This is a genomic window from Burkholderia sp. Bp9015, assembly GCF_003853505.1.
Lineage (GTDB): Bacteria > Pseudomonadota > Gammaproteobacteria > Burkholderiales > Burkholderiaceae > Burkholderia.
Genome location: NZ_QTPZ01000008.1, coordinates 167,070 through 217,300, shown reverse-complemented (window position 1 = coordinate 217,300; position 50,231 = coordinate 167,070). Strand labels below are relative to the sequence as shown.

Below are 50,231 nucleotides of genomic sequence, written 5' to 3'. Positions count from 1 at the left end.
ATGTTCGTCGTGACCGGCATCAGTTCGGCATTGAACATGCTCCGCGTGAACGCCGATCCGCCGAAGGGCTGGACGGTAGTTGCGGATGCCCCGGCGCTTGACGAACCTTTCCCGCCGAAGGCCTTGCGATTCGGCAAGTCAGTCGAGACTAGGGACGGCGACGCGATCAGCGACTTCAACGAAGGCAACGATCCGCCGGCCGCGTGGCGCGATGCGAGCAAGACCGATGCCGAAAAGCAAGCCGACGACCCCTACGACCAGTACAAGGCAAAGAACGAGGACAGCGTCGCCCAAGGTACGGCCGCAACGGAAGCTGGACAACGTTACGAGGACCGCGCGCTGATGCGCATGGAAGCGCGCCGGACGTTGAACACCGAATGGCTCGATCGCGACGGCCACGTGATCGGCGAGGACGGCAAGAGCGCGATGCCCGAAGGCTACAAGGAATGGCGCGACCAGCAGATTGTCGATTGGCTCGATCGCGGCACGACCAACAGCCCGACGAATCACTCAACGACGATGACCAACCCCGAGCATGCCGAAAAGGCGCTTGCGTATGACGTTGCGGTGGGCCTGTGCTACATCACGCCCGAACAACTCTACGACTTGCGCATCGAGGCGGATTGGAGGATGGGAGATGGGATTCCCGATACTAACCCGAACAAAAAGTACGGCAAGTACTTTGACTCCGGAAATCTTGATCGAATGCCGATGCACGAATGGGTACATGCCAATAACAGTGAAGGCAAGATTCCTGATGCGATCACGGACGAGCGTGAAGGTGAGTTCTATCTGAAGGTCGGGGGTGTCGTATGAAGACGCTGATTGCTACATGGAAACGACGTGTGGCCATTGCTGTTTCAGTATGGCTAGTCGCCACCGTTCTCATGATCACGATGATGGCGCACATAGAACAGCCCGACCCGGGACATTTGGAAATAGGAGATTGGATGAAACGCTTCATTGTTGTACCTGGCCTGGCTGCGATCATGGTGTTTCTCTTCACCACGGCTATGACGCGCCCGGCACAAGCCGCCTCGGTTAAAGAGCCTGCCGTGAAGACAGCACCAGTGGCAGAAGAGCAGGTCAAGCCATTCGTTGCGCAAGTCGTCGGCCTAATCTGGTTGAATCCGCTGCAACGCATGGACTATCCGACCGAATGGCAATTGTTGTGGACGCAAGGACTTGCCGCACCGAACAAGGATGATGACATGGTGCGCACGAAGCCCGAAAAGTTCTCGTCCCTCCGATCGATCGGTGCACTCGTCTACGGCAACCGCGGAACGGAGACGTTCAAGGGCTTCTATCACAAGTACGTCAGAAAATTTCTCTTGTTGCCGCGCTCTCGCTATTTTGCGAATGCAAAATATTTCTACACCGTAAAATCCGAAAACACCAAAGATTGGCGCGAGCTTGCCGGAACACATATCGAGTTCGCGTTACCTCCAAGGCTCGATCCGATCGAAGCGAAGACGTACTTGACCAATGAGTTCGTCGAATGCTTCGAAATTGGCCCGCCATCACCGAAGACGCTTTGGAGCCGCGACACGCCTCCCGACGTGCAAATCACCCAAGGCGGCGCAAACGCCGGCTTCACATCGCTGAACAACGCGCTGGACTACTTGCAGGCGAACCCCGACAAGACCGTATGGGCAATGAACTGGGACGCTCCTAACTTCCCGCCCACGGATGCACAGATCAACGAAAACCTCGTCGTGCTGTTCCTCGCCGGCCCGAACTTCAACACCGAGCGCGAGCCGCTCGCCTGGATCGGCAAGGCCGCAACCGGCAACACGCACGATTTTTCACGGAAGGTCGGCACGACACGCGCCGTGCAGGCGTGGAAAGCCACGATCGATGAAGCAGCACGCAATGCCGGCGTCGCGGTCACTGACCTGAATTACATCGTCCACGACGCAGGTGTACCCAGCGACGCAGCGTCGTCACGCGTTGTCTCGCTCGCGCAGACCTTGACCGAAACCCTTCCTGAATATGACCACAGGAGTCAGACGTTCAACACGGCAGCACTCCTCGGCGACATGGGAACCGGCAGCGCATTGACCGACGTCGCACTCGCAATCGGCCGAATCAACCACTTTGGCGGCAATGCCTTGGTCGCCGGCACGACCGACCCCGAGCACCCCGTCGCCGTCGTCGTCAGACCACCGTCGAAGCTCACTCCGATCGATCCGGACCAAGACTGGTTCCGCGCACGCGGTGGAAACAACGCGTACCTCCCTTGGTGGGGGCGTCGACACGACACCGATTACGGCATGCAGGGCTATTCGTGGTGACGTAAGGCAGCGCTGTGGCGTGATTGCTTTGCTTGCGGATTCGCGACGTGTCGGAACGCGATCGACTGGACACATGACCGGTCGACAGTTCCAACGGGTCTGGCTTCGAGATGCCGCCAACCGCGACGCCGAACGGAAGCGGATTCAGCGGTTGGCCGTGTTGAGGTACGCGCCACTCCCGCCCTCCGGCGCGACACGCGCGGAAGGGCGGGGCAGGACCCCGGCCGTCAAGCCGGCAACGCGAACCGCGTAACGGCGTCGCGCAGCGCTTCGGCCTGGTCGCGCAGCGAATGCGCGGCCGCCGCGGCTTCCTCGACGAGTGCCGCGTTCTGCTGCGTGACCTGATCCATCTCGCCTACCGCACGGTTGACCTGCTCGATGCCCGCGCTCTGCTCGCGCGATGCATGACTGATCTCGTCGAGGATCTCGTTCACGCGCCGCACCGACTGCACGATCTCGGCCATCGTCTCGCCCGCGTTCGTGACGAGCGTCGCGCCGTGCTCGACGGTTTCGTTTGATGACTCGATGAGCGACTTGATCTCCTTCGCTGCCGTGGCCGAGCGTTGCGCGAGCGAGCGCACCTCGGCCGCGACCACCGCGAAGCCGCGGCCCTGTTCGCCCGCGCGCGCCGCTTCGACGGCCGCGTTCAGCGCGAGGATGTTGGTCTGGAACGCGATTCCGTCGATCACGCCGATGATGTCGCCGATCTTGTGCGAGCGGTCGGTGATCTCGTTCATCGTGCGCACGACATCGTCGACCACCTCGCTGCCGCGCGTCGCGACTTGCGCGGCCTGACCGGCGAGCGTGGCGGCCTGCGCGGCGCTGTCCGCGTTCTGCTTCACGTTCGCGGTCATCTGATCCATGCTCGACGCGGTCTGCACGAGCGCGGCCGCCTGTTCTTCGGTGCGCTGCGACAGGTCGGTGTTGCCCGACGCGATCTCGCTCGCGCCGACGTTGATGTTCTCCGTGCCCATCCGCACGCGCGACACCATGTCGATCAGTCCGCTCTGCATCGTGTGCAGCGCATGCAGCAGGCTGCCGCGGTCGTCATGCTTGACGTTCACGCGCGCGGTCAGGTCGCCCTGTGCGATGCGCCGCGCGGCGTCGAGCGCCACTTCGAGTTCGCCGCCGAGGTTCGCGCGCACGCTTTTCAGCACGAGCACCATCACGGCGGTCGCGATCGCGCCGAGCACGGCCGTCATCGCGAGCCAGCGGCCGACGCTCGCGAGCACGGCCGACCGCACGTCGTCCATGTACATGCCCGTCACGAGATACCAGTCCCACGGCGCGAAGCGCTGCACCGCACTGGTCTTGTCCTGCGGCTTGTCGGCACCCGGCTTCGGCCACAGATACTCGACGAAACCCTTGCCGCCTTCCATGTTGCCGGCCTTCACGATCTCGACGAACAGATGCTTGCCGCTCGGATCCGCGAAATTCGACACGTCCTTGCCGTTGAGCTCGCTCTTGATCGGATGCATCACGATCACCGGCTTCGAATCGTTGATCGAGATGTAGCCGTCGGTGCCGTAGCGCATCGCGGCGATCGCCTCGAGCGCCTTCTGCTTCGCGTCGGCCTCCGGCAATGCATTCTGTTGCGACAGCTTGTAGTAGTGGTCGGCGACGTTCGTCGCCTGCGCGACCAGCGACGCAAGCTGATCGCGGCGGTCCGTGATCATCGACGCGCGCGTCTGCCACGCGCCGATGCCGGCGATCACGAGCAGACCGAGCCACAGAATGACGATCATCGAGGCGAGTTTCTGATTCAGGGAAAGGGTGCGCATGGGTAGTGAGGTCGGTCGGTCGAACAGGCGCGCCGGAACGGCGTGACGGGATAACTCGTTGACGGCATGCAACGAACGTTGCCGTAGGCGGGAAATCCCTTAGAAACGGCAGCGGCCCGATACCGGTGAGCGCGGTGCGGGCATCTATGCATATACATATTCGGCGTCGCTATACTGTCGGGCGATGGCGCGCCGTGCCCGACGGTCGGGCGCACGGCGGCGAACGAACCTGAAAGGAGGCAACGATGCGAATTCTGGTGGTGGGGGCCGGCGCGGTCGGCGGATACTTCGGCGGCCGGCTCGCGGCGGCGGGGCGCGACGTGACGTTCCTGGTGCGCGACGGCCGCGCGGCCGCGCTCGCGCGCGACGGGCTCCTGATTCGCAGCCCGCGCGGCGACCTGACGCTCGCGAACGTGCAGACGGTGCGCGCGAGCGACACGGCCGGGCCGTTCGACCTGGTGCTGCTGAGCTGCAAGGCCTATAGCCTCGACGATGCTATTGCATCGTTCGCGCCATTCGTCGGGCCGTCGACGCTGATCCTGCCGATGCTCAACGGGATGCGCCACCTCGACGTGCTGCGCGAACGGTTCGGTGCCGCGCAGGTGCTCGGCGGCCTGTGCGTGATCGCGGCGACGCTCGATCGCGAACAGCGGGTCGTGCACCTGAACGACACGGCAGGGCTGTCGTTCGGCGAACTCGCCGGCGGCGAATCGGCGCGCGTGCGCGCGGTGGCCGACGTGCTCGGCGGCGCGGGCTTCGATGCGACGCTCAGCGACGACATCGCCTCGCGGATGTGGGACAAGTGGGTGTTCCTCGCGACGCTCGCGGCGAGCACGTCGCTGTTTCGCGGTTCGATCGGCGACATTCTGGCCGCGCCGGACGGCCGCCGCCTGCTCGAGACGATGCTCGACGAATGCAGCGCGATCGCCGCGCACAACGGTTACCGGCCCGATCCCGCCGCGGTCGAGCGGATGCAACGGATGGTGCTGACGCCGTCGCCGCTGACCGCGTCGATGCTGCGCGACGTCGAAAATCGCGCGCGGGTCGAAGCCGATCACGTGATCGGCGACCTGCTCGCGCGCCGAGACCCGCAGGCGGCGGATGCGTTGTCGCTGCTGCGGATCGCGTACAACCACCTCAAGACGTACGAGGTGCGCGTAGCGCGGGAAGGCGCGGCGGCGTAGCCGCGGCAGCGGCCGTGTCGTTTGTCAGGGCGAGTGCCGGAGCAGGCCTGATGGCGCGGGCGGATGCCGGCTAGACAGGATCCTTGCTTGGCGGTCCGTTGGGTTGCTGCGGATTGTCGTGAGGATGCCCCGGTGGCGGCGGTGACAGCGGATCGTCTTCCGGATCGCGGTTCGGGTCGGCCGGGGGCTCGGGCATCGGGGTCGTGTGGTCCATGGGGAACTCGCGCAAGGCGTGACGGCGGTGGCGCGGCGGGCGCGTCTCGTCTCCGTTATAGGCAATCGGACGGGTGTTTGCCGGGGGATTCTCGCGGCGGCATGCGGATTGCCGGCGACAGGCGAGCCGCTGCAGGTATCGCGCCGGATCGCGCGCAAACAGCGCCACGATGCGGGTGCGGCCGGCGCGCGCCGCGGTCAGCGCAGATCGGCGGGCGTATCGACGTCGCGCAGGATGCCGGGATCGTCGACCTCGAGCAGGTTCACCGGCGCGCTGGCGAACAGCGCGCGGGCGCCCGTATCGCCGTCCAGCGCGGCGAGCGCCTCGTAGTGGTGCGCGGCAAAGCCGACCGGATGGCCGCGCACGCCGCGGTGCACGGGGGCGACGATCGATGCATCGTCGGCGTCGAGGGCGCGTGTGACCGCTTCGTAGGTGGACGCAGCGATCCACGGCATGTCGCCGAGCGCGACCAGCCAGCCGGGCGCGTCCGGCGAGGTGCGAACACCGGCTGCCAGGCTCGCGCCCATGCCGCGCATCGCGTCGGGCGCATAGACGACCTGGCAGCCGGCGTCGTTCAGCAAAATCGCGAGTTTTTCGGCGCCGGGACGCACGACGGCGATCACCTCGGCCGTGGCCGCCGCCAGATGACGGGCGGCGGCGACCGCAACCGGCGTGCCGTCGGGAAGCCGCGCGAGCAGCTTGCTGTGCAGACCGCTTGGGTCGAAGCGTTGACCGAGACCGCCGGCGAGCAGGACGCCGGTGGCGAGTGACGCATAGGACATCGGCGCGGGGGGAGGGAAGGCAGGTGGCCCGATTGTGCGGGAGCGGGCGGGGATCGGCAAGTGCGGATGTTACCGACGCGGGGGCGTTGTCGTCGGAAAGAATGTCGGCGGGCGCGTTCGTCGAGCATGGTTTCCTCGACGGGGCCGTTTATGGAGTGCGATTCTCGTTACATCACGGTTCAATCGCGGTCGCTGAACGGCCAATGCCGCTAGTCCGACGGGTAATACGTGAAGCGGGTGCGAGGTAAAACCTCGATCGGTCATGGACGGCTTCGCGTGATCGCCGTCATCGGTTCCGTCAGACGAATCGTCTGTCGAGTGGCATGCGGATGTGTCGGTGTTGCGATTCGGCCGACGTGCCCATGACCGTCACCAAAGTGTCTTGACGTGCGCGTATGCACGGATCTTTTCGTCACGGGTGACGAGCGGCGCACCGAGCCGGCGCGCAGTCGCGACGATCATGCGGTCGGCTGGATCCTTGTGAAAAGTGCCGGGCAGCGCGGTGGACCTCGCGGCGATGTCGGCGTCGACCGGCACGAAGCGCATGCCGTCGATTTGCGCGACCGTCGCGAGCCACGCATCGACGTCCATCGTCAATGCGAGGCGCTCGTTGCGCACCAGCATCGCGATTTCCCATGCGGAGATCGCGGACGCAGCGAGTGCGCCCTCGCCGCGCGCGCGATCGATCGCGCTTCGCGCCTTCTTGCTGAGCGACGGATCGCCCGCCACCCACCACACCAATGCATGCGTATCCAGCACGATCACCGCGACGCCTCCCAGTCATCTTCCGCAATCGGATCGAGAGGATTGTCGTAGCGCATGACCGAGCCGCGCAATATGTCCAACGGCTGAGCCTCGCGTGCGTGATACGGCCGGATCTCGAGCGTTGGCTTGCCGTGGTCGGTGACGATCAGGCTTTCTCCCGACGCCTCGACGAGCCGGAAGTATTCGAGCGCGCGAGCCTTGAATTCGGATTTCGATACGGGAGCGTGCGGCATCATGATATGAGCATGGTCATTTGACGATGGTCATTTTAGTTGTCGAGATGAAGTGGTGCAAGTAGCGTAGTCGGCCTTCCTGGCCGAGTGGGGCGGCGCTGGGCGAGTTGCCGCCCTACGCATCCGCCCATTTCCTCAACAGGTTGTGATAAATCCCCGTCAGGGAAATGACCATCGGATCCTTCGCGCCTTTTTCCGCGGAAAGCGCCTGAATCTGCGTATCGAGCTGAAACAGCAGCGTGCGGTCGCCATCGTCGCGCACCATGCTCTGGATCCAGAAGAACGACGCGACGCGCTCGCCGCGCGTGACCGGCGTGACGTGATGCAGGCTCGACGCCGGATACAGCACGAGATCGCCGGCCGGCAGCTTCGCGCGATGCACGCCGTACGTATCTTCCACGCACAGCTCGCCGCCGTCGTACGCGTCCGGTTCCTCCAGAAACAGCGTCGCCGACAGATCGCTGCGCACGCGGAAATCCGTGCCGCGCAGCAGCCGGATCGCGTTGTCGACGTGCGTGCCGAACGTCTCGCCGCCTTCATAGCGATTGAACAGCGGCGGAAACACCTTCAGCGGCAGCGCCGCCGAAAAGAACAGCGCATGCCGGGCCAGCGCATCCTGGATCGCATCGCCCGCCGCGCGCGCGACCGGCGAGCCTTCCGGCAACTGCCGGTTGCGTTTCGCGAGCGCCGACTGCGCGCCGGACGTCGCGTTGCCGTCGACCCAGTCGGCGGCACCGAGCATCTCGCGGCATCGCGCGACCTGTGCCTTGGTCAACACGCCGGGGATATGAAGCATCATGATTCGGATTCCATGCCGTGTGACGGCAACTGCATCGCCGCCGCGCGCAACGCATCGAGCGGCGACGACGCGAGATAGGCGCGCATCTTCGCGACGAACGCGGGGGTAGCGGTGGCCGGCACGCGCGCGAGCCAGACGAGGGCTTCGTCGACGCGCCCGCGCTCGGCGAGCAGTCGCGCATGGTTGAACTGGCCGCGAAAGTCGCCGGCCTCGGCGGCGCGCCGATAGTGGTCGAACGCGGCGTCGGCATCGGCGGTCACGACCCAGCCGTCCTCGTAGAACCCGCCAATCAGGTTGATCGATTTCGCATGGCCGAGCGCGGCCGCGCGGCGAAACCAGTCGAGCGCGGCCGCGCGATCCTCGTCGATGCCGTTGCCGAGCGCGAGCGCCGTCGCGTAGTTGTACATGCCCCAGTCGAGCCCGGCCTGCGCGGCGAGCCGATACCAGTACACGGCCACCGGCGCGCATGCCGCCGTCCCCCAGCCGAACTCGTAACAGCGGCCGAGCATGTTCATCGCCATCGGGTGACCGGCCCGCGCCGCGTGCCGGAACCAGCCGCATGCGGCGGCCGGATCGCGCGCGACGCCGTGCCCGTCGAGCAGGTACTGGCCGTAGACGGCCTGCGCGTCGACGATCCCGTTATCGGCGGCCGCCGCGACCCACGCGGCGGCGCGCTCGGGCGGCCCGGCCAGAATGTCGGCGAACGCGCGCGGCGACACTGACGCGAGCGCCTTCAGCGAGACGGTTTCCATCGATCAGTAGCGTGCGTTCAGCGTGACGAACGCCGAGCGGCCCGGCGCGATCGACGCATAGTGCGCCGGATACGCCTGATCGAAGTACGTGCGGTTGAACAAGTTGTTCACGTTCAGCTGCAGGTCGAGCTTCTTGTTGATCCGGTATTGCGCCATCGCGTCGAAGCGCCAGTACGACGGCACCGCACGCAGGTTCGCGGGATCGCCGAACACTTCCGACATGTAGAACGCGCCGCCGCCGACAGTGAACTTCGGCGTCACGTCGTAGTTCGACCACATCGTCAGGCTGTGCTTCGGCGTATTCGGGAAGCGGTTGCCGTCGTTCGCTGCATCCTTGCCGTTGTCGCGCAGCTCGCTCTTCATGTACGTATAGCCGCCGAACACCTGCCACTGCTTCGTGATCTGCCCGGCGACGCCGAGTTCGAGACCCTGCACGCGCTTGTTGCCGACCATCGCGTACTGGTTGTTCGGCAGCGTCACGCGCGCATTCGTCGTGTCGATCTGGAACAGCGCGGCGGTCAGCGACAGCTTGTCGTTCAGCACGTTCCACTTCGTGCCGAGCTCGATGCTGCGGTTCTTCTCGGGGGCCATCTGATCGGCGTTCGGGCCGACGCCGCCGCGGCCCGGCGTGAGCGACTGCGTTTCGCTGCCTTCGCCGAGCAGCATGCCGGCCGGCGTCGACGACGTCGCATACGACGCGTAGATGCTGCCGTTCCGCGCGGGCTTGAACACGAGGCCGGCCTGCCAGTTGAAGAGCGTGTCGTCGCGCGTGTAGGTCTTGCCGCCGTTGGCCTTGGTGTCGGTGAAGCGGGTCGAGTAATCGTCGACGCGCACGCCGGCGTTCACCTGCCAGCGCGGCGTGAGCTCGATCGTGTCGAAGCCGTAGATCGACTTGGTCGTGGTGCGTGCATGCGCATAGTCGTTGTTGCGCGTGACGGAGCCGGCCCACGGATCGTTCGGATCAGGCGACCACAGGCTCGTGCAGTTGTAGCCGGACGGCGCGCCGATGCCTTTCTGGCAGATGGTGCCCTTGTCGGTCGCGACCGTGTACGAATCGCGCTTGCCCCATTCGCGCGTCAGCTCGATGCCGGTCGTGAAGCTGTGCTTGAACGGGCCGGTGCGGAATTCGCCGAACAGTTCGGTCAGGTTCGCGAGGCTGTTGATCGAGCTGTCGCAGTTGTTGTTGCGGCGCCAGACACGGCCGTTGACCACGTTGCCCTGGCTGTCGTCGGGCTGCGTCCAGATGTAGTCCTGCGTCGATTCCGTGTAGCGCGTGGTGTTGCGCACCGTCAGATTCGACGTGATGTCGTGCTCGATCTTGATCGTGCTGATGTCCGAGGTGGTCTTGCGGAAGTCGCGGTCGATCAGGCCGTAGAAGTTGTGACGGTCGACCGGCGCCGGATAGATCGTGTCGACGTTCGCGGGCTTGTTCGACGTCGTGTAGAAGTACGGAATGCCGCCGTCGGGCATGTCGTCGGTCGACAGGTGGTAGTAGCTCGCGGTCACGCGCGTCGGCGTGCCGAGGCCGAACGCGATCGACGGCGCGACGCCCCAGCGCTCGTTGTTGACGGCGTCGCGGCCGGCGACGTCGTTGTTGTGGCTCATCAGGTTCAGGCGGAACGCGGCGTGATCGGCGAACTGCCAGTTGCCGTCGGCGGTGAAGCGGCGGTAGCGGTCGGTGCCGAGGCCCGCGCTCGCGGCGGCCGTCGTGCCGAGGTGCGGCGCCTTCGTGATCAGGTTGATGCTGCCGCCCGCGCCGCCGCGGCCGCCGTACGCGCCGTCGGAGCCCTTGGTGATCTCGACGCGTTCCGTGTTGAAGATCTCGCGCGTGGTCGCGCCCGTGTCGCGCATCCCGTCGACGAACATGCTGCCCTGCGTGTCGTAGCCGCGGATGAACGGGCGGTCGCCGAGCGGGTTGCCGCCTTCGCCGGCGCCGAACGTGATGCCGGGCACGGTGCGCAGCGCTTCGGTCAGCGTCGCCGCGCCGCTGTTCCGGATCAGTTCCTGCGGGATCACGGTCACCGACTTCGGCGTGTCGACGAGCGGCGCGGTGAATTTCGCGGATGCGGAAAAGTCGGCCTTGTAGCTGTGCTCGGCCTTGCCCTGGACCTCGATCGGCGCGAGATGGCCTTCGGTGCCGACCGGGGCGGATGGCGGCGTGCCGTCGGCGAACGCCGGGCTCGCGGCGAGTACGCTGCACAGGGTGGTGAATTTGCCGAGCTTCTGCTCGTCAGGACGGGACTTCATGGTGCGCTTCGACCTCGCAGTATGGCCCCGGGAACGACGCGCTACGGAAATGTGCATGCCGCCCGGAATTATTACGATTTGTTTTCAGGCGGCATTCTATGTAATTTCTTTTTAAATGAGAAGCGTTCCTGTTCGCATTTGCGAGGAGAATGTTGACGAATGTGGCGGAGGGCTGCCGAGCGCGTGGGGGCCGCGGCGATGGCCGAATGGCCGAGTGGGAAAGGCGTGTCGGGCGATTTACAGTGATCGGGTCTTCACTCGTCCAAAATGACAGCAAGGTGATAATATGACTGCATTGAAAGCAAATGTAGTGAGGCGCATCATGCCTGTGATCACTGTTAGAAACCTGCCCGACGAGGTGCATCGCGCGCTTCGAATCCGTGCTGCACAACATGGCCGCAGTACCGAGGCCGAGGTGCGCGATATCCTCGAGCAGGCCGTTCGGCCCGGCGGACGTCCCAGGCTGGGAACGCTGCTGGCGGAGATCGGGAGAGAGGCCGGCGGCATCGATTTCGAGGTTCAGCGCGATCAATCGCCAACCGATCCGATGAGCTTCGAATGATTCTGGTCGATACCAACGTCATTTCGGAGCCGCTGCGACGCGAACCGAGCGCGGCCGTGATCGAATGGCTCGACGCGCAAAACGTCGAGACGCTGTTTCTTGCCGCGATCAGTCTGGCCGAGATGCGATTCGGCGTGGCCGCGTTGCCGGAGGGGCGCAGGCGAGACTGGCTGCACCAAAACATCGAGCAACGCGTCGTGCCGTTGTTTCGCGGGCGGATTCTGCCGTTCGACGATGCGGCCAGTGACGCATATGCGAGCCTACGCGGGAAGGCGCGCGCCCTGGGGCACACGATGGCGCCTGCCGATGGCTTCATCGCTGCAACCGCCGCAGCCAACGGGTTGATCGTGGCTACGCGCGACGTCGCACCGTTCGAAGCAGCGGGCCTGCGCGTGATCGATCCGTGGGCTCGCTAACTTCCGGCCGGTCGCCTCGATATCACCCGCGCCGAAAATGAAAACGCGCCGTGCAAGGCGGCGCGTCGTGCGTTGCTTCGGCGCGCGGCGCTCGATCTTCAGCAATCTCGAGTCTGGCCGCGCGACACTGGATGCGGGTCAATCGATTCCGTGAAACACCGCATCCTCCGGCCCGAGGTACGCCGGCGGGCGCCACGTCGCATCGCGCATCGAATGCTGGACGAGATTCTCGACGCCGAGCAGCACCGCGAAGATCGCCATCCGCACCGGAATGCCGTTGTCGGTCTGCCGGAAGATCGCGAGTCGCGGATCGCGGTTCAAGTCGACCGACAGGTCGTTCGCGCCGGGCCGGCTGTCGCGCGGCAGCGGGTGCATGATCAGCGTTTCGGGCTTGCAGACGGAGTCGACGAGCGCCTGGTTGATCTGGAAATCCGGCGTATAGCCCTCGAACGACTCGTCGGTGAAGCGCTCCTTCTGGATCCGCGTCGCATAGACGACGTCCGCGCCGCGCAGCCCGCCCGCGAGGTCGTTCGTCTGCTCGATCACGTGGCCGTTCGTCGCAATCTGGTCGATGATGTACGCGGGCATTTCGAGCGTCGGCGGCGACACGAGCGTGAACTTCAGTCCGCGGTACAGCGCGAGCAGCTTGACGAGCGAATGCACGGTACGGCCGTATTTCAGGTCGCCGACGAGCGCGATATGCGCGCCGTCGACGATCTTGCCGAGCCGCGAGAACTCGCGCTGGATCGTATAGAGATCGAGGAGTGCCTGGCTCGGGTGCTCGCCCGGGCCGTCGCCGCCGTTGATCACCGGCAGGTTGGTCGCGCGCGCGAATTCGGCTACCGAGCCTTTCTCCGGGTGGCGGATCACGAGTGCGTCGACGTAGCCGGCCATCACGCGGCTCGTGTCGTAGATCGATTCGCCCTTGGCCATCGACGAGAACGTGAAACCGGTCGTGTCGCACACCGAGCCGCCGAGCCGGCAAAAGGCCGCGCCGAACGACACGCGCGTGCGCGTGCTGGCTTCGAAGAACAGGTTGCCGAGCACCGCGCCCTCGAGCACGCGCGAGATCTTGTGGCGGCGCGCGATCGGCTGCATCACGTCGGCGACGCGGAACAGCGCCTCGACCGAGTCGCGCGAGAACTGGTCCACCGAGATCAACTGCGGCTTGCCTTCGAACAGGAATTGCTTTGCGAGCTCCTGTTTGTCTACGCTTTGCGTATAGTCTCCGCCGTCCGGTGCCGAGCGCTCGACGATTTCCGACACGAAGCGTTCGACGATCTCGGGCATCCCGCGCGATTCCTGCGAGTCGTCGGGCAACAGCCACGTGTCGAGCGCGCGGCGGCTCACGCCGATGCGGTTCGCGAACGCTTCGCGGGTCATGTTGAGGCGGCGCATCGCGTCGCGCAGGAAGGCTTGCTGGGGAACGGTCATCGGGGGCACCTGATGGGAATATACGCGGTGCGTATATTAGTTCGCGCGCCGACGAAGTCAAGGAAAATCTGTGCGACCGGCCGTGTCGTGCTCGGGCGCTGGCGCGGTCGGCACTGGCGCACGGCGGCCGTCTCCGTATAATCAGGTCAGGCCCCGTGTCCTGCACGCCGCAGGGCACCACGCCGCATACGATTCGCCCGGTCGGGCATGTTGACTCGAAGGAGAATGAGCATGACGCGTACGATTGCTGCAGTGCTGCTGGTGGTGACCGCCGCGCTCGCCGGTTGCAATACCGTTGCAGGCATGGGGCAGGACATTTCGAAGGGTGGCCAGGCAATCAGCGATACGGCTGAGAAGGCCAAATAAGCTGCCGGGTTCCGGAATGCAGAAGGCGCCGGGCCGTCCCGCGATTGCGGGGCGGCCCGGCGCCTTTTTCACGGTGCGTGGTGCGTGGTGTGCGGTATCAGGCGGTTTCCACGAACGCGTAACGGCCCTCGACCTTGCGCGGCGTGAACCAGCCGAAGTCGGGGAACAGCCGGTTGCGGACGAACCAGACGTAGCCGACCAGGATGACCGTCACCCCGAGGGTCGGCAGCGCGGTCGACGGATCGCGGCCGAGATCGGCGATGGTCTTCGGTACCTGCAGCAGCGACAGAATGATGAACGCGTGATATGCGCCGACGCGATGGGTCGCGAAGCCCCAGATGAACAGCAGCGACAGCGGCACCGTCAGTGCGAGGAACAGCGCCGCGGCGCCGATGCTGAGTGTGTCCACCAGGATGAGATAGGCGAGTGCGACGCTGATCACCAACTGCGCGACGCCGAGCCCGATCAGGACCCGCGTATGCACCTTGTTCTTCCTGCACAGCTCGGGGTCGGGGCGCGACGCGATCAGGCGCGCGAGCACGCGATCCTTGAGGCCCTGTCCGGCCAGCTCGGCCAGCACGTCGGCTTTCCTCGCACCCGCGGACAGCAGCGCCGCGATTCTTGTCTTGGCTTCCTTCTTGTTCATGATGATGCGAATTATTGTTCGGTGGTTGTCAAATGGCCCGGCCACGCGAATATTGCATCTTGTGCGACGGTGCGCAACGATTTTGCCGCGGGCGGATACATTCCTACAGTCGCCGCGCACGCGGATCAATCGGTAGCAGTCGACGTGGATGCCGCTGGGCGCGCTGGCGACCTCGACCGTGAGTCCGTTGCGCATGCCGGCGGCTCGCGCCGCCGCGTCGCGCCCACCAGCATTCCCGCGACGACGAGCGCGATGCCGAGGAGTCGCGTGCCGCCCAGGGTCTCGCCGAACAGCGCGACCGCGAACAGCACGGCCGAGACCGGCGCAACCGCCGTGAACAGCGCGGCTTCGGTGCCGCTCGTGCGCGCCGAACCCGCATACCAGCACAGATAGCCGAGCACGGTCGGCACCAGCGCGTAGTACACGATCGCCGACACCGCGCCGACGTTCCAGTTCGTCGCGAGCGCGTGCCATTCGAACGCGGCCGGCACCAGTGCGAGCACGAAGCCGAGGCCCGACATCGCCGTCGACAGCGTGAGCGGCGGCAACGGCGCCGACAGCCGCCGGTTGAGCAGGATGAACACGGCCTCGCATGCGACGGCCGCCAGCACCAGCGCGTCGCCGGCGAGCGTCCGGAGCGACGGCATGGCCTGGCCGGGCGCGAACGTGACCAACAGCACGCCGGCGGTGGCGAGCGCGGCCGCGCTCCAGTCGCGCCGCGTCTGCCGCTCGCGCAGCACGACCGCCGCGATCAGCGTCGACATCGCCGGCAGCGTGCCGAGCATCACGCCCGCATCGACCGGCGACGACAGCTTCGTGCCGCTGATCAGCAGCACCGTATAGCCGACCCCGCCCGCCGCAGCCTGCACGACCAGCAGCACGGCGTCGCGTGCGGAGAGCCGCGGCCATCGCAGCCGCTGCGCCCGCATCAACGCGAACAGCAACGGGGTTGCGATCAGGAAGCGCAGCGCGGTGGCGGCGAACGGCGGCAGGCCGCCGGCCGCGAGGCGGCTCGCGATGACGGTGCTGCCGACGCCCGCCATCGCGGCGGCGAGATAGAGATAGCCGATCAGTCGTGTTTTCATGTGCCGCATGGTCGCGTGCGGCGGCGCGGGCGTCTTGAACGAAATTGCAGCGGCGCCGGCGAGCGGAGCGGGTGAGGGGAAGGGTATTGCGCTCGGTGTCCCCGGATGACCGGTGGCACCGCCATCAAGCGTCATCGTTGGTGCTGAACGGCGGCGATCGGCGACGTCGCGCCACGGCGGCGGCCGTGCCGGGACCGTGACGTCCGTCAGCCGGCCTGCGTGAATCGTCCCGGCGTGATCCCGAACTGGCGTGCGAACGCGCGCGTCAGGTGGCTCTGGTCGGCAAAACCGGCTTCGGCCGCGGCATCCGCGATCGGCCGGCCGCTCGCGAGCAGTGCCCGCGCCAGCCGTGTGCGCGACTGCACCAGATACGCGTGCGGCGTGATGCCGAGTTCGCGCGCGAACCCGCGCAGCAACTGGAAGCGGCTCACGCCACTCAGGCCGGCGAGTTCGGCCAGCGAGACGGGTGCGGCGGGCGCCGCATCGAGCCGCTCGCGGGCCACGCGGATCGCCGGCGCGACGCCGGCGGCCGGCAGCGCCCGGTTCGAATGCCGCGCAAGCAGCCCGGCGACCAGTGTCACGAGCGCCTCGTCGCGGGCGAGCGGCATGGTATCTCCTGCGACGATTCGAGCATGCAACCGGCCGAACGCGGCCGCGAGCCGCGCGTCGCGCACGGCCGGATGCGCGAGCTCGACGCCGCCGACGCCTTCTTCCGCCGCGACGCCCGCGACCAGCGCCGGCGCGAGGTACAGCATCCGCCAGCGCCGGGCCGTGCGCGTCCCGATCGGCATGCCGTCGTGCATCTCGCCCGGATTGACCATGATCGCGTCGCCGGCCAGCGCGTCGACCTGCCCGCGGCCGCTCCAGGACCGGTGCGCGCCGCTGACGATCACGCCGACCCCGAATTCGTCGTGCGCGTGCCGCGGAAACGTGCGGTCGGACTCGAGGCTGATCGCCTCGATGCCTTCATCGGTCCGTCGGTAGTGGGTGACACGGTGCATGGGGGCTCCTCGCGCCGGCAGCGGCGCGGATCACGTGCACTGTAGCGCGTTCCGGCGGCGCGCGCCCTTCATCCTTTTGGCCGATACCGTTCGGCGCGTGCAGCCCGCACCATGTGCACATGAGCAGCGTACACGGCCCGCCGGGCCTGAAGCTGCGCGGGAGACGGCAGGTGGAACGACAGGATCCGGTATTCATTCAGGTTGGCGCGCTCGCGGACGGCTTTGCGCCGGACGCGAACATCCTCACGCCCGTGAACGCGCTCGTCGGGCGGTCCCTGGCCCTTGGCGACGCAACGGGCGCATGGCGCGTCTATACGTTCGAGGCGGGTGCGCTGCAATGGTGCGATGCGGCGACCGACACGGGCGGCCGTGCGCCGTGCCGCGTCACGCGGCTGCGCGACGACCTGTACTTCGTCGACTACATCGATCCGGTGGCGCGCGCGACGTCCGTCAGCCTCGTGATCGACGTCGGCCGCGGCGTGTGGACGTCGGTGATCGGCACGCTGCCGACCGAGGCCGACACGCATGTCGACGCGTTCACGCGCGTCGCGCGCGGGTTGCCGCTGACTGGCGTCGACGCGGCATTCCGGCACGGCACGCTCGGCGGCCATGCGCAGCCGGGCCCGTTGCATGGGCCCACGCGCGAACTGATCGGCAAGCGGACGATGTATCGCTACAGCCCGACCGAATGCTACGAGCACATCTACCTGAACGAGAACTTCTACGCATGGCAGTGCCTGCAGGGCGTAGAAGGCGGGCTGGCGGACGTGGATCGCTGCCATTACTTCAGGATTGCCGATGAACTGTATCTGTTCGTGTGGCGCGAAAAAGTGGTGCCGACGCTCGGCGTCGTGCTGATCGACCTCGCGCAACGCAAGACGGACGGCAAGATCTTCGGCTATCAGGGCGGCGACTTCGGCACGTTGTCGAACTTCCCGATCGGTGCGCATGCGCAGGTGCTGAACGAAACCGTGCATCCGCTCGGCGGCGAGGCGCAATGATGAGCGCCGTGCCGGGCAGCGCCCGCCTGCGTGCGGATTTCAGCGGACGCGTCGTGCTGGTCACGGGCGCCGCGCAGGGGATCGGCGCGGCAATCGCGCGCCGTTTCGCGGAATCCGATGCATTCGTCGCGCTCGCCGATCTCAACGGCGATGCCGCTGCCGCGCAGGCGGACGCGCTCGCCAGTGCGGGCGGCGACGCGCGCGCGTATCGCGTCGACGCCGCGAGCCGCGACGAACTCGGCGCGCTCGTCGCGGCGGTCGAGCGCGACGGCGGCCGGCTCGACGTCGTCGTTCACAACGCCGCGTACTTCCCGCTGACCCCGTTTGCGCAGATCGACGAGCCGATGCTCGAACGCACGCTGTCGGTCAACCTGTCGGCGCTGTTCTGGCTCGCGCAGGCCGCGCTGCCGGTGTTCGAGCGTGCGGGAGCGGGGCGGCTGCTCGTCACGTCGTCGGTGACCGGGCCGCGCGTCGTCTATCCGGGGCTCGCGCACTACGCGGCGTCGAAGGCCGGCGTGAACGGCTTCATCCGCGCGGCGGCGCTCGAACTCGCGCGTCGCAACGTGACGGTCAACGGCGTCGAGCCGGGGATGATCCGCACGCCGGCCGCCGGCAATCTCGGCGACGCGTCGGTCGCCGCGCAGATCGCGCGCGACATTCCGCTCGCGCGGATGGGCGAGCCGGAGGACGTCGCGAACGCGATGCTGTTTCTCGCGTCGGCCGATGCGGCGTACATCACCGGGCAGACGATCGTCGTCGACGGGGGCGCGACGCTGCCGGAGAGCGGGGCCGTGCTGGGCGACGGGTAAGCGGAGCGTGCGCGATCGTGCGATCGCGGCCGTCGAATGTGCCGGCCGCGGTGTCGTCGGCCAAGCCGCGCACCGTCGCGGCTACAGCCAGCCGTTGCGGATGAACTCCACGATCGAGTATCGGCGAGGTTCGAGTTCGTGCTGCCGGACGGTCTCGACGATCCGCGACACGCCGTCCGCGTAAGGCGACGCGCCGTACACGCGCGATTCGAACTGCAGGCTGCATGCGCCATCCTCGATGCGGATCCGGTGGAACGCATGGCGGCCGAGCTGATCGTCGGGAATCTGCAGGGCGTCGCGCTGTTCGTCGGGGTCGCGCACGGAGCGGATGTCCTGCGCCGGCACGCCGAGCGACTGGCCGATGCCGACCGCGGTGCCCGGCACGGACGTCTTGCCGGCCTGGTGCGACTCCGTCACGCTGATGCGGCAGTCGCGAAACAGATGACCGCTGGTTTCCAGCATGCTCATGAACTTCAGCATCAGGATGTTCGTATTCGGACAAAGCACGACGGGGAAGTCGTGCGATCCGGTTTCGAGCTCGGAGCCGGTGGACAGCTCGACGAGCGGCGAGCCCGTTGCGCGGCAGAATTCGATCGCGGCAGGTAGCTCGCGGCCGGATCCGGCGTGCACGACGATCGAACGCGTCTCGGTGCGTGCGGGGTCCGACCAGGCCGTCACGCGACAGGTTGCGGGGTCGAGCCGGTGCGAGCCGAGCAGTTCGGTTGCCAGCTTGCCGGTGCCAACGACGAGTACTTGCATGGGATAGACGGGTTGAGGTTCGGGTTTCGTTACGGAAACGGCGCGGGCCGTTCAAGGACCCGGCGCGATCACGGGGCACCGCGCGGCGCACCGTGTTCGCGCATTATGCCCGGCCGTCGGCTGTCCGCTGTCCGCTGTCCGCCGTCCACCGCCCACCGCCCACCGCCCACTGCTCACTGCTCACTGCCCACTGCCCACTGCCCACCGTCCACCGTCCACCGTCCACCGCCCACCGCCTAACGCCTACCTCCTGCCGTCCACCGTCATGCGCGGTGCGCGCCTTCATGGCTGCGGATCAACCGAGCGGCTGCGTTGGCGGTGACGCATTTATCGCCGTGCGCACGCGGCATGAACGGCGCTACGCTGTCGAAACGGTGGCCACGCGCGTCCGTGTCGGTACCGGCATCGCCCCGAACCACGTATCATCCAACCCCCTCGACCCAGGAGAGCACATCGATGGAACACGACCTGAAAGGCAAGGCAGTCGCGATCACCGGCGGATTCGGCCATCTCGGCGTCGCCACGGCCGCCTGGCTCGGCCAGCGCGGCGCGCGCGTCGCGCTGATCGGCCGCGGCGCGCCGCCGGACGCGCAGGCGTTGCCCGGCGTGCCGGCCGATGCGCTGCGCATCGGCGGCATCGACCTCGTCGATCCGCAGGCGGCTGCGCGCGCCCTTGAAGCGGTGAATCGCGAATTCGGCCGGGTCGACGCGCTGCTGAACATCGCGGGCGCGTTCGTCTGGCAGACGATCGCCGACGGCGACGCGGCCACGTGGGACCGCATGTACGAACTGAACGTGAAGACGGCATTGAACGCGTCGAAGGCCGCGCTGCCGTATCTGGTGACGAGCCGGGCTGGCCGCATCGTCAACATCGGCGCGGGCGCGGCGTTCAAGGCGGGCACCGGGATGGGTGCCTATGCGGCCGCGAAGGCGGGCGTCGCGCGGCTCACCGAGGCGCTGGCGGCGGAACTGCTCGATCGCGGCGTGACCGTGAACGCGCTGCTGCCGAGCATCATCGACACGCCGCCGAACCGTGCGGACATGCCGGATGCGGATTTCACGCGCTGGGTCCGGCCCGAACAGCTGGCGGCGACGATCGGGTTCCTGCTGTCGCCCGACGCGCAGGCGATCACCGGCGCATCGATTCCGGTGAGCGGTCGCGTGGCGTAGTCGGGAGCGGGTTATCGCATTCGAGTGCGGCGGCGGGGCATGCGAAATCGCGCACGCGAGATTTCCGCGATCGTCGCGATTTCGATCAGATCCGGCCGTCGCCCTGGATCGCGGCCATCGAGAGGGCGCCGAACGGCGCCCGGCGTTCCGGCGGATTCACTGCTTCGGCCATGGCGCGATTCCTGTCGGTGCGGGATGCGCGGCTGCGCCCGGTGCGTGCCTGCATGCCGCTGACCATCACCGTATACTGGGCGTTCCACACCATATGACTGAAGCCGTGACCAAGCCTGCCTCCGCGGATACGCTCGCCGACGATCCGCGTCCGACCCCGCCCGAACAACCCGAACTGGAAGACTGCTGCAACAGCGGCTGCTCGCCGTGCGTGTTCGACCTGTACGACGAAGCGCTGGCGCGCTATCGCGTCGAGCTGGCCGAATGGGAAGCACGGCACGCGCAATTCAAGCATCACCAGTGAGCCCGCCGCCGGCAAGCGGGCGCGCATGCCGCGATTCGCTGCCGGGGCGGGCTTCCCTGGCCGGCGTCGTCACGCGATGGCGCGCCCCCGCCGATGCATCGGCCCCAATGCGGCCGACAACGCGACGCACGCCAGCAGCACGGCCGCCAGCGCCCACATCGCCGTCCTGAACCCCTGCACGTAGTCGAGCGCACGCGGCTGCGCGCCGAGCCGCGCGAAGAACAGCCCGCCCAGCGTCGCGGCGCCGACGGCCGCGCCAATCTGCAGCATCGCGGTGACCATGCCGGATGCGACCCCGGCGCGCGCCGCGTCGACTTCCGCGAGCACGATCCGCACGACCGACGGCAGCACGAGGCCTTGCCCGATGCCGATCGCCGCGATGCCCGCGTAAAAGCCCGGGCCGGGCGCATGATCGCCGGCCAGCGCGGCGGCGGTCGCGACGCCGGCCGCGAGCATCGCGAAGCCGAGCGTGAGCACGCGATAGCCGCCGAACCGCTCGACGAGACGCGGCATCAGCAGCGGGCTCGCGAGAAAGCCGATGCCGAGCGGCAGGATCGCCAGCCCCGACGCGAGCGGCGACCAGTTCAGGCAGCCTTGCAGATAGATGCCGTAGCTCAGGAAGAACGCGCTCAGCATGTAGAACAGGAACGCGAGCGTGAGCCCGAGCGCGACGACCGGATTGCGCAGCAGGCGCACGTCGAGCAGCGGGTCGCGGCCGCTGGCGAGCCGGCGCGCTTCGACCGCCAGCAGCGCGCCGAGCATCGGCAGCGCACCGACGACGCACGCGATCATCCACAGCGGCCAGCCCGCCTCGCGTCCGTGCGTGAGCGGATAGACGAGCATCAGCAGGAACAGCGACAGCAGCACCGTGCCGGGCACGTCGATGCGCTGGCCGCGCGGTGGCCGGCTTTCCGGGATGAAGCGCCAGCTGCCGAGCAGCGCGAGGATGCCGATCGGCACGTTGACCAGGAAGATCGCGCGCCAGCCGAGCCCGAACGGATGCAGGTCGATCAGCGCGCCGCCGCCGAGCTGGCCGATCACGGCCGCGAGGCCGAACACGAAACCGTAGAAGCCCATCACGCGCACCTGCTCCTGCGGGCTGAACACGCTGCGGATCGTCGCGAGCACCTGCGGCGCGAGGATCGCGGCGAACAGGCCCTGCAGCACGCGGCCGCCGACCAGCACCGCGCCGCTGCCGGCGAGCCCGCACAGCGCCGACGCGACGACGAACCCGGCCATCCCGATCATGAACATCCGCTTGCGGCCGTACAGGTCGCCGAGACGCCCGCCGGTGATCTGCACGACCGCGTTCGCGCACGCGTAGGCCGACACGACGAGCTGCAGCTCGGCCGGCCGCGCGCCGATGCCGTCGCGGATGGCCGGCAGCGCGAGATTCACGATGAAGTAGTCGAGCGGCGGCAGAATGGCGCCGACCAGCAGGACCACGAGCGCCCAGCCGTGATGGCTGCGCGGCGGTGTCGCGGCAGCCGCGCCGGCCGGCGCGCAACGGGCGAGGGTGTTGTCGGTCATGAAAGGAAATCCGGAAGAATGGCGGCCGCAACGCATGCCGAATCCCGTGGAAACGGGTTCGGCGGGCCGTTGAACCGATATTCTGCGGACCGCCGATGAATCGGAAAAGCGGGAATTGGTGGTAGCATCCATCGGGTTATTCGATGGATGGAGGGTGCGATGCGCGGTTTCGATCTGGATCAGTTACGCACGTTCGCGGCGGTGGCGGATGCGGGCAGCCTTACGGCGGCCGCGCCGCTGCTGCATCTGTCACAGTCGACGGTCAGCGAGCAGGTGCGCAAGCTCGAGTCGCGCGCCGGCGTGCCGCTGTTCGTGCGCAGCAAGCGCGGCGTCGAGCCGACGCCGGCCGGCGCGCGCCTGCTGCAGCATGCGCGGCGCATCGTCGCGCTGAACGAGGCCGCGTTCGACGAAGTGCGCGGACAGGCGATCAAGGGCGAATTGCGCGTCGCGATCACCGACTACTACCGGACGCATGAAGTCGCGGGCCTGCTCGCGCGGTTGCGGGAGTGCTACCCGCAACTGAGCCTGCATGTGAGCGCGATGAAGAGCGCGGAGATCGAAGCTGCCCATGCGCGCGGGCAGATCGATCTTGGCGTCGTGATGAACCTGTCGAGCGGCCCGTTCCGGCCCGCGTCGGCCGATACGCGCTGGGTGCTGCGGCGCGAGCCGCTGTCGTGGGTCACGTCGCCCGCGCTCGCCGAGCAGTTGCCCGAGCCGTTGCCGCTCGTGCTGCTGCCGGACGACTGCATGATGCATCAGATCGCGGTGCGCTCGCTCGACGAGCAGCACGCGCCGTACGTGCTCGTGCACAGCGCGTCGGGCGTCGCGGGGCTGCAGTCGATGCTGGCGGCGGGGCTCGGCGTCGGCTGCCTGTGCGCGTCGGCGATCGGCGAGGGCCTCGTGCGGCTCGGCGCGAAATACCGGCTGCCGACGCTGCCCGACGCGGTGTTCTCGCTGACGCCGCCGATGCCGGGCGAGCGCGAGACGGTCACGCAGGCGCGCGAGGTGCTGTCGCGGCAGTTGCTGATGTAAAGCGTGAAGCACGCTTGCGCGTCGGCGCAGCGGCACGTATTCGACGGGAGTCGGTACCGATGAAAATATCGAGAGATTTCGGGATCGTCGTTCGACGCGCGGCGCCGGTCGAGAAAGACGTCGACCTGTCCGCGCTCATGCGCGAATTCAATTTCGCCGACTGTTTCGACGAGTCGGACCGGCTGGTGTCGCTCGGCCCGTTCTTCGGCGGCGACGCCGCCGATGCGTGCATGAGGTCGCTCGAACGGCGCGGGCTGGTCTACTTCGACGATTTCTTCATCGTCGAGCAAACGTATCCCGGCTGGTGCGAGCTGGAAGCGTTCTGAACGTTGCGTAGCAGGGGGCGATACGCATGAACGACGAACTGAAAAGCGAGATGGCCGCGCGGTTGGCGCACGCGCTCGAGCGGGTGATCGACGAGCGCTCGCTGATCCGTTTCCTGCGCGTGCTCGGCCATGACTGGCACAAGGAGCGCCAGCTCGAGGCCGACTTGCCGCCGGCGCCGTATGCGGCCGCCGCGCTCGGCTGGGAAAACCGCTCGATCGGCGAGTACCTGGAGGCGATGGTCGACTGGGCCGAGGCGTCCGAGGAGGGGCTGCGCTGCTACGACCTGCCCGACAACCCGTGGCGGCGCATGGCCGACATCCTGTTCGCCGGCAAGATCCACGAATAGCGCGCGCCGCGGCGATTCGCGCGTGCGGCGGGCGGGAACGGCCTAGTCGGCCGTCCCTTCGGCATACGCACGCAGCCCGTTCGCCAGCGCATCGAACACGGCCCGGCAACGCGGGCTCGTCCGCAGATCCTCGTGCATGACCATCCAGGTTTCCAGTTTCGTCGCGGGCCCGTCCGGCAGCACGCGCACGAGCCGCGCATCGCGCTGCGCGAGCCGGTTCTGGCAGAAGCCGATCCCGTAGCCCGCGCGAATCATCGCGAGCTGCGCGAGATTGCTGTCGGTGCGCAGCGCGAACGCATCGCGGTTCCACAGCGGCATCCCGCGCCCCGCCGCGCGGATGAACGGCGTGACCGTATCGAAGCCGATCAGCGCGTGATGGGCGAGTTCGTCCGTCGATGACGGCGTACCGTTGCGCGCCAGGTAGTCGTCGCGCGCATGCAGCCCGACTTCCAGCGCGCCGATGCGCCGCGCGACGAGCGCCTCCTGCGCGGGCGGCGCCATCCGCACCGCGATGTCGGCCTCGCGATTCAGGACGTCCTGGATGCGGTCGGTCGGCACCAGTTCGATCACGAGCCCCGGATGGTCGCGCCGCAACTGCGCGAGCATCGGCGGCAGCACCTCCACCGCGATCACGTCGCTGGCCGAGATCCGCACGGTGCCGCGCACGCCCGCGCCGTGGCTCGCGGCCGCGCGCTCGAACGCGGCCGCCGCGCTGCGCAGCGCCTCGGCATGGCCGCGCAGCGCCAGGGCCGCCTCGGTCGGCAGCAGCCCCGACGGCGAGCGCGTGAATAGCGTCTGGCCGAACGCGGCTTCGAGCGCCGCGACGTGGCGGCCGGCCGTCGGCTGCGTGATGCCGAGCGCGCGCGCCGCGCCCGACAGCGAGCCTTCCGTCAGCACGGCGAGGAAGGTGCGGTAGCGTTCCCAGTTCAGATCGATGGCCATGCATAAATGTATAGCTGATGCATCGGGTTAGGCAATTCCTTGTTAGGCTGCCTCGCGCCAGAATGGGTGCTGACAACGGTTCATTCACGGAGAACGGCAATGACGGCGAACGCAGGCGGGACGCAACGACAGGCACTCGTGCTCGGCGCGAGCGGAGGTATCGGCGGCGAGGTCGCGCGTCAGTTGCGCGATGCCGGCTGGCAGGTGCGCGCGCTCAAGCGCGGGCTCGACGCCGAGACGGTGGAGCGCGACGGGATCGCGTGGCTGCGCGGCGACGCGCTCGACCGCGAGGCGGTGGTTCGCGCGGCGCGCGGCTGCAGCGTGATCGTGCATGCGGTGAATCCGCCCGGCTACCGGAACTGGTCGACGCAGGTGCTGCCGATGCTCGACAACACGATCGCGGCGGCGACGCTGGCGCAGGCGACCGTCGTGCTGCCGGGGACGGTCTACAACTATGGCCCCGACGCGTTTCCGGTGCTGCGCGAAGAGGCGCCGCAGCATCCGGTGACGCGCAAGGGCGCGATCCGCGTCGAGATGGAGCGGCGGTTGCAGGCGGCGACCGCGCAGGGCGTCCGGACGATCATCGTGCGGGCCGGCGATTTCTTCGGGGCGCACGCGGGCAACAACTGGTTCGGGCAGGCGCTCGTCAAGGCCGGGCGGCCCGTCGCGGCCATCAGCGTGCCGGGCCGGCCGGGCGTCGGCCATCAATGGGCGTACCTGCCGGACGTCGCGCGCACGATGGTCGAGCTGCTCGAGCGGCGCGACACGCTGGCGCTGTTCGCGCGCTTCCACTTCGGCGGTCACTGGGACGCGGACGGCACGCAGATGGCGCAGGCCGTACGCCGCGTCGCGCAGCGGCACGGGATGCGCCCGACGGTGCGGCGTTTCCCGTGGTGGCTCGTGTGGGTCGCGGCGCCGTTCGTCACGACGATGCGCGAGATGCTCGAGATGCGCTATCTGTGGCGCGAGCCGCTCCGGATGGACAACGCGCGGGTGACGGCGGTGCTGGGCCGCGAGCCGGTGACGCCGCTCGATACGGCGGTGGAGGCGACGCTGGCCGGGCTGGGCTGCTTGCGATGACGGCGAGCGCTCAAGGCGGGTGACGGGGCCGCGTGCGGGTCATGTTCTTTATTGCCTGCGCACCCGCCACCGTCCTTTACGCGACAACCGGCAATACCTCGACCTCGTACCGGTGCCGCAGGCTGCGCCCGAGCACCGGATCGTGGAGTTCCATCTCGAACGCGTCACCGTCGCCCATCGCCGCGATCGCGCCGTGTACGGCGACCGTGCCGCCGAACATCGCGCAGCGCGCGGGCATCGTGCGCCGGTCGTCGAAGCGGTGCCACAGCGCGGCGGGCGCAAGCAGCCCGCTGACCGCGCCGTGCTGATATGCGACGCGCTCGCCGCCGGGTTTGATCCACCACGAACGCATCTCGATCGCGTCCCAATGATCGGCGACGTCCGCGTGACGCCACGCCTCGCGGCCGAGCGGTTTCGCGCACACCTGTTTCGACACCGCGACGCCGTAGGCCTCGACTTCCCGATCCGTATGATCGGAGCCGACCGTCACCAGCGTGCCGACCGGGCTGTCGATCAGCACGCACTCGATCTCGCCGCCCGAGCGTGCGCCGAGCACGCCGATCGACGGCGCCTGCGTGAGCAGCGCGGACGACACGCGATAGAAACACGGCGTGGCCGACGGCGGCGCGACACCGAGCGCCGCGAGTTCGTCGATGTGCGCGCGGATCGCGTCCGGATCGCGGCCGGCCCAGCCGGCGATCACGACACGTTCGATCTCGACGTCGACCCGGGCGGGCGCGCCTTGCAGGGACATCACGTTGAACGACAGGGCTTGCATGCGGGTATCCGTTCGAAGTGCGAATGAGTGAAACGACCGGCGGGGATGTTCAATCCGCGAGCGGCCGGTGCGCGGTCTCGCGCGCGGCCAGCAGCGCGATCGACGTGACGACGAGCGCCGCGGTGACGTACAGCGATACGGCCGTCGTCGCGCCCGTCTGGCGGAACAGCGTGGCGATCACGAGCGGTGCGAAGCCGCCGCCGGCGATGCCGGCGAGCGTGTAGGCCAGCGACGAGCCCGCATAACGCACGCGGGTCGGGAACTGTTCGGTGACGAACGCGCCTTGCGGGCCGTACATCACCGCATGGATCACGAGGCCGATCGCGACCGCCGCGACGATCGCGCCCGGCCGCGCCGAATCGAGCATCGCGAAGAACACGAACGCCCATACGATCCCGGCGATCGCGCCGGCGAGGTATACCGGACGGCGTCCGAAGCGGTCCGACAGCGCGCCGAAGAACGGCACCGCGAGCGCGTTGCAGGCCGTGCCGATCATCACGGCCGTCAGCGCGACCGGGCGCGACAGGTGCAGCACGGTCGTCACGTAGGTCAACGTGAACACGACGATCAGCGCGTACAGCACGTCGGAGCCGATCCGCGAGCCGCCGGCGATCAGCAGGCGCCGCCAGTGACACTTCAGCACTTCGGCGACAGGCACGTCGGCGGTCGCGTGGGACTCGGCGAGCTGCTCGAACTGCGGCGTTTCGTCGACGCCGCGCCGCAGCCAGAAACCGAATACGACGAGCAGCGCGCTGGCCGCGAACGGCACGCGCCAGCCCCACGACAGGAAGGCGTCGGACGTGGTGGAGAGCGTCACGAGCGCGATGCAGCCGGTGCCGAGCAGCGTGCCGAACGACGGGCCGATCTGCGTCCACGACGCGGACAGTCCGCGCCGTTTCTGGTCGCCGTGCTCGACCGACAGCAGCACCGCGCCGGCCCATTCTCCGCCGAGCGCGACACCCTGCACGAAGCGCAGCGCGACGAGCAGGATCGGGCTCAGGATGCCGGCCTGCGCATAGGTCGGCAGCGCACCCATCAGCGCGGTCGTGACACCCATCAGCACGAGCGTGAGCATCAGCACCGCGCGGCGGCCGATGCGGTCGCCGAGGTTGCCGAACACGAAGCCGCCGAGCGGACGCGACACGTAGCCGACCGCATAGGTCGAGAACGCGAGGATCGTGCCGGCCAGCGGATCGACCGACGGAAAGAACAGGTGGTTGAAGACGAGCGCGGCGAGCGTGTTGTAGATCGTGAAGTCGTACCACTCGAGCGACGTGCCGATCATGCTCGCGGTCGCGAGTCGGCTGTTGCGGACGCGGCGGGGCGCGTGGGCGGCGGGCTGGGCGAGAGTGCTCATGGTGTCGGGCATGTCGTGAAGAAGGACGGGGGTGACGCGCGGGGACCGATGCGCGGGCCGCGTGTGGATCACGGACGGCGCGGCCGGTGGCGGCGTCGGCGTTCAGGCCGGCAACGCGGCGGCGGCCGGTTTGGCTTCGGCGTCGCGACCGGCGGCCGGCAGCGGCGCGGCGGCGCGCCACAGCAGGTCGAAGGTGCGCACGTCGTCGTGACCGGCGATCGCGGCGGCGACGCGGCGCGTGGCCGCGGCATCGCTGCCCTCGATCAGCACGAGCGCGTCGGCGGCCGGACGCGCGGCCGCATCGGCGCCGATCGGCGCGGACAGGTCCGGCGCGGTGCGGAACAGCCGGGCCGCGTGGATGCCGGGTTCGTGCAGCGCCGCGTCGAAGCGCTCGCGCAGGTGCGGCACGTCGACGCGCTTCGGCGGCAGCACGAACAGCGCGAGATGCATGCCTTCGCCGTCGCCGGCCTCGATCGTCAGGTCGCCGACCCGCCGCTGCGTGCCCGTCATCCGTTCGAAGTTCGCGAGCGACCACGCGGTCTGCTGCGTGAACGCGCGCCGGTACGCGTCGCTATGGAATACGTCGAGCGTGTCCGTCACGTACAGCGCGAGGTACTTGCGCGGGCCGCCATCGGTCGCGCGAAACCGCCGCGCATGCGTGAAGCCGGGAATCGCGACACGCTCCTGCATGTGCTCGCGGTCGTACCACGCGTTGAAATCGGCTTCGTGCGCGGGATCGATGTCCGTCCAGACGCAGAGCTGGCCGTGCGGAAGGGAAAGGCGGGACATGGCGGGTTCCTTGTGACGGGGTGTGTCAGGAACCGCAGTGTCCCGAAGACGGGCCGCACCCGTCCAACAAGAAAACAAATTCGCGGTGAACAGGTTTTCTTATGAGCGACGCGGGCGGCGTTTCGCCGGGGGGGCGGGCGACGCGGATTGGAGCGTGCGTTTTGCCGAGGCGGGTCGGGCTTTTTTCGCCGAGCGGGCGGGGGACTTGTCGACGATGTCGGCCTCGGCCTTTGCCGATGCGGCGGGCTTCGCATGACTGGAAGCCGCCGGCATCGCGCGCGCGACTTCGCTCGCCAGTTCCGCGATGCGCGCGGCGACCGGCAGCCCCTGCGTGCGATACGACGCGACGAGCGGCAGCGCGGGGAATTCGGGTTCGACGTCGAGCAGTTCGAGCGCGCCTTCCTGCAGTTCGCGCCCGATGATCGCAGGCGGCAGCGCGGCCACGCCGAAACCGTCGGCGACGAGCCGGATCATCGCGGCGACCGACGTGATGCAGTTGATGCTGGCCGGCCGCTCGACGGCCGCGAACAGCCGCTCGATCGTCGCGTGCGGGCCCGAGTGGCGCGAGAAGCTGATGATCGGGTACGCGGCAAGCCGCGCGACGTCGAGCCGTTCGCCGCCGAGCCCGAGACGCGGGCTCGCCGCCCAGCGCACCGGGAATTCGCACAGCGGCAGGTTCGTGAAGTCGGGGCCCGGCACCGGGTCGGTCTGCAGGATCAGGTCGACGCCGTCGGTGCTCAGCAGGCGGATCAGGTGCAGGGTCGTGTCGCTGGTGATCTCGACGTCGAGGCGCGGATAGCGCTCGCGCAATTGCGCGATCAGTGCCGGAAACCAGCTGTGGACGATCGACTCGATCACGCCGATCCGGATCAGCCCCGCGTCGCTCGCCGCGTCGATGTCGCGCCGCATCTCGCTGTCGAGCCGCACGATGCGTTCCGCGTACGCGAGCATGCGCCGCCCCGCGGGCGTGAGCGTCGCCGAGCGCGTGTTGCGGTCGAACAGCCGCACGTCGAACGCTTCTTCCAGCGACGCGATGCGGCTCGACACGGCCGCCTGCGTCGTGTGCAGTTTCTCGGCCGTGAGCCGGAAGTTCTCCAGCTTCGCGAGCCAGACGAAGGTTTCTAGAAACCGGATGTTCATGGAATTCCGATCGGTGAGGCAGGGCCGCGCAGGGGCGGCGGGATCGGTCGATGTTAGCGGATTTCCGGGGCGGGAAGCGTGCGCGGCGTGGTGCATGCGCCGGGCGAAGGGACGGGCGGTCGCGTGCCGGCGGGCGAGCGCGGCCGCCTGTCACGATGCGCGCGCGGGCGATGCGTCCCCGTGCAGTGAAGATGCGTGGTGCGGGCGGCGTATCCCCATGCATCAAAGCGTGTCGAATGCGAGGGTCGGCACGTCGACGACCGTTGCGCCGCCGTCGGCGACGAGCGTCGCGCCCGTTACGAACGACGCATCCGGTGATGCCAGGAATGCGCACACGGCCGCGATCTCGTCCGGATCGGCCGCGCGCCGCAGCGGCACGTCGGCGCTCACGCGGGAATACGCGCCGTCGAGCGTGTCGCCGTATGCGGACATCAGCGGTTCCATTTCCGCATCGGCCATCGGCGTGCGGACCCAGCCCGGGCACACAGCGTTCGCGCGCACGCCGTGCGGCCCGTAGTCGCGTGCCAGCGATCGCGCGAGCCCGAGCAGCGCATGCTTGCCGACCGTATAGCCGCATACGCCGGGCCCGGCCGCGAGCGCGGCGATCGACGCGACCAGCACGATGCTGCCGCGCTGCGCGATCAGGTCGGGCAGGCACGCGCGTGCGCTGACGAACGCGGTGTCGAGGTTCGCATGCAGCGCGTCGCGCCATTGCGCGTCGTCGGTTTCGTCCGCGCGGCCGAGACCGTGGCCCCCCGCGCACGCGACGAGCGCATCGACGGGGCCGAACCGCCCGGCGATCTCCGGCACGAAGCGGGCCCAGTCGGCCGTGCTCGCGGCGTCGCCGGCGAGCGCGAGGCCGCCCGTCTCGGCGGCGAGCGCGTCGAGCGGCGCGCGGCGCCGCCCGATCAGCACGACGTGATCGCCGCGGGCGGCGAAGCGGCGCGCGCACGCGGCGCCGATGCCGGTGCCGGCGCCGGTGAGCACGATCGTGCGGGGTTGCGGGTGCGTCATGTCGTTCTCCGGAAGGGCGTTCCGGTCACTTTAGGCGGCACGGATGAACGCCGGTATCAGCCGAAAGGATGAACGTGAATGAGTAGCGATGGCCGGCGATGACGTAACGCCGCACGGCGAGGCGCCCGCGTTTCTGCCGTTCCGGATCCGGGGCGAGCGTGCACCCGCCCGCCGGGGGAGCCGACTGATATTCGGACGCCTGACCAGTCCGGAATCCGGACGTCCCGAGGTTAGCCGCCTACCCGAAGCAACCCGCTTCATCCGATGGGCGCCCCGCCTGGCTTGACCGGGGCGCGCCGACCGGCCGGATCCACCGAATGGCACGGTTGTTGCCTCCTTGCAGATGAGCCGACGCCCGGGATCGAACGATGACCCCGTTCGAACCGGAGCGCGGCTCATCACGACTTCAATCATTGGAGACATCACCATGGAAGGACTTTCGCAAGTCCAGGTCTTGGGCATCGACGCGGGCGGCACGATGACCGACACCTTCTTCGTGCGCGAGGACGGACGGTTTGTCGTCGGCAAGGCGCAAAGCAATCCGGAGGATGAATCACTCGCGATCTTCAACTCGTCGCAGGACGCGCTCGCGCATTGGCAACGCGACGTCGACGACGTCTATCCGGAACTGGTCACCTGCGTGTATTCCGGCACTGCGATGCTCAACCGCGTCGTGCAGCGCAAGGGGCTCGACGTCGGGTTGCTCGTCAACAAGGGCTTCGAGCACGTGCACCTGATGGGGCGGGCGATCCAGAGCTACCTCGGGTACGCGCTCGAAGAGCGCATCCACCTGAATACGCACCGCTACGACGAGCCGCTCGTGCCGTTGTCGCGAACCCGCGGCGTCACCGAGCGTACGGACGTCCAGGGCGAGATCGTGATTCCGCTGCGGGAAAACGAAGTGCGGCAGGCTACGCGGGAGCTCGTCGCCGCCGGTGCGAAAGCGATCGTCATCTGTTTTCTTCAGTCGCACAAGAACGCCGCGAGCGAGCGCCAGGCGCGGGACATCGTGCGCGACGAGCTGGCTGCGCGCGGCGTCGATCTCCCGGTGTTCGCATCGGTCGACTACTACCCGCAGCGCAAGGAAAGCCACCGGATGAACACGACGGTGCTCGAAGCGTATGCGGCCGAGCCGTCGCGGCAGACGCTCAGGAAAGTCAGCGACCGCTTCCGCAAGCACGGCGCGAAATTCGACCTGCGCGTGATGGCGACGCACGGCGGGACGATCAGCTGGAAAGCGAAGGAACTGGCGCGCACCATCGTGTCGGGGCCGATCGGCGGCGTGATCGGCTCGAAGCTCCTCGGCGAGGCGCTCGGCTACGACAACATCGCATGCTCGGACATCGGCGGCACGTCGTTCGACATGGCGCTCATCACGAAGGGCAAATTCGCGATCGCGTCCGACCCGGACATGGCGCGCCTGGTGCTGTCGCTGCCGCTCGTCACGATGGATTCGGTCGGCGCGGGCGCCGGCAGCTTCGTGCGGCTCGATCCGTACAGCGGGGCCATCAAGCTCGGGCCGGACAGTGCCGGCTATCGCGTCGGCACGTGCTGGCCCGACAGCGGCCTGACGACGGTGTCCGTCTCCGATTGCCATGTCGTGCTCGGCTACCTGAACCCGGACAACTTCCTCGGCGGCCAGATCAAGCTCGACGTGAATCGCGCCCGCGAGCACATTCGCGTGCAGATCGCCGAGCCGCTCGGACTCTCCGTGGAGGATGCGGCGGCCGGCGTGATCGAGCTGCTCGACCTGCAACTGCGCGAATACCTGCGCTCGAACGTCAGCGCGAAAGGGTACAACCCGACCGAATTCGTGTGCTTCTCGTATGGCGGCGCGGGGCCGGTTCATACCTATGGCTACACCGAGGGCCTCGGCTTCAAGGATGTCGTCGTGCCGGCGTGGGCGGCGGGCTTCTCGGCATTCGGCTGCGCGTGCGCGGATTTCGAGTATCGCTACGACAAGAGCGTCGATCTCGCGCTGCCGCAGCTCGCGTCCGACGCCGAGAAGGCGCAGGCCGCGCAGACGATCCAGAAAGCCTGGGCCGAACTGACCGCCAAGGTGATCGACGAGTTTCGCATCAACGGTTTCGGCGAGCGGGACGTGATATTGCGGCCGGGCTTCCGGATGCAGTACATGGGCCAGCTCAACGACCTCGAAATCGAATCGCCGATCGCGGGCGCGTCCGGTGCGGACGACTGGGACAAGATCGTGACGGCCTTCGAAGAGACCTACGGCCGCGTGTACGCGAGTTCCGCGCGCTCGCCGGAGCTGGGTTTCTCGGTCACGGGCGCGATCATGCGCGGCATGGTCGTCACGCAGAAGCCGGTATTGCCGGAAGACGCCATTGCCGGCCCCACGCCGCCGGCGGACGCGCGTATCGGCACGCGGCGTCTGTATCGGCACAAGCAGTGGCATGACGCGGTGATCTGGCGAATGGAGTCGCTCAAGCCGGGCAACGAGATCGCGGGGCCCGCGATCATCGAATCCGACGCGACGACGTTCGTCGTCCCGAAGGGCTTCGCCACCACGCTCGACAAGCACCGCCTCTTCCATCTCAGCGAAGTCAAGTAAGGAGACATGCGATGAACATGATGTCCAGCCAGGAAGTCGGCTTCGCCGATCTGCTGAAGAACGGCCAGACGCTCAAGCAGTTTCGCGACGGCATTCTCGAGCGCACCGCGCAAACCGGCCATTACAACGGGCTCGAACGGCTCGAGCTGCGCGAGCGCGATCCGATCCGCTACGAGAAGATCTTCTCGAAGCTGCGCGGCGGCCTCGTGCATGCGCGCGAAACGGCCAAGAAGATTGCCGCGAGCCCGATCGTCGAGCAGGAAGGGGAGCTGTGCTTCACGCTCTACAACGCGGCGGGCGATTGCGTGCTCACGTCGACCGGAATCATCATCCACGTCGGCACGATGGGCGCGGCGATCAAGTACATGATCGAAAACAACTGGGAAGCCAATCCGGGCATTCAGCCCGGCGACATGTTCACCAACAACGACTGCTCGATCGGCAACGTCCACCCGTGCGACATCGCAACGATCGTGCCGATTTTCGCGCACGGCAAGCTGGTCGGGTGGGTTGGCGGCGTCACGCACGTGATCGATACCGGCGCGGTGACGCCGGGATCGATGTCGACGGGCCAGGTGCAGCGTTTCGGCGACGGCTACATGATTACGTGCCGTAAGACAGGGGTGAACGACACGCCGCTGCGCGACTGGCTGCACGAGAGCCAGCGCTCGGTTCGCACGCCGAAGTACTGGATTCTCGACGAGCGCACGCGCATCGCCGGCTGCCACATGATCCGTGATCTGATCGAGGAAGTGATCGACGAGGAGGGCCTCGACGCCTACGAGAAATTCGGCTTCGAGGTGATCGAGGAAGGACGGCGCGGGTTGCAGACGCGCCTCAAGGCGATGACGCTGCCGGGCAAGTATCGCAAGGTCGCGTTCGTCGACGTGCCGTACGACCATCCGGACGTGCAGACGTCGTCGGCGTTTGCGAAGCTCGACTCGATCATGCATTCGCCGGTCGAGATGGAGATCCGCAAGGACGGCTCGTGGCGTCTCGATTTCGAAGGCGCGAGCCGCTGGGGCTGGCACTCGTACAACGCGCACCAGGTCGCGTTCACGAGCGGCATCTGGGTGATGATGACGCAGACGCTGGTGCCGACGCAGCGCATCAACGACGGCGCGTATTTCGGCACCGAATTCCACCTGCCCAAGGGCGCGTGGATGAACCCGGACGACCGCCGCACCGGACACGCTTACGCGTGGCACTTCCTGGTGTCGGGCTGGAGCGCGATGTGGCGCGCCCTGTCGCAGGCGTACTTCAGCCGCGGCTATCTCGAGGAAGTCAACGCGGGGAACGCCAACACGTCGAACTGGCTGCAGGGCGGCGGGATCAACCAGGACGGCGACATCCATGCGGTGAACAGCTTCGAGGCGTCGTCGTGCGGCACCGGCGCGTGCGCGATCAAGGACGGTCTGAATCACGCGGCCGCGATCTGGAACCCCGAAGGCGACATGGGCGACATCGAGATCTGGGAGATGGCCGAGCCGCTGCTGTACCTCGGCCGCAACGTGAAGTCGAATTCGGGCGGCTACGGCAAGTACCGCGGCGGTTGCGGATTCGAGACGCTGCGCATGGTCTGGAAGGCGCAGGACTGGACGATGTTCTTCATGGGCAACGGCTACATGAACAGCGACTGGGGCCTGATGGGCGGCTACCCGCCCGCCACCGGCTACCGCTTCGAAGCGCATCGCACGGGCATCGAGGAGCGCATCGCGCTCGGCGAGAGCCTGCCGCTCGGCGGCGATACGAATCCGGACCTGCCGGATTACGAAAACCACCTGAACGCCGGCGCGATCGTCAAGCGCGACCAGCAATGCATGACCACGGAGGACTGCTACAGCAACTACGATCTCTACCTGAACTATCTGCGCGGCGGCCCCGGCTTCGGCGATCCGCTCGACCGCGAGATCGACGCGATCGAACGCGATCTCAACAACGCGGTGCTGCTGCCCGAATACGCGCAGAAGGTCTATGGGGCGGTCGCGACGCGGGATGCCAACGGCATCTGGACGGTCGATCCGCAAGCGACCGCGCTGCGGCGCATCGAGATCCGCAACGCGCGGCTCGCGCGCTCGCAACCGACCCGCGAATGGATGAAGGGCGAGCGCGAGCGGATCCTGCTCAAGCATGCATCGACGCAGGTGCGGCACATGTTCGCGACGAGCTTCGGTCTGTCGACGAAATTCGAGCAGCAGTTCCGCGCGTTCTGGGAGTTGCCGGACACGTGGACGCTCACCGAGGACGAGCTCGACGTGCCGACCTACGGCTCGAAATTCCGCATGGACCTGTCGAAGATGCCCGACGTCAATACGGTGGTGCTGGTCGAGGAGTGAGCCGGACCCTGCGCACTATCACCCACATGGAGGACTGGAGATGTCTACCTACACCAAGGAACAGATCAGGAACATGGTCGACGGCAAGCTCGACTGGGACACCACGTTGCGCATGCTGTCGATGCCGAAGGACGGCGAGCGCTTCCGGATGTACGTCGATGCGCTGCAGCAGAAGCTCGGCTGGAAGGACCGCATCGTGTTGCCGCTCGGCCCGCACCTGTACATCGTGCAGCAATGGGCGACGAAGCACTGGGTCACGCAATGCGACTGCGGCCATGTGTTCTGCGATTACCGCGACAACTGGAAACTGCACGCGAACATCTTCGTGCGCGAATCCGAAGAGGCGATGGACGAGGTCTACCCACGCTTGATGGCGCCCGATACGCAATGGCAGGTCTATCGCGAATACTACTGCCCGACCTGCGGCGCGATGCACGACGTCGAGGCGCCTACGCCGTGGTACCCGGTCATTCACGACTTCGAACCCGACATCGATGCGTTCTACGCGGAATGGGTGAAGCTGCCGGTTCCGGAGCGCGTGCAATGATCTGACGTTTGACGCTGTCCGCGGGCTCGGCGTTCGCCGGCCTCGCCTCGGCTTCATGCGCGGAAAGCGTTCGATTTCCGGCCGTTCGATTTTCGAACGGCCGGTTTCTTTTCGGCCACCGGTTCTCGACGGCGTGCCGCGCCGCGCGACGACGCGCGGGCGACCGCTTGCTGGCGCGCGCATTGCTTGCAGTGATTGGTGTCCGGACGGACGTCGAGGCGCCGGGACGGAGTACGATAGTCGCTACGCTCGCCGCCGGCTGCGGTCGGGCGCCCCACAAAGTCGACAAAATGGCCGCTGAGACGGCCGTGCGGTTGGTGCCGTCACGACACCGCCAGGAGACAGACATGCAACAGAGAGGCACGCCGATGGACTGGTTTCCCAGTCCACGCCATGACGCGAGCATCATGGCCGCATGGGAGCATCTGGTGACAGGCAGCGAGTGGCGTTCGCCCGACGTACGCGGCGTGGTCGACGATTCGTGGCAGCGCTGTCTCGTCAGTCGCGTCGATCCCGGCGTCGACCGCGCGCCGCCGCCGCTCGATGAAGACGGGCTCGTGCAGTGGCGCACGTCGAACCGTCGCCTCGTCGATGCCAGTCTGCCGCTGATGCAGCACACCCGGGATTTTCTTTCGCAGACGGGTACGGTAATGCTGCTGGCCGATCCGAGCGGGATGATCCTCCAGCAGGAGGGCGACATGCGGATCGTCGAGCCTGCGCGCGAGGTCGGCCTCATTCCGGGCTGCGAGTGGACCGAGCTGAATTGCGGCACCAATGCGATCGGCACCGCGCTCGCGCTCAGGCAGCCGGTCCAGATCCATGGCGCGGAGCACTTCTGCGCGGGCATCAAGCGCTGGACCTGCTCGGCGACCGTCATCCAGGATCCGCGCGACGGGCACGTGTTGGGCGTGATCGACATTTCGGGGCTCGCGCAGACCTACAACCCATACAGCCTTGCGCTCGCGGTATCGCTTGCGGGCCGCATCGAAAGCCGGCTCGCGAAGGAGGGCATGGCGCGCCGTCTGAGCCTGCTCGACCGCTGCGCGTCACGCTTCGGTGCGTCTTCCTCCGATGCGGTGATCGTCGTCGACGAACGCGGCCGACTCGTCAAGGCCAACGCGCAGGTCGTTCCGGTGTTGCGCCGGCTCGGATTCGATATCCGGTGCGACGCGGCGTTCGCGCTGCCCGAACTCGAGCACTACGCGGGCGACGGCCGCCTGTCGGCGAGTGCGCCGGCATGGCTGTCGCGCAGCCACATCGAAGCCGTGCGTGACGGTGCGGACGTGCTCGGCTACATGATCGTGACGCCGGGCATCACGAATCCCCGCGGCGCCGTTCCGATCGCGCGCGGACGGGAACGGCACGGCGGTGAGCCGCGAGGGTTCGAGCGTATCGTCGGCGACAGCGCCGCATTGCGGGCGGCCGTGAATCGTGCGCGCCAGCTCGCGCCGTCCAGGGTGCCGGTGCTGCTGCTTGGCGAAACCGGCGTCGGCAAGGAACTGTTCGCGCAGGGTATCCACCAGGCGAGCGATCGCGCCGACGGTCCGTTCGTTGCGCTCAACTGCGGCGGGTTGTCGAGAGACCTCCTGGCCAGCGAGTTGTTCGGCTACGCGGAAGGCGCATTTACCGGCGCACGCAAGTCCGGTGCGGCGGGCAAGATCGAAGCGGCCGATGGCGGCACGCTGTTTCTCGACGAGATCGGGGAAATGCCGCTCGATATCCAGCCGCACCTGCTGCGCGTGCTGGAGGAGAGCGAAATCTATCGCCTGGGCGAGAACACGCCGCGCAGGGTGAATTTCCGGCTGGTCGCGGCGACGCACCGGGATCTGAAGGACGCAGTCGCGAAAGGCCGGTTCCGGATGGATCTGTACTACCGGATCGCGGTCACGACCGTGTCGATTCCGAACTTGCGCGAGCGCGGCGAGGACCTGCCGGCGCTGATTGCGCATTGGCTCGGGCATCTGTGCGAGTCGTATGGCCTCTCCCCGAGGTCGTTCGACGACGATGCGTATGCACGCCTGTTGCGCTATCCGTGGCCCGGCAATGTGCGCGAGCTGCGGAACGCGATCGAGGGGGCGCTGCTGTTGTCGGACAGCCCGGTGATAAAGGCCGACAAGCTGCCTGCCGAGATCGGCGCGGGGGCGCCGATCGATGCATGCGCCGCGCGGGCCGTCGACGCGCTCGCGCCGGATGCGGGCGACTCGTTGAAGATGGCCGAGGCGGAATCGATCCGTCGCGCGCTTGCGCGTCATGCCGGCAATCTGACGAAGGCAGCGAGTCAACTCGGCATCGCGAAGAGCACGCTCTATGAAAAGATCCGCAAGTACCGCTTGCTCGAAGCAGTGAGCGACGTTCGTCGAGGTCACGCGAAGTAAGTCGCGGCAGGCCTGGCCCGGCGGCAGACGGGCAAGCCTGGTTCTTCCGCCGGTCATCTCGTCCTCCCGGGCCGCACGCGCCGTCATTTTGCAAAGAATGACGATGTCGCCGGTCCGGTCGCTCTATGCTCCTTATTTTGCGATAAGACGCCAAGGTCGGCAAAATGGCGCGTGCGCCAGCCTGTCGTCCGGGTGCCGCGTGCGTCGTGTAACGGCGGGGCGGCGCGGTACTGCATGGTGCCGCGCCACTGACCGGGCGGTGCCGCCGTGCGATGGCGCGCCGGACGCTGCACGTCGCAACGGGAATCAATCGTCTGCCGGGGGCTGTCCGGTCAGCACAACGACAAGGAAGGGAGGGGCCGGCAATGAGGCTGGACGACGAAAGAGAAAGCGTGAACGTCGAGGATCGACGCGGTGGCGGCGGGTTCGGCGGCGGGCGTGCGACGATCGGCATCGGCACGATCGTGGTCGCGCTGGCCGCATCGTATTTCTTCGGGATCGACCCGCGCGTCGTGCTCGAAGGCGCATCGGCGCTGCAGGGCCGCCAGCAGCAGGCGCAGCCCGCGCCCACGCAGCACCAGGGCGCGCCGGCGAACGATCCCGGCGCGGTATTTACGCGCAAGGTGCTCGGCAATATCGAGCGCACGTGGACGGGCGTCTTCAACACCCAGTTGCATGCGCAGTACGAGGCGCCGAAGCTCGTGATGTTCACGAACTCGACGCCGACCGCGTGCGGCACCGGCCAGACCGCGATGGGGCCGTTCTACTGTCCGGGCGATCGCAACGTGTACATCGATCTCGGCTTCTACGACGAACTGCGCAAGCGCTTCGGCGCGGGCGGCGATTTCGCGCAGGCCTACGTGATCGCGCATGAAGTCGGCCATCACGTGCAGAACCTGCTCGGCATTTCCGACAAGGTCGATGCCGCGCGCCGCCGTTCGAGCGAAGCGCGCTCGAACGCGCTGTCGGTGCGGATGGAACTGCAGGCCGACTGCTTCGCCGGCGTGTGGGCGAACAACGCGCAGCGCGCGAACCAGCGGCTGATGGAGCCCGGCGATTTCGAACAGGGGCTGAAGGCGGCTGCTGCGATCGGCGATGATCGTTTGCAGCAGCAAGGCCAGGGCTATGTCGTACCGGAGAGCTTCACGCACGGCACCAGCGAGCAGCGCGTGTACTGGCTGCGGCGCGGGATGGAGTCGGGTGAAGTAAGCGCCTGCGACACGTTCGCCGCGAACGCGCACTGACGCGGACCCTGACTGACAGGATGCGGCGCACACGCTGCCGCGCCGCCGTTTCGCGGCTGCGCGTGCGGCCGCTCCGCAGGTTTCGCTGATCATTCCGATCGTGCCCGATCGGCGCGCGCGATGTCTCGCGCCACCCTCGACGTCCATTCTCGACTGCACGGCTTGCGGCGCATGCCTACGCGACGCGGATTCTGTCGTCGGGTCGCCGCCGGCGCGTGCGATGACTCGCGTCACCCTCGACAGCCATCATCGTCCGAACGGCTCGTGGCGCAAGACTTCCCGTCGCAGGCTCCGTTGTCGCGACATGGCCGGCAGCTTCGTCATCCGCCCCCTGCGGACGAATTGCCGATTTGTGCTCACCGGCCCATTTCGGCGCGGGTAGGCTGGCCCGACCTTCGACGCGTTCGGCCGCCGGCCGCTCCCATCATGCCGACCTCATCCGCTTCCGCCGACCACGAAGCCGCCGACTGGCAGCGCGCGCTGCGCGCGTGCGTCGATGCGTTGGACGCATTTGCGAGCCCGTCCGCGACCGTGTTCTACCGGCTCGACCTCAGCGGCGAGCCGGCCGATTTCGAGCTGTTCGGGATGCCGGAGGCGATGCATCGCACCTACATCGCGCGCTACCGGATGCTCGACCCGCTGCACCCGTCGCGCTGCGCGGCAGGTGAACGTGCGGTCGTGACGCTCGCGTCCCAATTGCCTGACGAAAGACGCGATGCGTCCGCGTACTGGACCCGTTTCCTGCGACGGCACGAGGTGGCCGACGTCGTCGAGATCTGGCTGCGCGACGACGCGGGCCGCACGGTCGGCGCGTTTTCGCTGCTGCGCTTCGGGACGGGCGACGCGGACGGCAACCGCACGGCGGGCCGGTTCGCATCAGGCGAGATCGACGCGCTGGCACGGCTGCAGCCGGTCGCCGAAGCCGCGCTGGCCCCGCTGCTGCGCGCGCGGCGCGGGATTCACCGGATCGGCTGCGAGGAGCGGTTGACCTACCGCGAGGAGCAGATCGCACGACTCGTACGCGACGGCCGCTCGAACAAGGAAATCGCACGCGATCTCGCGCTCGGCCAGCCGACCATCAAGACACATCTGATGCGCATGTACCGGAAGCTCGGCGTGTCGAACCGCACCGAGCTGGTCGGCGCGTTGTTCCTGTAGCTTTTCCGCATCCGCATCCGCATCCGCATCCGCATCCGCATCCGCATCCGCATCCGCATCCGCATCCGCATCCGCATCCGCACCGGCACCCGCACCCGCGTCCGCATCCACGTCCACGTCCACGTCCACGTCGCACCGATCGCACCGCATCGCACCACGCCACACCGCGCCATCGATCCGACGATAACGCGACGCTCGCACCCCGCCATTCCACGTTCCCGAGTCACCCGCGTTCCGGTCCCGCACGCGCTTGCCAATTTGCGCTCACCGGGCGCGATCCCCCGTCGATACAGTGGTTCGACACCCGCATGCCGAAGCGCACGCGGCCCAGTCATGACAATCATCGAGACGCCCATGAGCACCACGAACTTCGTCGCGGTCAGCGACACCGTGCGCACCTTCGTCGCACGCGACTTCGGCCTTTTCATCGACGGCGCCATGCAGCGCGCGCACTCGCCCACGCGGCTCGACGTGTACGACCCGGCGACGGGCGAGCGGCTCGCGACGGTCGCGGATGCCGACGCGCACGACGTCGACCGCGCGGTCGCGAGTGCGAAGCGGGCATTCGACACCCGCGTGTGGAGCGGGCTGCGCCCGGCGGACCGCGAGCGCATCCTGCTGAAGCTCGCCGACCTGATCGAGGCCGACGCCGAAACGCTCGCGCAGCTCGAAACGCTGAACCAGGGCAAGTCGATCCATGTGTCGCGCGCGATCGAGGTCGGCGCGAGCGTCGAATACGTGCGCTACATGGCCGGCTGGGCGACCAAGATCACCGGCCAGACGCTCGACGTGTCGATCCCGTTCCCGCCCGGCGCCCGCTATACGGCCTATACGCGCAAGGAGCCGGTCGGCGTGGTCGCGGCGATCGTGCCGTGGAATTTCCCGCTGATGATCGCGGTGTGGAAGCTGATACCGGCGCTCGCGGCCGGCTGCACGATCGTGCTGAAGCCGTCGCCGGAAACGCCGCTCACCGCGCTGCGCCTCGCCGAACTCGCCCTCGACGCCGGCGTGCCGCCCGGCGTGTTCAACGTCGTCACCGGCGGCCGCACGTGCGGCGCCGCGCTGTCGAGCCATCCGTCGATCGCGAAGATCTCGTTCACGGGTTCGACTGCGACCGGCAAGCTGGTCGGCGCGGCTGCCGTGCAGAACATGACGCGCTTCTCGCTCGAACTCGGCGGCAAGAACCCGATCGTGATGCTCGACGACGTCGACGTCGCGCAGGCGCTCGACGGCGTCGCCGCCGGCGCGTTCTTCAACCAGGGGCAGGTGTGCGCGGCCGCGTCGCGCATTTACGTCCATCGCAGCAAATTCGCGCAGCTCGCGGACGGCCTCGCGGGCGTCGCGCAGTCGATGAAGCTCGGCGCGGGGCTCGATACCACCGCGCAGATCAACCCGCTGGTGTCCGCGCTCCATCGCGACAAGGTCGTCCAGCACATCGAAGGCGCGCGCCGCGCGGGCCTCACGTTCCTCGCGGGTGGCACGCCCGCCGACGACCTGCCCGGCTACTACGTGAAGCCGGCCGTGATCGCCGATCCGCATCCGGACAGCGCGATCGTGCGCGACGAAGTGTTCGGCCCGGTGATCGTCGTCGTGCCGTTCGACGATGCGGCCGACGCGGTGCGTCTCGCGAACGCGTCGCCGTACGGCCTCGCCGCGAGCATCTGGAGCAACGACCTGAAGCGCGTGATGAACCTCGTGCCGCAGATCGAGGCCGGCACCGTGTGGGTGAACTGTCACATTCCGCTCGACCCGTCGATGCCGTTCGGCGGCTACAAGCAATCGGGCATCGGCCGCGAGTTCGGCCAGTACGCGATCGAAGGCTTCACCGAAACCAAATCCGTCTGCATCGCGCACTGACGCGCGGCGCCTGCTCCGAACACCACGAACCCCGCGAACAACCCGAAAACCTCGAACCCCGACCCCGGACGGTCGAGGTTCAAACGATCCGAAAGTGGAGATTGCAATGAGCTACAACGAAGCGAAATTCTGGCACCCGATGCTGCACCCGAACGAAATGAAACAGCGCAAGCCGATCCGCATCGTGCGCGGCGACGGCTGCTACGTGTTCGACGAAACCGGCAAGCAGCTGGTCGACGGCGTCGCGGGCCTGTGGAACGTGAACGTCGGGCACAACCGCCAGGAAGTGAAGGATGCGATCGTGCGCCAGCTCGACGAACTCGAATACTTCCAGCTGTTCGACGGCATCTCGCATCCGCGCGCGGAAGAGTTGTCGAAGAAGCTGATCGACATGATGGAGCCGGAAGGGATGCGCCGCGTGCTGTACAGCTCGGGCGGCTCGGACTCGATCGAGACCGCGCTGAAGATCGCGCGCCAGTACTGGAAGGTGCGCGGCCAGGCCGACCGCACCAAGTTCATCTCGCTGAAGCAGGGCTATCACGGCACGCACTTCGGCGGCGCGTCGGTGAACGGCAACACGGTGTTCCGCCGCAATTACGAGCCGAACCTGCCCGGCTGTTTCCACGTCGAGACGCCGTGGCTGTACCGCAACCCGTTCACGCAGGACCCGGAGGAACTCGGGCGGATCTGCGCGGAAATGCTGGAGCGCGAGATCCAGTTCCAGAGCCCCGACACGGTCGCCGCGTTCATTGCCGAGCCGGTGCAGGGCGCGGGCGGCGTGATCGTGCCGCCGGCCAACTACTGGCCGCTCGTGCGCGAGGTGTGCGACCGCTACGGCGTGCTGCTGATCGCCGACGAAGTCGTGACCGGCTTCGGCCGCAGCGGCAGCCTGTTCGGCAGCCGCGGCTGGGGCGTGCGCCCGGACATCATGTGCCTCGCGAAAGGGATCTCGTCCGGCTACGTGCCGCTCGGCGCGACGGCCGTGAACGCGCGGATCGAGGACGCGTTCGCCGCGAACGCGGACTTCGGCGGCGCGATCATGCACGGCTACACGTACGCAGGGCACCCGGTCGCCTGCGCGGCCGCCATCGCGAGCCTCGACATCGTCGTGAAGGAAGACCTGCCGGCGAACGCGGCGAAGCAGGGCGCGTATCTGCTGGAAGCGCTGCAGTCGTTCCCGGAACGCTTCGCGGCGGTCGGCGAGGTGCGCGGCAAGGGGCTGATGCTCGCGCTCGATCTCGTCGCGAACAAGCAGACCCGCGAGCCGATCGACCCGCTGTCCGGCTATGCGAACGCGGTCGCGGAAGTGGCGCGCGAGCACGGCGTGCTGGTGCGGCCGGTCGGCACGAAGATCATCCTGTCGCCGCCGCTCGTGATCCAGCGCGAGCAGCTCGACCGGATCGTCGACGCGCTCGCGGCAGGCTTCGAGGCCGTGCCGTTCGCATGAGGCCGTGACGGCATGAGCGCATGACGCCGAACCGGCGGTGGAGGGCGGGATAACCCGTTCGCCACCGCCGGTTTGCCGATTTGCGCTATGACCGGATTATTTTGCCTGCGTATTTTTTCGACATCGGATCAGGTTTGGATCGACAGGGGCCCGGGTGCCGGCGCTTGAGCGCCGCCCCGGGCCGACCGCGAAGCATGGCTCGGAGCGGGCGCCGCAGCGCCGGTTCCGGCCCGAAAAGGGAAGGAGACGAAGATGTCGGGATGGTCTGGAATGACCGGCGCAGCGGGCGACACGCCCGCCGGTGCGTCGGCTGAAGCGGGCGGCGGCACGGTGCTGAAGGCCGGGGCGGTCGGGTTTCCGACCGCGCTGGCGAGCGCCGTCGGCCTCATCATGGCGAGCCCGGTGATTCTCACCGCGACCTCGGGCTTCGGGATGGGCGGCTGGGCGTTCGCGGTCGCGATGCTCATCGCGTTCGTGATGATGCAGGCGCAGGCCACGACGTTCTCCGAAGCCGCCGCGATGCTGCCGACGGCCGGCTCGGTTTACGATTACCTGTCATGCGGGCTCGGTCGCTTCTGGGCGATCACCGGCACGATTTCCGCGTATTTCCTCGTGCACGTGTTCGCCGGCACGGCGGAGACGATCCTGAGCGGCATCATGGCGCTCGTGAACTTCGAATCGCTGAACGCCGCGCTCGAGAAGCACAACAGCTCGTGGCTCGTCGGCGTCGGCCTCGTGGTCACGTTCGCGATCACCAACATCATCGGCATCAAGGTGTTCAGCAAGCTCGAGATCGTGCTGACGGCCGGCATGTGGCTGTCGCTGATGATCTTCGGCATCCTCGGCCTCGCGGCCGCGCCGGCCGTGCATCTCGACGGCTGGTTCGGCGGCTCGGAAGTCGGCACGTCGGTGCCGGCCGTGCTGTCGCTGGTCGGGATGGCGATGTTCATGTTCGTCGGCTGCGAGTTCGTTACGCCGCTCGCGCCGGAAATGAAGGCGCCGGGCCGCACGATTCCGCGCGCGATGGCGCTCGGCCTCGTTGGCGTCGCGATCTGCATGTTCCTGTACGGCGCGGCGATCCGGCGCCAGGTCGCGAACGTGCCGGTGAGCCCGGACGGCCTCACGCACCTGCTCGACACGCCGGGCGCGATTCCCGCGTTCGCGCTGCAGGTGCTCGGGCCCTTCGGCCGCATCTGGTTCGGCATCGCGTTCCTGTGCGCGGGCGCCGCGACGATCAACACGCTGATGGCCGGGCTGCCGCGCATCCTGTACGGGATGGCGATCGACGGCGCGCTGCCGCGCTGTTTCGCGTATCTGCATCCGCGCTTCAAGACGCCGGTGGTCGGCATCGTCGCGTCGGCGATCGTGCCGATCTTCCATGCGTGGCTGATCAACGGCAACCTCGACAGCATCCTGCACCTCGTGCTCGCCGCGACCTGCGCATGGGGCACGGCGTACCTGCTCGTCACCGCGTCGGTCGTGATGCTGCGCATCCGCCGCCCGGACCTGCCGCGCCCGTACCGTTCGCCGCTGTTTCCGCTGCCGCAGATCGTGTCGAGCGTCGGCATCGTGCTCGCGATCTGGTACATCACGCCGCCCGGCATGAATGCGCGCGACATCTACGTGCCGTTCGGCGCGATGCTCGGGCTCACCGCGCTGTACGCGCTGTTCTGGACGCTCGTCGTGCAGCGCCGGCATCCGTTCAGGCCGGTGCCGGTCGAGGAAGTGCTGCGCAACGAGCACGTCGCCTCGTGAGGGCCGCGCTCGCCCGCTGGCGCGCGGCGCCCGACGCACCGCCGCCCGGCCACCGGCCCGGCGCGATCGCCGCGCGCGTGCTGGCCGACCTCGGTGCGGTGCGCGACGCGAACGGCGGCGCGGCCGAAATCCTGGCCCGGCTTCCGAACGGCGTGCGCGTGAGCGTCGAAGAACGCGTCGACCGCCAGTTCCTGATGCATACGGTCAGCGTGCAGGTGTCGATCAGCGCGGACGGCCCGGCCGCGCAGGGCCTTGCACGCGTGCTGCAGACCGGCTGGCTGCGGCGCGCCGGCATCGCGGCCGCGCCCGAGCCGGGAAGCGACCCCGGATTCGCGCGGACGGTGGCCGCACTCGCCGCGCAGCCGTCGCTCGCCGACGCGCTGCGCCCGCTGCACCTGACCGACTGCACGATCGCCGCGCGCGACGGCCGCTGGACGCTCGCCGTCGTGCCGTTCGGCGGCAGCGAGGTCGTGAACCGGATGCCGTCGTTTCGCCGCTACGTGCGCGTGACCAGCGAGCAGGCCGCCGCGCTGTCGGCGGCCTGTCTTGCATTCGAAACTGCACTACGCGGAATTTTGCGGGGGTAAGCTGTGGCGCTGCGTGCCGTGCGGCCGCAGCGTGGAATCAGGGTTTTACCGGAGATGCCGATGCTGTTCCAGTCACGCTCACACGAAGACGTGCATGACCACGGGCTCGCGATCGCGGGTTGGCATCAGGTCTACCGCCAGATGACGCCGGGCCGCTTCAGGGGCACCGTCACGCAGGTGCTGTACGACGACTTCCATTTCTTCCGCGAGACGACCAACCGGCGTGTCGCGCAAACCGGCCTCGCACCGGCCGGGCGCACGTCGCTCGCGGTGCCGCTGTCGGTGCCGCTCGCCGGCACGTTCCAGAGCCAGCCGGTCGACGGCTATGCGCTGCTCGCGCTGCGCGCCGGCGAGGATTTCGAATTCCATACGCCGGAAGGGATGGGACTGGTCGGGATCAGCGCGGCGTCGGACATGGTCGACGAGCTCTGCGAGGCCGAATTCGGTGCGGCCGGCGCGCGCAAGCTGCGGCACGTCACGCGGCTGTCGGACGCACAAGGCGTCGCGCTCGGCGCGCGGCTGTCGTCGCTGATCGATGACGCGCAGCGCAACCCCGGCTGCCTCGAATACGCGGCCACCCGCAAGATGTTCCGCGACACGATGCTCGGCATGTTCCTCGATGCGCTCGAGCAGGGCATCGGCGTCGAGCGCCGCGACATCACGCACGCCACCTACAGCGATATCGTCAGCCGTTGCGAGAAACACCTGCGCGACCGGCCCGAGGAACCCGTCACCGTGCTCGAGCTGTGCCGCGCGCTGCGCTGCAGCCGCCGCACGCTGCAGACGAGCTTCCAGCGCGTCGCCGACGTCACGCCCGTCGGCTATCTGCGCACGATCCGGCTGAACGCGGTGCGGCGCCTGCTGCGCACGACGTCCGCGCATCAGCTCGGCGTCGGCGAGGCCGCAGCAAGCTGGGGCTTCACGCATCTCGGCTATTTCGCGCGCGAGTATCGCGACCTGTTCGGCGAGCTGCCGTCGCAAACCTTGCGCCCCGAATGACGTCTTCGCATCGCGACGGTGCCGCCGGGCGCCGCCGCGTGTCGCCCGTTCCGTTCGTTTCACCATTTGCTGATTTGGGATAGGGGTCCCGAATTTTCGCTGGATAGAGTCCTGTCACCGAAATCGACAACACCATCGGTTCGCACTACGAATCGATGACAACAGAGGGACGGGACATGAAGATCGGACGAAGACTGGCCGCGGCCGCGGCCACGCTGGGTTGCATGCACGCGCACGCGCAGACCTCCGGCAGCGTGACGCTGTACGGCACCGTGGACACCGGCGTCATCTATTCGACGAACCAGCAGTTCACGCGCGCCGACGGCAGCACGGGCGGCGGCCATGCATGGCAGATGGGCGGCGGCAACCTCGTGCCGTCCCGCTTCGGATTCCAGGGTGCCGAGCCGCTCGGCGGCGGGCTCGACGCGGTGTTTTCGCTCGAACAGCAGTTCCTGTCCGCGAGCGGGCAGGCGCTGCAGGGCGGCACCGCGTTCAGCCGGCAGGCGTGGGTCGGGCTGCGCCAGGATGCGATCGGCACGCTCGGCCTCGGCCGGCAATACGACTCGTACACGGACATGCTCGGCGCCTATGTATCGAGCAACAACTGGGCGACGCCGTACGGCTCGCACCTCGGCGACGTCGACAACCTGAACGCCGCGTTCAACTTCAACAACGCGGTGAAGTTCACCAGCGCGGATTTCAACGGCCTGACGTTCGGCGGCACGTTCAGCTTCGGCGGCCAGGCCGGCGACTTTTCCGCGAAGCGCGGCTATGCGGTCGCCGCAACCTACACGCGTGCGCCGGTCGCGTTCTCGGTCGGCTATCTCGACCTGCACCAGCCGCTCGACGCGGCGCTCGGCGGCGCGAGCGGCTATATCGGCGACTTCGCGTGCAGCAATCCGGGCGCGATGTACTGCCTGCTGCAGGACGCCGGCTCGATGCGCGCGTTCGGCGCGGGCGGCTCGGTGACGCTCGGCGCGGCGACGCTCGCGCTGACCTACACGCACACGCGCCTCGGCGACAGCCGCTATTTCTCGACCGGCGCGCAGCCGCGCACGCAGGCGTTCACGTTCGACATCGGAGAATTGAACGCCACGTACATGTTCACGCCCGCGCTGCAAGGCGGCGTCGCGTACATCTTCAACGCCGCGCACACGGACGGCCGCGGCACGACGCGCTTTCACCAGGTCAACGTCGGCACGAACTACAGCCTGTCGAAGCGCACCGCGCTGTATGCGGTCGCGATCGGCCAGATCGCGAGCGGCACGGGGCTCGGCACCGACGCGAACGGCAATGCGGTGAACTACGCGCAGATTCCGGTGCTCGCGAACAGCAATTCGAGCCGGCAACTCGCGGTGATGGCCGGGATTCGCGTGAACTTCTGACGGCACGCACACGGTGGCACGGGCGGTGGGCGGGGCGGGCGGCCGCACCGTCGGCCGCTTTCGCCGCGTGCCACAAATTCTTAACGATCGACGTGAACAATGGCGTTCGCTTCAGGCCGCCCGAAGCGTCGCCCGCGTTGCACACGTGTGCAACGCCCGGCGGCTCGCCACCACGCCGATCGAGAGAGACCACATGACCCTGCTGAGCCGCCTGCGCGCGCTGTCCGCCGCCGTTGCGCTGTCCCTTGCCGCCTCGCACGCCTTCGCGGCGGACCTCGTCATCGCGGGCCGCGACGACATCTACGGCAAGGGGCTGGCCGACGCCGTCGCCGGCTTCACCAAGCTGCATCCGGGCACCGACATCGAGTTGCTCAAGCTGCCGAACGCGAACCTGTACCAGAAGCTGAAGCTGTCGATGCGCGAAGGCACCGGCACGTACGACCTCGTGATGATGGACGATACGTGGGCACCCGAATTCATCGGCAACGGCTGGCTGAAGCCGCTGCCGTCAGCGCTCGCCGACGCCGATCTCGTGCCGTCCGCGGTCGCGCTCGGCCGCAACGCGGCGGGCGCGCTGTACGCGCTGCCGATCGTCGGCAACGTCGAGATGTTCGCGTACCGGAAGGATCTGCTCGCGAAGTACCAGCTGCAGCCGCCGCGCAACTGGGACGACGTGCTGAAGATCGCGCAGACCATCGGCGGCGCGGACAAGAGCGTGTCGGGCGTCGTGTTCCGCGGCACCAAGGGCAACCCGGTCGTGACGGGCTTCCTGCCGATCCTGTGGGCCTACGGCGGCGACGTGTTCGACCGTGCCGGCAACGTGACGATCGATTCGCGTGAGTCGCAGGCCGCGCTGAAG

The 50,231-nt window shown here is 67.8% G+C and carries 45 protein-coding genes and 2 pseudogenes (1 of these 47 only partly in view); 27 read left to right on the top strand and 20 right to left on the bottom strand.

The genetic code is table 11. From position 1 onward, the window contains the following. Positions 1-816 (top strand): annotated as a pseudogene (locus tag DIE12_RS11900) (hypothetical protein); the annotation flags it as partial. Further along, positions 813-2,294 carry a virulence factor gene (locus DIE12_RS11895; RefSeq protein ID WP_260426320.1) on the top strand — a complete coding sequence of 494 codons (1,482 nt, stop codon included), beginning with the start codon at positions 813-815 and terminating at the stop codon, positions 2,292-2,294. The pseudogene DIE12_RS11900 and the gene DIE12_RS11895, both read left to right, overlap by 4 nt. 227 nt (positions 2,295-2,521) lie before the next feature. Here the strand turns inward: DIE12_RS11895 and DIE12_RS11890 are convergent, their stop codons facing one another. Then, positions 2,522-4,075 carry a methyl-accepting chemotaxis protein gene (locus DIE12_RS11890; protein WP_124489075.1) on the bottom strand — a complete coding sequence of 518 codons (1,554 nt, stop codon included), beginning with the start codon at positions 4,073-4,075 and terminating at the stop codon, positions 2,522-2,524. Positions 4,076-4,320: 245 nt separating this feature from the next. Between DIE12_RS11890 and panE the strand changes: the two genes are divergently transcribed. Next, a complete protein-coding gene (gene panE, locus DIE12_RS11885) occupies positions 4,321-5,259 on the top strand; it encodes a 2-dehydropantoate 2-reductase (RefSeq protein ID WP_124523667.1) in 939 nt (312 codons plus the stop codon). Positions 5,260-5,670: 411 nt separating this feature from the next. Here the strand turns inward: panE and DIE12_RS11880 are convergent, their stop codons facing one another. From DIE12_RS11880 to DIE12_RS11855, 6 genes are all read right to left on the bottom strand, one after another. Then, positions 5,671-6,255 carry an NTP transferase domain-containing protein gene (locus tag DIE12_RS11880; protein ID WP_124523732.1) on the bottom strand — a complete coding sequence of 195 codons (585 nt, stop codon included), beginning with the start codon at positions 6,253-6,255 and terminating at the stop codon, positions 5,671-5,673. Between the two features lie 369 nt (positions 6,256-6,624). Continuing rightward, positions 6,625-7,020 carry a type II toxin-antitoxin system VapC family toxin gene (locus DIE12_RS11875; RefSeq protein WP_044846647.1) on the bottom strand — a complete coding sequence of 132 codons (396 nt, stop codon included), beginning with the start codon at positions 7,018-7,020 and terminating at the stop codon, positions 6,625-6,627. Beyond that, positions 7,017-7,256, bottom strand: a complete 240-nt coding sequence (locus tag DIE12_RS11870; protein WP_011659184.1) for a type II toxin-antitoxin system Phd/YefM family antitoxin — start codon at positions 7,254-7,256, stop codon at positions 7,017-7,019. Before DIE12_RS11870 ends, DIE12_RS11875 begins: the two co-directional genes overlap by 4 nt. A gap of 112 nt (positions 7,257-7,368) precedes the next feature. Then, positions 7,369-8,052 (bottom strand): Fe2+-dependent dioxygenase, encoded by a 684-nt coding sequence (locus DIE12_RS11865; protein WP_124523669.1) that lies wholly within the window; start codon positions 8,050-8,052, stop codon positions 7,369-7,371. Then, entirely contained in the window at positions 8,049-8,804 is a 756-nt protein-coding gene (locus DIE12_RS11860) for a tetratricopeptide repeat protein (protein ID WP_124489071.1), read from the bottom strand. Before DIE12_RS11860 ends, DIE12_RS11865 begins: the two co-directional genes overlap by 4 nt. A gap of 3 nt (positions 8,805-8,807) precedes the next feature. After that, entirely contained in the window at positions 8,808-11,051 is a 2,244-nt protein-coding gene (locus DIE12_RS11855) for a TonB-dependent siderophore receptor (protein ID WP_124523671.1), read from the bottom strand. Between the two features lie 322 nt (positions 11,052-11,373). Here DIE12_RS11855 and DIE12_RS11850 point away from each other — a divergent pair, with 322 nt between their 5' ends. Next, positions 11,374-11,613, top strand: a complete 240-nt coding sequence (locus DIE12_RS11850) for a FitA-like ribbon-helix-helix domain-containing protein (protein WP_124523734.1) — start codon at positions 11,374-11,376, stop codon at positions 11,611-11,613. Then, the gene (locus DIE12_RS11845) at positions 11,610-12,029 is read left to right on the top strand and encodes a type II toxin-antitoxin system VapC family toxin (RefSeq protein WP_124523672.1); all 420 of its coding nucleotides are present in this window, start codon (positions 11,610-11,612) and stop codon (positions 12,027-12,029) included. Before DIE12_RS11850 ends, DIE12_RS11845 begins: the two co-directional genes overlap by 4 nt. Positions 12,030-12,167: 138 nt before the next feature. On the opposite strand, the gene DIE12_RS11840 is transcribed toward DIE12_RS11845, so the two are convergent. Next, positions 12,168-13,463: an aspartate carbamoyltransferase gene (locus DIE12_RS11840; RefSeq protein ID WP_124523674.1), complete on the bottom strand. Its 1,296-nt coding sequence runs from the start codon at positions 13,461-13,463 to the stop codon at positions 12,168-12,170. 231 nt (positions 13,464-13,694) lie between these two features. Here DIE12_RS11840 and DIE12_RS11835 point away from each other — a divergent pair, with 231 nt between their 5' ends. Then, positions 13,695-13,829, top strand: coding sequence for an entericidin A/B family lipoprotein (locus DIE12_RS11835; RefSeq protein ID WP_059449563.1), 135 nt, complete (start codon positions 13,695-13,697; stop codon positions 13,827-13,829). 97 nt (positions 13,830-13,926) lie between these two features. On the opposite strand, the gene DIE12_RS11830 is transcribed toward DIE12_RS11835, so the two are convergent. From DIE12_RS11830 to DIE12_RS11820, 3 genes are all read right to left on the bottom strand, one after another. Continuing rightward, the gene (locus tag DIE12_RS11830) at positions 13,927-14,475 is read right to left on the bottom strand and encodes a permease (protein WP_124523736.1); all 549 of its coding nucleotides are present in this window, start codon (positions 14,473-14,475) and stop codon (positions 13,927-13,929) included. A 125-nt stretch (positions 14,476-14,600) separates the two neighbouring features. Next, positions 14,601-15,560 (bottom strand): DMT family transporter, encoded by a 960-nt coding sequence (locus DIE12_RS11825; RefSeq protein WP_124523676.1) that lies wholly within the window; start codon positions 15,558-15,560, stop codon positions 14,601-14,603. Between the two features lie 206 nt (positions 15,561-15,766). Beyond that, positions 15,767-16,561 (bottom strand): AraC family transcriptional regulator, encoded by a 795-nt coding sequence (locus DIE12_RS11820; protein WP_124523678.1) that lies wholly within the window; start codon positions 16,559-16,561, stop codon positions 15,767-15,769. A gap of 170 nt (positions 16,562-16,731) precedes the next feature. Here DIE12_RS11820 and DIE12_RS11815 point away from each other — a divergent pair, with 170 nt between their 5' ends. Beyond that, on the top strand, positions 16,732-17,562 hold the full coding sequence (locus tag DIE12_RS11815) for a molybdenum cofactor biosynthesis F family protein (protein ID WP_124523680.1): 831 nt from the start codon (positions 16,732-16,734) through the stop codon (positions 17,560-17,562). Beyond that, positions 17,562-18,371, top strand: a complete 810-nt coding sequence (locus DIE12_RS11810) for an SDR family oxidoreductase (RefSeq protein ID WP_124523738.1) — start codon at positions 17,562-17,564, stop codon at positions 18,369-18,371. Before DIE12_RS11815 ends, DIE12_RS11810 begins: the two co-directional genes overlap by 1 nt. 81 nt (positions 18,372-18,452) lie before the next feature. Here the strand turns inward: DIE12_RS11810 and DIE12_RS11805 are convergent, their stop codons facing one another. Then, the gene (locus DIE12_RS11805) at positions 18,453-19,130 is read right to left on the bottom strand and encodes a dihydrodipicolinate reductase C-terminal domain-containing protein (protein ID WP_124523682.1); all 678 of its coding nucleotides are present in this window, start codon (positions 19,128-19,130) and stop codon (positions 18,453-18,455) included. A 456-nt stretch (positions 19,131-19,586) separates the two neighbouring features. On the opposite strand from DIE12_RS11805, the gene DIE12_RS11795 reads away from it, so the two are divergent. Further along, positions 19,587-20,300, top strand: a complete 714-nt coding sequence (locus tag DIE12_RS11795; protein WP_124523686.1) for an SDR family NAD(P)-dependent oxidoreductase — start codon at positions 19,587-19,589, stop codon at positions 20,298-20,300. Between the two features lie 88 nt (positions 20,301-20,388). Here DIE12_RS11795 and DIE12_RS11790 read toward each other — a convergent pair. Further along, a pseudogene (locus DIE12_RS11790) lies at positions 20,389-20,472 on the bottom strand (RidA family protein); the annotation flags it as partial. Positions 20,473-20,577: 105 nt separating this feature from the next. On the opposite strand from DIE12_RS11790, the gene DIE12_RS11785 reads away from it, so the two are divergent. Then, entirely contained in the window at positions 20,578-20,775 is a 198-nt protein-coding gene (locus DIE12_RS11785) for an oxidoreductase-like domain-containing protein (RefSeq protein WP_409333436.1), read from the top strand. A 69-nt stretch (positions 20,776-20,844) separates the two neighbouring features. Here DIE12_RS11785 and DIE12_RS11780 read toward each other — a convergent pair whose 3' ends face one another. Continuing rightward, positions 20,845-22,305 carry an MFS transporter gene (locus DIE12_RS11780; protein ID WP_124523690.1) on the bottom strand — a complete coding sequence of 487 codons (1,461 nt, stop codon included), beginning with the start codon at positions 22,303-22,305 and terminating at the stop codon, positions 20,845-20,847. Between the two features lie 159 nt (positions 22,306-22,464). Here DIE12_RS11780 and DIE12_RS11775 point away from each other — a divergent pair, with 159 nt between their 5' ends. The 3 genes from DIE12_RS11775 to DIE12_RS11765 are packed head-to-tail and all read left to right on the top strand — an operon-like array spanning position 22,465 to position 24,010. Beyond that, a complete protein-coding gene (locus tag DIE12_RS11775) occupies positions 22,465-23,337 on the top strand; it encodes a LysR family transcriptional regulator (RefSeq protein ID WP_044846723.1) in 873 nt (290 codons plus the stop codon). Between the two features lie 59 nt (positions 23,338-23,396). Further along, the gene (locus DIE12_RS11770; RefSeq protein ID WP_124523692.1) at positions 23,397-23,663 is read left to right on the top strand and encodes a hypothetical protein; all 267 of its coding nucleotides are present in this window, start codon (positions 23,397-23,399) and stop codon (positions 23,661-23,663) included. Between the two features lie 26 nt (positions 23,664-23,689). Beyond that, positions 23,690-24,010, top strand: coding sequence for a hypothetical protein (locus DIE12_RS11765; protein WP_124489058.1), 321 nt, complete (start codon positions 23,690-23,692; stop codon positions 24,008-24,010). 42 nt (positions 24,011-24,052) lie between these two features. Here DIE12_RS11765 and DIE12_RS11760 read toward each other — a convergent pair whose 3' ends face one another. After that, a complete protein-coding gene (locus DIE12_RS11760; RefSeq protein WP_124489057.1) occupies positions 24,053-24,952 on the bottom strand; it encodes a LysR family transcriptional regulator in 900 nt (299 codons plus the stop codon). A gap of 99 nt (positions 24,953-25,051) precedes the next feature. Here DIE12_RS11760 and DIE12_RS11755 point away from each other — a divergent pair, with 99 nt between their 5' ends. Continuing rightward, positions 25,052-26,032: an NAD-dependent epimerase/dehydratase family protein gene (locus DIE12_RS11755; RefSeq protein ID WP_124523694.1), complete on the top strand. Its 981-nt coding sequence runs from the start codon at positions 25,052-25,054 to the stop codon at positions 26,030-26,032. Between the two features lie 76 nt (positions 26,033-26,108). Here the strand turns inward: DIE12_RS11755 and DIE12_RS11750 are convergent, their stop codons facing one another. From DIE12_RS11750 to DIE12_RS11730, 5 genes are all read right to left on the bottom strand, one after another. Next, positions 26,109-26,810, bottom strand: a complete 702-nt coding sequence (locus DIE12_RS11750) for a DUF2848 domain-containing protein (protein WP_124523696.1) — start codon at positions 26,808-26,810, stop codon at positions 26,109-26,111. A 49-nt stretch (positions 26,811-26,859) separates the two neighbouring features. Then, positions 26,860-28,179 carry an MFS transporter gene (locus DIE12_RS11745; RefSeq protein ID WP_124523697.1) on the bottom strand — a complete coding sequence of 440 codons (1,320 nt, stop codon included), beginning with the start codon at positions 28,177-28,179 and terminating at the stop codon, positions 26,860-26,862. A gap of 90 nt (positions 28,180-28,269) precedes the next feature. Next, entirely contained in the window at positions 28,270-28,956 is a 687-nt protein-coding gene (locus DIE12_RS11740; RefSeq protein WP_124523699.1) for a DUF4286 family protein, read from the bottom strand. 99 nt (positions 28,957-29,055) lie between these two features. Continuing rightward, positions 29,056-30,096 (bottom strand): LysR family transcriptional regulator, encoded by a 1,041-nt coding sequence (locus DIE12_RS11735; protein WP_124523701.1) that lies wholly within the window; start codon positions 30,094-30,096, stop codon positions 29,056-29,058. Positions 30,097-30,318: 222 nt separating this feature from the next. Next, positions 30,319-31,110 (bottom strand): SDR family NAD(P)-dependent oxidoreductase, encoded by a 792-nt coding sequence (locus tag DIE12_RS11730; protein ID WP_124523703.1) that lies wholly within the window; start codon positions 31,108-31,110, stop codon positions 30,319-30,321. Between the two features lie 427 nt (positions 31,111-31,537). Here DIE12_RS11730 and DIE12_RS11725 point away from each other — a divergent pair, with 427 nt between their 5' ends. The 13 genes from DIE12_RS11725 to DIE12_RS11665 form a co-directional block, all read left to right on the top strand. Then, the gene (locus tag DIE12_RS11725; RefSeq protein ID WP_185500298.1) at positions 31,538-33,682 is read left to right on the top strand and encodes a hydantoinase/oxoprolinase family protein; all 2,145 of its coding nucleotides are present in this window, start codon (positions 31,538-31,540) and stop codon (positions 33,680-33,682) included. Positions 33,683-33,693: 11 nt separating this feature from the next. Beyond that, positions 33,694-36,018 (top strand): hydantoinase B/oxoprolinase family protein, encoded by a 2,325-nt coding sequence (locus tag DIE12_RS11720; RefSeq protein WP_124489050.1) that lies wholly within the window; start codon positions 33,694-33,696, stop codon positions 36,016-36,018. A 40-nt stretch (positions 36,019-36,058) separates the two neighbouring features. Further along, positions 36,059-36,565: an acetone carboxylase subunit gamma gene (locus DIE12_RS11715; protein ID WP_034180969.1), complete on the top strand. Its 507-nt coding sequence runs from the start codon at positions 36,059-36,061 to the stop codon at positions 36,563-36,565. A 347-nt stretch (positions 36,566-36,912) separates the two neighbouring features. Next, a complete protein-coding gene (locus tag DIE12_RS11710; protein WP_260426321.1) occupies positions 36,913-38,940 on the top strand; it encodes a sigma-54-dependent Fis family transcriptional regulator in 2,028 nt (675 codons plus the stop codon). 365 nt (positions 38,941-39,305) lie between these two features. Continuing rightward, a complete protein-coding gene (locus DIE12_RS11705; RefSeq protein WP_124489049.1) occupies positions 39,306-40,184 on the top strand; it encodes a neutral zinc metallopeptidase in 879 nt (292 codons plus the stop codon). A gap of 426 nt (positions 40,185-40,610) precedes the next feature. Beyond that, a complete protein-coding gene (locus tag DIE12_RS11700) occupies positions 40,611-41,342 on the top strand; it encodes a LuxR C-terminal-related transcriptional regulator (RefSeq protein ID WP_124523705.1) in 732 nt (243 codons plus the stop codon). 354 nt (positions 41,343-41,696) lie between these two features. After that, positions 41,697-43,199 carry an aldehyde dehydrogenase family protein gene (locus DIE12_RS11695; protein WP_124523707.1) on the top strand — a complete coding sequence of 501 codons (1,503 nt, stop codon included), beginning with the start codon at positions 41,697-41,699 and terminating at the stop codon, positions 43,197-43,199. 106 nt (positions 43,200-43,305) lie between these two features. Beyond that, on the top strand, positions 43,306-44,646 hold the full coding sequence (locus DIE12_RS11690; protein WP_044846672.1) for an aspartate aminotransferase family protein: 1,341 nt from the start codon (positions 43,306-43,308) through the stop codon (positions 44,644-44,646). Positions 44,647-44,898: 252 nt separating this feature from the next. Continuing rightward, complete coding sequence (locus DIE12_RS11685) at positions 44,899-46,401, top strand: APC family permease (RefSeq protein ID WP_124523709.1); 1,503 nt, start codon at positions 44,899-44,901, stop codon at positions 46,399-46,401. Next, positions 46,398-46,988 carry a DUF3156 family protein gene (locus DIE12_RS11680; protein ID WP_124523711.1) on the top strand — a complete coding sequence of 197 codons (591 nt, stop codon included), beginning with the start codon at positions 46,398-46,400 and terminating at the stop codon, positions 46,986-46,988. The genes DIE12_RS11685 and DIE12_RS11680 overlap by 4 nt, the downstream gene beginning before the upstream one ends. Positions 46,989-47,048: 60 nt before the next feature. Further along, entirely contained in the window at positions 47,049-47,987 is a 939-nt protein-coding gene (locus DIE12_RS11675) for a helix-turn-helix domain-containing protein (protein WP_044846726.1), read from the top strand. Between the two features lie 176 nt (positions 47,988-48,163). Further along, positions 48,164-49,372, top strand: a complete 1,209-nt coding sequence (locus DIE12_RS11670) for a porin (protein WP_124523713.1) — start codon at positions 48,164-48,166, stop codon at positions 49,370-49,372. Between the two features lie 193 nt (positions 49,373-49,565). Then, a protein-coding gene (locus DIE12_RS11665) for an ABC transporter substrate-binding protein (RefSeq protein WP_124523715.1) crosses the window boundary here: on the top strand, positions 49,566-50,231 show its 5' portion. It continues 573 nt past the right edge of the window; the window shows 666 of its 1,239 coding nt (coding positions 1-666); its start codon is at positions 49,566-49,568; its stop codon lies off the right edge, out of view.

Coding starts and splice junctions, on each gene's coding strand:
- DIE12_RS11820 (WP_124523678.1), bottom strand. CDS start 16,561: ATGCACCGTGTCACCCACTACCGACGGACCGATGAAGGCATCGAGGCG.
- DIE12_RS11865 (WP_124523669.1), bottom strand. CDS start 8,052: ATGATGCTTCATATCCCCGGCGTGTTGACCAAGGCACAGGTCGCGCGA.
- panE (WP_124523667.1), top strand. CDS start 4,321: ATGCGAATTCTGGTGGTGGGGGCCGGCGCGGTCGGCGGATACTTCGGC.
- DIE12_RS11715 (WP_034180969.1), top strand. CDS start 36,059: ATGTCTACCTACACCAAGGAACAGATCAGGAACATGGTCGACGGCAAG.
- DIE12_RS11845 (WP_124523672.1), top strand. CDS start 11,610: ATGATTCTGGTCGATACCAACGTCATTTCGGAGCCGCTGCGACGCGAA.
- DIE12_RS11775 (WP_044846723.1), top strand. CDS start 22,465: ATGCGCGGTTTCGATCTGGATCAGTTACGCACGTTCGCGGCGGTGGCG.
- DIE12_RS11780 (WP_124523690.1), bottom strand. CDS start 22,305: ATGACCGACAACACCCTCGCCCGTTGCGCGCCGGCCGGCGCGGCTGCC.
- DIE12_RS11670 (WP_124523713.1), top strand. CDS start 48,164: ATGAAGATCGGACGAAGACTGGCCGCGGCCGCGGCCACGCTGGGTTGC.
- DIE12_RS11740 (WP_124523699.1), bottom strand. CDS start 28,956: ATGTCCCGCCTTTCCCTTCCGCACGGCCAGCTCTGCGTCTGGACGGAC.
- DIE12_RS11755 (WP_124523694.1), top strand. CDS start 25,052: ATGACGGCGAACGCAGGCGGGACGCAACGACAGGCACTCGTGCTCGGC.
- DIE12_RS11695 (WP_124523707.1), top strand. CDS start 41,697: ATGAGCACCACGAACTTCGTCGCGGTCAGCGACACCGTGCGCACCTTC.
- DIE12_RS11685 (WP_124523709.1), top strand. CDS start 44,899: ATGTCGGGATGGTCTGGAATGACCGGCGCAGCGGGCGACACGCCCGCC.
- DIE12_RS11675 (WP_044846726.1), top strand. CDS start 47,049: ATGCTGTTCCAGTCACGCTCACACGAAGACGTGCATGACCACGGGCTC.
- DIE12_RS11720 (WP_124489050.1), top strand. CDS start 33,694: ATGAACATGATGTCCAGCCAGGAAGTCGGCTTCGCCGATCTGCTGAAG.
- DIE12_RS11890 (WP_124489075.1), bottom strand. CDS start 4,075: ATGCGCACCCTTTCCCTGAATCAGAAACTCGCCTCGATGATCGTCATT.
- DIE12_RS11730 (WP_124523703.1), bottom strand. CDS start 31,110: ATGACGCACCCGCAACCCCGCACGATCGTGCTCACCGGCGCCGGCACC.
- DIE12_RS11750 (WP_124523696.1), bottom strand. CDS start 26,810: ATGCAAGCCCTGTCGTTCAACGTGATGTCCCTGCAAGGCGCGCCCGCC.
- DIE12_RS11805 (WP_124523682.1), bottom strand. CDS start 19,130: ATGCAAGTACTCGTCGTTGGCACCGGCAAGCTGGCAACCGAACTGCTC.
- DIE12_RS11810 (WP_124523738.1), top strand. CDS start 17,562: ATGAGCGCCGTGCCGGGCAGCGCCCGCCTGCGTGCGGATTTCAGCGGA.
- DIE12_RS11735 (WP_124523701.1), bottom strand. CDS start 30,096: ATGAACATCCGGTTTCTAGAAACCTTCGTCTGGCTCGCGAAGCTGGAG.
- DIE12_RS11835 (WP_059449563.1), top strand. CDS start 13,695: ATGACGCGTACGATTGCTGCAGTGCTGCTGGTGGTGACCGCCGCGCTC.
- DIE12_RS11690 (WP_044846672.1), top strand. CDS start 43,306: ATGAGCTACAACGAAGCGAAATTCTGGCACCCGATGCTGCACCCGAAC.
- DIE12_RS11895 (WP_260426320.1), top strand. CDS start 813: ATGAAGACGCTGATTGCTACATGGAAACGACGTGTGGCCATTGCTGTT.
- DIE12_RS11850 (WP_124523734.1), top strand. CDS start 11,374: ATGCCTGTGATCACTGTTAGAAACCTGCCCGACGAGGTGCATCGCGCG.
- DIE12_RS11705 (WP_124489049.1), top strand. CDS start 39,306: ATGAGGCTGGACGACGAAAGAGAAAGCGTGAACGTCGAGGATCGACGC.
- DIE12_RS11725 (WP_185500298.1), top strand. CDS start 31,538: ATGGAAGGACTTTCGCAAGTCCAGGTCTTGGGCATCGACGCGGGCGGC.
- DIE12_RS11830 (WP_124523736.1), bottom strand. CDS start 14,475: ATGAACAAGAAGGAAGCCAAGACAAGAATCGCGGCGCTGCTGTCCGCG.
- DIE12_RS11855 (WP_124523671.1), bottom strand. CDS start 11,051: ATGAAGTCCCGTCCTGACGAGCAGAAGCTCGGCAAATTCACCACCCTG.
- DIE12_RS11765 (WP_124489058.1), top strand. CDS start 23,690: ATGAACGACGAACTGAAAAGCGAGATGGCCGCGCGGTTGGCGCACGCG.
- DIE12_RS11840 (WP_124523674.1), bottom strand. CDS start 13,463: ATGACCGTTCCCCAGCAAGCCTTCCTGCGCGACGCGATGCGCCGCCTC.
- DIE12_RS11870 (WP_011659184.1), bottom strand. CDS start 7,256: ATGATGCCGCACGCTCCCGTATCGAAATCCGAATTCAAGGCTCGCGCG.
- DIE12_RS11795 (WP_124523686.1), top strand. CDS start 19,587: ATGGAACACGACCTGAAAGGCAAGGCAGTCGCGATCACCGGCGGATTC.
- DIE12_RS11770 (WP_124523692.1), top strand. CDS start 23,397: ATGAAAATATCGAGAGATTTCGGGATCGTCGTTCGACGCGCGGCGCCG.
- DIE12_RS11745 (WP_124523697.1), bottom strand. CDS start 28,179: ATGCCCGACACCATGAGCACTCTCGCCCAGCCCGCCGCCCACGCGCCC.
- DIE12_RS11880 (WP_124523732.1), bottom strand. CDS start 6,255: ATGTCCTATGCGTCACTCGCCACCGGCGTCCTGCTCGCCGGCGGTCTC.
- DIE12_RS11700 (WP_124523705.1), top strand. CDS start 40,611: ATGCCGACCTCATCCGCTTCCGCCGACCACGAAGCCGCCGACTGGCAG.
- DIE12_RS11825 (WP_124523676.1), bottom strand. CDS start 15,560: ATGAAAACACGACTGATCGGCTATCTCTATCTCGCCGCCGCGATGGCG.
- DIE12_RS11860 (WP_124489071.1), bottom strand. CDS start 8,804: ATGGAAACCGTCTCGCTGAAGGCGCTCGCGTCAGTGTCGCCGCGCGCG.
- DIE12_RS11710 (WP_260426321.1), top strand. CDS start 36,913: ATGCAACAGAGAGGCACGCCGATGGACTGGTTTCCCAGTCCACGCCAT.
- DIE12_RS11760 (WP_124489057.1), bottom strand. CDS start 24,952: ATGGCCATCGATCTGAACTGGGAACGCTACCGCACCTTCCTCGCCGTG.